This window comes from Paramylibacter ulvae, assembly GCF_014652655.1.
GTDB lineage: Bacteria > Pseudomonadota > Alphaproteobacteria > Rhodobacterales > Rhodobacteraceae > Amylibacter > Amylibacter ulvae.
Genome location: NZ_BMZF01000001.1, coordinates 805,887 through 863,557, shown reverse-complemented (window position 1 = coordinate 863,557; position 57,671 = coordinate 805,887). Strand labels below are relative to the sequence as shown.

Here is a 57,671-nt window from a genome sequence, read left to right as displayed (position 1 = left end):
CGCTTGGTGCTGCCACATATGAAACAAAACAAATGGGGGCGGATTGTGAATATCGCCTCGGCGCACTCGCTGGTGGCATCGCCGTTTAAATCCGCCTATGTCGCGGCGAAACATGGGATTGCTGGATTAACCAAAACCGTCGCATTAGAGGCCGCACAACATGGTATTACCGTCAACGCGGTGTCACCGGGATATGTCTTAACGCCATTGGTTCAGGCACAAATCCCCGATACGGCGGCTGCGCGTGGGATTACCGAGGAGCAGGTTGTGAATGATGTAATGCTCGCAGCACAGCCCACAAAACAATTCGTTGAAATTGATGATGTGGCGCAAAATGTTGTGCATTTATGTTCGGATGCGGCCAAGGGCATCACGGGTGCCAACCTGTCGATTGATGGCGGCTGGACCGCGCAATAGTTAACAATCGCACCGCGATAACTTAAACTTGGTTTTGGAAAAATCGAAACAACGCCGATTTGACGGTATCGGATAGCAATTTCTTTGCATTGGTACGGGGATTATTGCAGCATTTGATATGGATTCGTGAAAAACGCGAACAATACGGTCCAAAATCGGATCAAATTATAGCTTGCAATCAATAGGGAGAACGCAAGATGAAACTAACAAAAACAATGACCGCAATGGCAGTTGCGCTAATGGCGACTACGGGTGGTGCACATGCCCTGGACGAATTGACCGTCGGGTATTTCTTGGAATGGCCAACGCCAAACCAATATGCACAAGCCCAACAAATGTATTCCGAAGCATTGGGCATGCCTGTCAAATGGGTATCTTTTGATGCAGGTACGGCAATGTCCGCCGCGATGGCATCGGGCGATGTGCAAATTTCTTTTTCACAAGGTGTAACACCGTTCTTGGTTGCAACTGCTGCGGGTCAAGATCTGCAAATCGTTGATATCGCCGTGTCCTATTCCGACAATGACAACTGTGTTGTGCGTTCAGAATTGGAAATCGACGCATCAAACGTGGCCGAATTGAAAGGCAAGAAAGTCGCTGTACCACTTGGTACTGCTGCGCATTCTGGTTTCTTGGCACAGATGAAACATTTTGGCATTGCCGAAGCAGACTTGAACATCGTTGACATGGCGCCACCAGATTCTGCGGCTGCGTTTTCACAACCAAATACGGATCTGGCCATGGTATGTGGCTGGGGTGGTTCATTGCGCACAATGAAAGAATACGGCAACGTGTTGATGTCAGGTGCCGAAAAAGAAGCCGTTGTTGGCAAAGTGTTTGATGTCACATCTATCCCAACATCATTTGGCGAAGAAAATCCAGAACTGCTGGCCAAATTCTTGGGTGTGACTGCGAAAATGAATGCAATGTACGCAGCCGACCGCGCCCCAATGATGGAAGCAATTTCCAAAGAGGCCGGTATGGATCTTGAGGGTACAACAGCCGTTCTTGACGTGTTTGCATTCCCAACAGTCGACGAACAATTGTCAGATGCTTGGTTGGGTGGTTTCGTTGGTGAATACCTCACGTCTTCTGCCAAAACATTGGAAGAAAGCGGTAAAATCGAAGCATTGGATGATTACAACGCATTGATCAACACCAGCTACTTGGAAGCTGCGTCAAAAATGTAATTCCCGTTGGGAAACAAAACGCAAAGGCCACGCGCTGGCCTTTGCATCTTTGATATCTAACAATTGGAATCACGATGACAGGTCTGGTAATCGACGATGTTTCCATGACTTTCGAATTGCCCAACGGTGGCAATGTCGAAGCGCTTAAAAACATCAATTTGGAAATTAAAGAAGGCGAACTGATGTCGGTTCTTGGCCCTTCTGGTTGTGGTAAAACCACATTTTTGAACATTTTGGCTGGGTTTCTGGCCCCCACTGCGGGTGTAATGACCTTGAATGGTCACAACATCACAGGGCCACATCCCGAACGTGGCATGGTGTTTCAACATGGTGCGTTGTTTGAATGGATGAACGTATCCCACAACATCGGGTTTGGCCCCAAGATGAAGGGCACGCCACAGGTTGAAATCGATGCCAAGGTGGAAGAGCTGCTTTCGATTGTTGGCCTACAAGATTTCGGCGAAAAGATGATTTACGAAATGTCGGGGGGGATGCAACAACGCGTCGCCCTTGCCCGTTGTTTGGCAAATGATCCTGACGTGATTTTGATGGATGAACCGCTGGGCGCACTTGATGCGTTGACGCGCGAAAAGATGCAATCTCTTGTGCTCGATATTTGGAAAAAAACGGGTAAAACAATCATCCTGATCACCCATAGCGTGGAAGAAGCATTGTTATTGGGCGAACGCCTGTTGGTGATGGCACCCCGCCCTGGACGTGTGCACAAAGAATACAAATTACCATTTGCCGAATTGGGTGTTGGTGCTGATCTGCGAGAGGTGAAACGCCACCCCGAGTTTGGCCCCACACGTGATGAAATCCTCAACATGATTTGGGACATGGAAGAAGAAATCATGGGCCGGACGGAGAACGCATAATGGGAAAAGAAATTCTTGATGTATTGGGCGTAACGCTTTGGATGATCGTTGGGATCATCGGTATTTTTGCGCTTTATCTTGCGGTCAGTGGTCTGTGTTATCTGGTGCAACGCGCCTATTACAGAGGGCGCGATCGCGCCAAGGGATACACCAGCCTCAAAACGGTCACCTTTGGTGATGAAAGTGCGGTTACGGGCAATCGCATGGCATCCGTTGCCGCCGTAATTACGCTGTTTTTGTTCTGGGGCATTGCCACGGGTTCAAAACTACTCCCCCCGATTTTACCACAACCATTCGTTGGTGAAAGCGCGTTTGAATACACGGCTGTGAACGCGGCGGGTGAATCCGCAACGGGTACGGTTTTGGTTCAGGTGAACGCGGCCGATTCCGATGATAAATCCAAACCAGACCCCGCCAGCGTTGTTGGTGCCAGCTTTGCCAAAACCGATGTTGTGGTGGTGGCAGAGCGGCGTGCAAAATTGGTTAAGGTGCAATCAAACGATGATGGCGGCGATCAGGATGGTTATACCGTCACGGCGATTAACGGCAAACCGATCGCGCCCGAGGAAACCGTATCGTTTGATGACGGTGATGTATTCATGACCGCCAAAGGCAGCCTGTCTGTACGCCCCGCCACCGGCATGACGATGGAGGCATTATATCTGCCCCCACCCGAAAAGGTTTGGGAACGTTTTATACAACTGAACAAAGAGGGATACTTGGGCGTTGGCCTGTGGGAAAACGTATTCTGGTCATTGATCCGCGTTGTCGTTGGTTTTGCGCTGGGCTGTTTGTTTGGCATCCCGCTTGGATTTGCGATGGGGTTAAATTCATGGCTTCGCGGTTGGTTCGAACCGATTGTGGAATTCATGCGCCCCGTGCCACCCTTGGCGTTGATCCCGTTGATCATCATCTGGTTTGGCATTGGCGAACAGGGCAAGATCAGCTTGCTGTTCTTGGCGGCCCTTTGGATCATGACCATCGCCGCACGTTCTGGCGTATCAGGTGTGAATATTGCCAAGGTCCACGCGGCATACAGTTTGGGTGCCACCAAAAAACAAATCCTAACCAAGGTGATTTTGCCTAACTCCTTGCCTGAAATATTCACAGGTGCGCGGGTTGCGATGGGGGTTTGTTGGGGTACGGTTGTTGCTGCCGAATTGGTGGCGGCGGAAAAAGGTGCGGGTAAAATGATTATCGCCGCATCAAAATTTTCGCTGACCGATATTGTGATCATCGGTATCATTATCATTGGTGTGATCGGATATCTGATTGATGTGTTGATGCGTATTGCCGAGCGCCGCTTGGTTCCATGGAAGGGCAAAGCGTAAACAACACCCTTTGTGAAAATTCAAATTAGCGTTGCGCGGTGAAACGTGCAGCGCTATTATTTTTACAACCAAAGGGATTAATTATGAAATCAGCATTAACGATCGGTACAATTTTACTGCTATCGGCCTGTGTTCCCACAACCACGCCGACCACAGAAACCAAACCATCCACAAAACCCACCGCCGCCGCGCCAAAGGCACCCCAAGTAACCCGTAGCGCATCAAGCGGTGTCAGTGCATATAAACGCGTGGCACAACGCGTTGAACCCGTGGCAGAGGCCGCTTGCCGTAGCTTTAGCCGTGACATGCCCCGCACGTTCTGTGATTTCCGCATCACCGTTGATCAAGATGCCCGCAAAGCGCCAAACGCATATCAATCCGTCGGCAGCGATGGTCGCCCCGTAATTACATTCAACATCAACATGTTGCGCACGATCAAAAATGACGACGAGGTCGCATTTATCATGGGCCACGAAGCAGGGCATCAAATTGCACGCCATCTGGTGAAAAAACGCAGTAATGCCAATGCGGGTGCGCTATTGGGTGCATTGGTTATGGCGGGGCTTGGCGGTGATCCAACCGATGGGGCCAATTTGGGTGGCGCCATTGGCGCGCAATCCTATTCCAAGAAATTCGAGCTGCAGGCCGATCGCATTGGTGCGCATATCGCAACCCGTGCAGGTTTTGATGCCATTACGGGTGCGCGATCTTTTGAGCGCACGGGTGGTTCTAATTCGTTGTTATCCACACACCCACCAGGTGCGGATCGGTTTAACACGGTGAAACAAACGGTTGGCCAAATCCGCGCAGCCAAAGCCCAAGGAAAAACCGCACCAATTACTTGGCAATAGTCGGCGGTGATTCATAACCATCGTTACTGACGATGGTTCATCACCTTAAAACTACGCTCATTGGGCCCCATCGCGGGGCCCTCTGTTTTTGCGGCGTCTAATTTACGTGCATCATTGATGGTTTTGCGTGCCAATATAAACGCAACAATCGCGACCAACACACCACCGAGCATTTGCCCGATCAAAACGCCCTCGGCCCCCCAAAATTTTGCGGTGACATAAACAATCGGCGCGATCCCCAACGTGTTGCGCCCCCAATTGATCCATGTCGCATAATACGGATGCCCAAGGTTGTTATAGGCCGCGTTGGATACAAATATGATGCCCGTGAATATCCACGCCAAGGACAGCGGCCCACAAAACAGATAGATCAAATCGCGCGTTGTCCCGACCGCATTAAACGCATCGGCAATGTGAACGCGCAAAAGGTATAACAACAACACCATCGCGCTGACGTAAATCGCAACCAACATCACCGATTGGCGATATGCCATTTCCACGCGATCAAAATTACGCGCCCCAAAATTTTGCCCAATGATCGGACCAATGGCACCCGACATGGCAAAGATCAGTGCAAATGATATCGGCGTCAGGCGGGCAATAATCGCCATGCCCGCCACCGCTTCTTCGCCATAAATCGCGGAGATGCGGGTTACGAATGCTATCCCGACGGGCATCGCCACATTGGCCAACATCGCAGGGAATGCGATATTGGCAATCGGGCGAAAATCTTTGAATACTGGTTTCAATTTCAGGCTGGAAAACCCGCCATACCGGCGAAAAATCGGCCAAAGCGCGACAATGGTCATTGCCACACGCGATATCGCCGATGCCCATGCTGCGCCGTTTAACCCCATATCGAGCGTAAAGATGAATATCGGGTCAAGCACCGCGTTCACCACCCCCGCGGTCAATGTTGCCGCCATTGATAATTTCGCGGCACCGTGGCTTCGCAAAGTGGCGGATGCCACGATCCCACACATCAAAAACGGCATGGTGGGCACGATAATTTGCAAATACCCCACGGCCATATCTTGGGTGCTGCCCGTGGCCCCTACCCATCCCGTGATGGTATGAAGGTTGAACCAAATCAGACTGGAAACCAGCACTGTAAAGGCAAACCCAAACATGAGCGCGTGGGTAAATGCCTCTTTCGCGCGTTCGGGATTATTTTGCCCCAGCGATTTGGCCACCAGCGCACCCGCCGCAATCGACAACCCGATGCTCATCGAACTGGAGAAAAATATTATCGTGCCGGCAAATCCAATCGCCGCGGCCAATTCGGAAATACCCAGCATGGATATGAAAATCATATCCACCACGTCCACGGCAAAAATCGCGAGCAATCCCACAGATGCGGTCAGTGACATGGTGATGATATGGCCGATCAGGCTACCCTGAAGGAATTTCGCCTGCTCGTTTGCCATATGGAATTATAATCTCGTTTTTTTCAACATCGGCATCAGTTTAGACATGTCAGGCCCGTGTTCCATTCCTGTCAGCGCCTTTCGCAGTGGCATGAACAGGGTTTTACCCTTGCGCCCTGTCGCGTCTTTGACCGCGGTTGTCCATGATTTCCAACTGGTGTCATCCCATGGTTGGGCTGGTAACAAATCCTTGGCGGTGGCAATAAAATCGGTATCTTCGCCGTCGATCAACGGGGTGGCACCATTGTTCACCAAATCCCACCATTTTGCGATATCTTTGCGGGTGGCGATGTTTTCACGCGACAACGCCCAAAACGCATCTGCGTCACCACTTGGCACGCCCAAGGCATTCAGATCGTCCGCTACCGCATCAACGGGCATCATCGCCAATGTTTTGGATGTCAGCGGGGTTAAATCCGCAACATCGTATTTTGTGGGTGCTGATCCAAATTTTGACAGATCAAAACCTGCGATCAATTCATCCATATTGGTCATCGGTTCCACAGGATCAGATGAACCAATACGCGCCATATGCGCAAGCAGTGCCATGGGTTCAACACCCGCGGCACGCAGATCGCGCAATGACAATGTGCCAAGACGTTTTGACAGTGCCTCGCCCGCAGGACCTGTCAGCAATGAGTGATGGGCAAAACTTGGTACGTTTCCGCCCAATGCCTCTATAATTTGGATTTGGGTGGCGGTGTTTGTCACGTGATCTGACCCGCGCACCACATGTGTGACACCAAAATCAACGTCGTCACAGACGGATGCCAACGTATAAAGGAACTGTCCATCGCCGCGGATCAACACAGGATCGGATACCGATGCCGCATCGATTGACAGATCACCCAAAATCCCATCCGACCAGTTGATGCGTTCTTGGTCCAGCTTAAACCGCCAGTGGCCATCACGGGTTTTACGCATTTCATCGCGTTCATCGTCCGATAATGCCAGCGCGGATCGGTCATAAACCGGTGGCTTGCCCATGTTCAGTTGTTTTTTACGCTTCAGGTCCAATTCAACGGGGGTTTCAAAGCATTCGTAAAACCGCCCAGCCGCACGCAATTCATCGGCGGCAGCGTTATAGCGATCCAAACGATCAGATTGTTTTTCAACCCGATCCCAATGCAGGCCCAGCCATTCCAAATCTTGCATGATCGCATCGGCATATTCCTGTTTGGAACGTTCCGGATCCGTATCATCAAGGCGCAGAATAAATTGCCCACCCGCCTGTTTTGCGATCATATAATTAAACAGCGCAGTGCGCAGATTGCCAACATGGATAAAGCCGGTCGGGCTGGGTGCAAAACGTGTGGTGGTGGTCATTGGAATCGAAACCTTGTAATGGATTTCATTCCTCTTACATTCCTGCGCCACAAAGGTGAAGGGCAGAGTATTTCACAACCGCGCCAGAACTAAAAAAGCGTGCCTGAAACAGACACGCTTGAACTCGCTAAAATAAACTTAGGTATAAAAATTAATGTGCGCGTGCACCGCCGCCAATGGCCGCGTTGAAATGCGTGTGTGTTTCGCGAACACCACGTTGCGCCAAATCGCGCCACGCCGGATTTTCGCGTTCAACCAGATAAAACACCCAGTCACGGCGCAAATTCGCGATACGCTCTTCGCGTTCCAGTGCCGCATCCAATGTGTCGTGTTTTTCGTACCAAACAAGCCGAGACATCTTTTCGTCCCACGCAGAAGCAGGACCGTTATCTTTGCCGAGTTTTAATGGACGGTTAACCAAATCTCTTGTCACACCAACAGCGCACAATCCGCGATGTCGGTTGGTGACGATATATGTATAATAACAATCTTTCATGAAGCCCCCCAAGACTTTGTGTACTAACTACTCCTGCACTCTTACTTAATATTATTAAAAAAATTTCAACGATTCTGAACTAAATTAATGTAACTTTTATCACTATTTTGCATCAATTCGGCAATCTAGCCAAAACGACATGTCCTTTTGGACAGGTAAACTGGTTGCCCACGTTAATCATTTTGTTTATTACTTTTGACGCTAGGTAAATTTAGCAAAAATTTCACAGAATCACTTGTTCATGAAACTTAACTCTGATCGCGCCAACGATTGACGATGGGATAGCGTCGATCAAGCCAAAATGCCTTGTGAGTCAAGCGCGGGCCAGGTGCGGATTGGAACCGTTTATATTCTGATATGTAAACCAGATGTTCCACCCGTTTTACCACATCGCGATCAAATCCAGCGGCGACGATTTCGGCCACGGATTGATCCAGATCTACCAAACGTTCCAAAATATCATCCAGAATTTCATAGGGTGGTAGACTATCATCATCGCGCTGATCTTCGCGCAATTCTGCGGTTGGGGGTTTATCAATAATCGCCACGGGGATCACAGCCCCCGATGGCCCCATCATCCAATCGCGATGATTGGCATTGCGCCAACGACAGCTTTCAAACACACGCATTTTATACAGATCTTTCAGCGGATTATATCCACCCGACATATCGCCATAAATCGTGGCATACCCCACCGCGACCTCTGATTTATTGCCCGTGGTCAGCAACATTTCACCAAATTTGTTCGACATCGCCATCAACAACAAACCACGCAGACGCGATTGGATGTTTTCTTCGGTCAAACCTTCAACCAGCCCTGCAAATAATGGCGCCAATGTTTCGGTGATCGCCGCACGCCCCGCCGCAATCGGCACAGTGTCGTAATGACAGCCCAAATTGGTCGCAATTTCGGCGGCATCATCAAGCGAGCTTTGCGATGTGTATTCCGATGGCAACATCACACAGCGCACGTTTTCTGCGCCCAGCGCATCAACCGCAATGGTGGCTACAATCGCACTATCCACCCCACCCGACAGGCCCAACAGAACCTTTTTAAATCCCGTTTTACACATGTAATCGCGCAACCCTTGCACCATCACACGATAATCTTGTTCCCATTCATCGACATGGGCGATTTTTTCGCCCTCGCTTGCTTGCCAACCGCCGTCATCGGTACGGGTGAATTCAACATGTTGAATGGATTCATCAAACAGCGGCATTTGCATCGCCAAATGCCCGCCACGGTTCAAAACAAATGAACCGCCGTCAAAAATCTGATCGTCCTGCCCGCCGACCATGTTCAAATAGACCAGCGGCAAATCGTTTTCGATCACACGTGCCACCATATGATTGATGCGTCGCTCAAATTTGCCACGGTAATAGGGTGAACCATTGGGCACGATCAAAATTTCCGCACCGCTTTCGGCCATGGTTTCACACACAGGCGCATGCCATGCATCCTCGCAAATGGGCAGTCCAACACGGATGCCATCCAAATTGATCGGCCCTGCCAATGGGCCCTTGTCATAAATGCGCCGCTCATCAAACACATGGGTATTGGGCAATTCGTGTTTGCGCATGGTGGCAATAATCTTACCCCCCTTCAGCACAAAATAGGCATTGTAAAGCTGTCCATCTTCCAACAATGGCCCGCCAATCCCAATGCTTGGCCCATCCGCCGCTGCAAGCGCCAGTTTTTCCACATGCGCCATGCAATCCAGCACAAAGGCATCTTTCAGCGCTAAATCCTGTACCTGATAGCCACAGATGAACATTTCAGGCAGAACCACAAAATCAGCGTCATTTTGCGCAGCTTGGGCATGGGCATCCATTGCCTTGGCCATATTTCCCGCTAAATCACCCACAGTTGGGTTTAATTGCGCGAGCGTTAACCTGAATTTATTGTCCATTGTGGTTCCTTTGGGAAATTGACCCTATGTTTGGATATTTAACAGATGTTTGAGGGTTTAAAAGGTAGAAGGGTAAAAAACGTTGTCAGGATTCTGGTCACGCTTTAATAATATGGGGAACCAACGCCGATTGGCGGGGAAAGGATTGCAAGCAATGTCGCTATTTTGGCCAAGAGGTCTGGCCCTGTGCGCAATGATCATCGCGCTGTCTGGCGAATATGCATCTGCGCAATCGTCCGTGATGACCAAACAATATGAACAGGGCGGCGTTTACGAAGGCCCGTTTCGCGATGGTAAACAACATGGCAAGGGGCGCTATACCCTGCCCAATGGTTACGAATATTTTGGCGATTGGGTGGATGGTGTGATCACGGGCAAAGGTGTTGCCAAATTCCCCAACGGATCGGTTTACGAGGGCGATTTTGTCGATGGCAAACCCCACGGCACAGGCACGATCACATTCGCCGACAGCGGCACATATTCAGGACAATGGCAAAACGGTAAAATGTCAGGACAGGGCACGGTGCGTTACGCATCGGGCGGGGTTTATGTGGGCGGTTTTCGCGACGCAAAACACCATGGCAATGGCACATTCGTATCGACCACAGGATACCGATACGAGGGCGCATGGGTGGATGGCGCCAAAACGGGCATGGCACGCGTCACCTATACTGACAAAAGCAGTTATGAAGGCGAAATGTTAAACGGATTGCGCCACGGTCAAGGCGTTCTGATTGCCGCATCTGGTTTGAAATACGATGGTGCGTGGGACAAGGGTGAAATTACTGGGCTTGGTCGGATGATTGAACCTGATGGCACCATTTACGAGGGACGATTGGAAAAAGGCCGCCGCCACGGCAAGGGGAAACTTTGGTTGCTGGACGGGAGCACCTATGACGGTGATTTCGTTGATCACAAACAAACGGGCCGTGCCCATTTCAAACGCGAGGATGGTTTTGAATATACGGGCGATTGGGTCGATGGCCAAATCGTTGGTCAAGGACGCGCACAATATTTAAACGGATCGGTTTATGAGGGCAGCTTTGCCAAAGGTGTGCCAAATGGCCAAGGGACGTTAACCTATGCCGATGGCGGCACATATTCGGGCAGTTGGGTCAATGGCGCAGCGGTGGGCAAGGGCAATGTGACATTCGCCAATGGCGCCACATATCAGGGCGAAACACAAAACGGATTGCATCACGGGTTTGGCACGATCACCTATGGCGATGGACATGTTTACACGGGCCAATGGGTCAAAGGATTAAAACACGGCAAAGGGCGTTCGGTGTTTACCGATGGGTCAATTTTTGAAGGCGACTTTGCCAATGGGTTACGTCACGGACATGGCATTTTGCACCTGAACGGTGGGTTCCAATATGACGGCGCATGGGAAGATGACCAAATCCAAGGGCAAGGCATCGCGATTTATGCCAATGGCGACGAATATGACGGTTCATTCAAACGGGGCAAGCGCGATGGCAAGGGGCGCATGGTGTATCACGATGGATCAACGTTTTACGGATATTGGAAAGACGGGAAAGAAGATTCCGCCCTGCCCGATCCGTTCCAATTTATCGGTAGCATGGATGCAGCCGCCGCATCGCAAAATTCGGGCATTTCAATGTTTCCAGACGGGGTCGAAGGCGTGCCGCGTGTGGTGCAATCCACTCCCGCGATCAGCGTTGATCCCCAATTGGTGACACCATTATCGGGCATTTCATTGGATGCCCCCGCGCCGGTGATTGATGATCAATAGCCCCAGAATTTAGGGGTTAAACAGGTTCCACCTCTACCGCGCCATAAATATCGGCCAGCGATCCGCCTGATTTTAGGGTGTCCAAAATCGCCACTTCCTTGCGCAATACATCCTGTGCAGCGATCAGACAGGTATCAATCTGTGCCAATGGCACCACGGTAATGCCATCGGCGTCGCCCAAGATCAAATCACCCGCATTGATCGCAACGCCACCAACCGACACGGGGCCATCAATATATCCTGCGGGGTATTTACGTGGGCCACGCGGGCAAATCGCACGGGCAAACATCGGCAATCCAGCGGCGATGATTTCGTCGCTATCGCGCACCGCACCATCAATCACCAATCCAGCCACCCCGCGTTCGCGTGCATATAATGTCATCAATCCGCCAAATACGGCGGTGCTCTCAAATCCTTGGGCGTTGACCACAATCACCTGCCCAGCATCACACAGACCGATTGCCGCGCGGATGGCGGAATTATCGCCAACGGGGCATTCGGCGGTGCGTGCCTGGGCACAAATCCGCATGCTGCGCGCCAAGGGTTTGATCCCTGCCTGCATGGTTTGCCCCCGCGCCAAACAATCAGACGCCACCGCCGTTGGAATATCGGAATATGCCTTGAGCGTGGCGGCAGGAATGGTTTCAAAATTTACGGGGTATTGTTTTACGGACATCATGGCACCTGTTGTTGTTTGATGTCACCCTATGATCGCAGGCCGCGACAAACAACGCAAAACGCCCCGCGCCCAGATCACACGGGGGGGTAATCTGATCACGAGGGTCGCATATTGCGAAATGCATAATGCAGTAATGATATGACGGCGCCGCCAAATGCGGGTTTTGCCAGACAGGGGTGAAAACCCTGCACCTTGGATGATGTTTCATCCGATTTCGCGATTTTTGGTGATCCTTGCACGGCTGCCACGCCGCGTTTGAACCCTGTAACCACAATGTCGACAGAAATGGTTATACGCGCCATTCATTGCCATTGCGTAACCCTCGCGCACGCTGCTTGTATTTTTACGCTTTCATTCGAAACGAATCTGCGTATAAATGCGGCCATGAAGAAAAACGCACATAGCATCGAATTGAACAGCTCTTTGGGGCTGAATTCTGCTGCGTTACTCCTACTTAGCCGCCTCTGAGCGTGTCGGGAACGGCGCGTGCGCTCAGGGGAGTATCATTCGCGCCATAACCCGAAAATGCTAAGTTAAAACAAGAGAATCCAAAATGACTGATATTTCCAAACAAGACCGCGTCTTGATTTTTGACACCACGTTGCGCGATGGCGAACAAAGCCCGGGCGCCACCATGAGCCATAACGAAAAGCTGGAAATCGCCACGCTGTTGGACGAAATGGGCGTCGATATTATCGAAGCAGGCTTTCCCATCGCATCAGAGGGCGATTTCAAAGCCGTCAGCGAAATCGCACAGCGTTCGAAAAATTCCGTGATCTGCGGATTGTCGCGTGCCGTTTACAAAGACATTGATCGCTGCTGGGAGGCCGTGAAACACGCAGCTCAGCCGCGCATTCACACATTTATCGGCACATCACCCCAACACCGCGCGATCCCTGATCTGACCAAGGAACAGATGATCGAACGTATCCACGATACGGTTACACATGCACGAAACCTGTGCGACAATATCCAATGGTCGCCCATGGATGCCACCCGCACAGAAGATGATTATCTGTGTCAAACCGTGGAAACCGCAATCAAAGCGGGTGCAACCACGATCAATATCCCCGACACGGTTGGATATACCGCACCACGCGAATCCGCCGATATTATCCGCATGTTGTTGGAACGTGTGCCAGGGGCAGATGAAATCATCTTTGCCACGCATTGTCACAATGATCTGGGCATGGCGACCGCCAATTCATTGGCCGCGGTCGAGGGTGGCGCGCGCCAAATTGAATGTACTATCAATGGCTTGGGCGAACGTGCGGGCAACACCGCATTGGAAGAGGTGGTGATGGCATTGCGCGTGCGCAACGATATCATGCCCTATCAAACCCGCATTGATACCACCAAAATCATGAACCTGTCGCGCCGCGTCGCCACAGTTTCGGGTTTTCAGGTACAATATAACAAGGCGATTGTCGGCAAAAACGCATTCGCACATGAAAGCGGCATTCACCAAGACGGCATGTTGAAATCCGCTGATACATTCGAAATCATGCGCCCCGAAGACGTTGGCCTGTCGGAAACCAATATCGTGATGGGCAAACATTCGGGCCGTGCGGCGTTGCGTTCAAAATTGGCTGATCTGGGTTATGAATTGGCAGATAACCAGTTGAAAGACGTGTTCGTGCGGTTCAAAGAATTGGCCGATCGCAAGAAAGAGGTCTACGACGAAGATTTGTTGGCCTTGGTCAATGATGAAGGCACGAATGCCGCCAACGATCATATTCAGGTGAAATCGTTGCAAGTGGTCTGTGGCACATCTGGCCCACAAACCGCCGATTTGACGTTAAAAATTGGTGATGGCGAACAACAGGTTCAAGCCACGGGTGATGGCCCTGTGGACGCCACATTTAATGCGGTGAAACAGTTGTTTCCACACGGTGCGCATTTGCAATTGTACCAAGTTCACGCCGTGACCGAAGGCACAGATGCCCAAGCAACCGTAACTGTGCGCATGGAAGAAAACGGTAAAATCGTGACCGGCCAATCGGCGGATACTGATACCGTTGTCGCCAGTGCCAAGGCATATGTAAATGCATTGAATAAACTGTTAGTGCGTCGCGAAAAATCGGCACCAGAGTCGGCGGCCTAGGTCACACAAAAAACAATTTTAAAGGGTGCCATGCGAATTGGCGCCCTTTTTTTGGGTTAAACATCCGCCTGATCGGCGAATTTGCGCTAAAAACAATCAAAAGGCGTATAAAATCCAAATACATGCCCTTTACGTCAGCCAGATCAACGCCCTATAACATCACGAAGATTCAATAGGCGCGTATATTGAACGCGCACAAAAGGAAATGCGGATGCTTGGGCAACTGACGAGTTTATTTTCGGCGGATATGGCGATTGATTTGGGTACTGCCAACACATTGGTTTACGTCAAAGGTAAGGGTATTGTTTTAAACGAACCCTCGGTTGTTGCGTATAGCATCAAAGACGGGCGCAAACAGGTTTTGGCCGTTGGCGAAGATGCCAAATTGATGTTGGGCCGCACACCCGGTTCCATCGAGGCCATTCGCCCGATGCGCGATGGTGTGATTGCCGATTTTGACGTGGCCGAAGAAATGATCAAACATTTCATTCGCAAGGTGCACAAACGTTCGCGCCTGTCCAAACCACGCGTGATTGTCTGTGTCCCCCACGGCGCGACACCTGTTGAAAAACGTGCCATTCGCCAATCTGTACTGTCCGCAGGTGCACGCAAGGCGGGTTTGATCGCAGAACCCATTGCCGCGGCCATTGGTGCAGGCATGCCGATCACCGATCCCACGGGTAACATGGTTGTCGATATTGGTGGTGGCACCACCGAGGTTGCGGTCTTGTCATTGGGTGACATTGTTTATGCATCATCTGTACGAGTGGGTGGTGATCGTATGGATGAAGCGTTGATTTCATATCTGCGCCGTCAACAAAACCTGTTGGTGGGTGTTGCCACGGCAGAACGCATTAAAACCGAAATCGGCACCGCACGGATGCCCGATGATGGCAAAGGGCGTTCAATCACCATACGTGGGCGCGATTTGTTAAATGGCGTTCCCAAAGAAATCGAAATCAATCAGGCCCATGTCGCCGATGCATTGGCCGAGCCTGTGCAACAAATTTGCGAGGCGGTGATGACAGCACTTGAATCCACCCCGCCCGATTTGGCCGCCGATATCGTTGATCGCGGTGTGATGTTGACCGGTGGCGGTGCATTGCTTGGTGAACTGGATTTGGCGTTGCGCGAACAAACAGGTCTGTCAATTTCCGTGGCCGAAGAAAGCCTCAACTGTGTGGCGCTTGGCACGGGCAAAGCATTGGAATTTGAAAAACAACTGGCGCATGTCATTGATTTCGACAGTTAAGTTGTTTTGCATCCTTGCGATGCATTGGCTAAGCTGAGCAGCACAAACAAATTATCAGCGCAAGAGGATCACACTTGGCGCATAGGAATGACCAATCGGTAAACTTTGGCCGCACGCTGGGGCGGATCGGCTTTGGCTTGTTTTTGGTTTTGCTTTTGGCGGTGTTTTTGGTGTGGCGCATTGATAATTCACGCGCCGAACGGTTTCGAAGCGCAGTGATCGACAAGGTCGTGCCCAACATGGATTGGGCGATGACCCCGATCACCAAGGCCACGCAAATGGCCGAAGATTTTCAATCTTATGAACGTATTTACCAACAAAACCAAGAATTGCGCCGCCAGTTACAACAAATGAAAGCATGGCGCGAAGCGGCATTGCAGTTGGAACAGGAAAACGCACGCCTGTTGGATTTGAACAATGTGAAATTGAACCCACGGCGCACCTATTTATCGGGCGAGCTGATCACCGATTCAGGCAGCCCCTTTCGCCAATCATCCATCATCAATATCGGGCGTCGTGATGGCGTGAAAGAAGGCTGGGCGGCGATGGATGGGCTGGGGCTTGTTGGGCATATCGCGGGTTTGGGCGAAAATACCGCGCGGGTTATTTTTGTGACCGATACGGCCAGCAATATTCCCGTCATCATCAAACCATCCGATCAAAAGGCGATTTTGACCGGTGACAATACATTGCTGCCCCAATTGCAATTCATCGAAAGCATCAATCAGGTGAAACCGGGGGATCGCGTGTTCACATCGGGCGATGGCGGCGTGTTCCCATCGGGATTATTGGTTGGACAGGTCGCATTGGGTGCTGATGGTATTTTGCGCACCAAATTATCCGCCGACTATCGCCGTTTGAAATTTCTGCGTATCATTCGCCACACCCCTGCCACACCGATTGCAGAACCCGATCGTTTGATCGGCCCTGTCTTGCCCGTACCAAAACCCACCGAAGTGATCCCCCCTGAGGAAACCGCAGATGGACGAGGTTAACCCATATAAATCACTGCGTAATCGCGCGATTTATTTTGGCGTTTGCATGGCCTTGATATTTTTGCGTCTAATTCCGCTGGATCTGGAACCCAACAAAGTTGGCATGCCCGATTTTATCCTGTGTATCACCGCGGCAATTGTTATTCGCAAGGCGATCATCGCCCCCTATGTTTTGGTTGGCTTGGTGTTTTTGATCGCCGACATCATGTTAAGCCGCCCGCTTGGGCTGGGCGCGTTGATCGGAGTGGTCGGTATTGAAATCGTGCGCAACAATCGGTTTAGTTTTCGCGAAATGTTTTTCCTGTCGGAATTGTTTTTGATGGCGATACTGTTCGCGCTTATGGCATTTGCTCAACAATTGGCGTTGTCGCTGGTCTTGGCAGATCGATTGCCATTGCACAGTGTTTTGATCCAACTGGTCACAACAATTGCTTGTTACCCCATTGTGGTTTTCGTAATCTCGCAGATGTTACGCATCAGCAAACCCGCACCCGGTGAATTTAACGCATTTGGGCATAAATTATGATGGAATTTGATCACAAAGGCGATATTAAACGCAGCCGTCTGTCGCGCCGCGCATTGATGCTTGGCGGGATTCAGACCGCGGTTGCCGGTGTGATCGGGTGGCGGATGCATCAGTTGGGTGTGAAAGAGGGCGATCAATATCGCCTTTTGGCAGAAGAAAATCGTATCAATATCCAACTGCTCCCGCCTGCGCGGGGGTTGATATATGATCGTGATGGCGATTTGTTGACCATTAACGATCGGGTTTACGCCATTGAAATGGTGCGCGAACAATCGCGCGATCCCGAATTGATCCTTAATCGGTTGGCGCAGCTTTTGCCGCTGACACAGGATGATATCGACAAGGCCTTGGCCGATATGAAAAAGCGGCGCGCATTTGTACCCGTGACCGTTGCGACAGGTTTGGAATGGGAACATATCGCGGCCGTATCCGCCAATGCACCCGCCCTGCCTGGGGTGACGCCTGTGTTGGGTTTGAACCGCCAATATCCCAAAGGCCCAGAGTTTAGCCATATCGTGGGTTATGTTGGATCGGTCAGCGATTACGATTTGAACGAAACAGATGACCATGATCCGCTGTTGCGTATCCCACGTTTTAAAATTGGCAAAACGGGGATCGAGGCCACATTGGAAAAACCACTGCGCGGTGAAGCGGGGATTAAACGGATTGAGGTCAATTCTCTTGGCCGCGTGATCCGCGAGCTAGATCGCAAAGAGGGCGCATCGGGCGTTGATATCCAATTGACCGTTGGGCAGGAATTGCAGACCTATACCCTGAATCGTCTCAAGGGACACAGCGCATCTGCCGTGGTGATGGACGTAACAAACGGGGATATTTTGGCGTTGGCATCGGGGCCGACATTTGATTCCAACAAATTTTTGAAACCCATTTCACAGGCGGATTGGAAGGATATGAATGATCCCCATTACCGCCCGCTTGTGAACAAGGCCGTGGCGGGGACATATCCCCCCGGTTCCACATTCAAAATGGTGGTCGCCCTGGCCGCATTGGATGCAGGCGTTGTTGATGCCGCAGAAGAGGTCTACTGCCCCGGCCATATGGAGGTCGCCAAGCGCAAGTTCCATTGCTGGAAACGCGGTGGCCATGGCCATGTGCATCTGCGCGAAGCATTACGATATTCTTGTGATGTGTATTTTTACGATCTGGCATTGCGCGTGGGTATCGAAAAAATCACCTTGATGGCGCATAAATTGGGGTTGGGCGAACGCCCCAACATTCAATTGCCATCCATCAAAGAAGGCTTGATGCCGACCAAAGATTGGAAACGCAAAGTTAAGAAAAAAGATTGGGTTTTGGGCGATTCCATCAATGCGGGCATCGGACAGGGCTTTGTTCTGGCGTCACCCTTACAATTGGCGGTGATGACCGCGCGCATCGCATCGGGGATGAAAATCGAACCACGCCTGATCAATCTTTATAATAACGAGTTGTATCCAACACGCGGGCTCGAACCGCTGGATATCAACCCCGCCCATCTGGAATTGGTGCGCCGTGGCATGTACGAGGTTTCAAACCACCGTCGCGGCACCGCATATGGTGCCCGATTAAAAGAGGATCGCGGCGGCCCGATGGCGGGCAAAACAGGCACCAGCCAAGTGCGCCAAATTACGGCGGCGGAACGGCGCAAGGGTGTTGTGCGCAACGAAGATTTGCCGTGGAATCGCCGTGACCATGCATTGTTCGTCGCATTCGCCCCCGCAGCAAACCCGCGTTATGCAATTTCGGTTGTGGTCGAACATGGTGGTGGCGGATCAGCCGTTGCCGCACCGATCGCGCGTGATATCATGGCACGTACGATCAAGCTGGGCGACAAGGGTTATGGCAATTTGCCAAACACCCGCACGCGCGAACAAACATGAGCTATCTTGAACGCAACTTGAAATCCACGCCGCGTGGATTTGGCAAGGTTTTGTATTTCCACTGGCCGCTGGCCATATTGATCGCCACCATTTCTGGTGTTGGTTTTTTGATGCTGTATTCCGTGGCTGGTGGTAATATCGATGCATGGGCACAGCCCCAAATGTATCGGTTTGTGGTTGGATTTGTGATGATGTTTATCATCGCAATGATCCCCATCGCGTTTTGGCAACGCATGGCAATATTTGCCTATCTGTTTGCAATCGCGTTATTGTTGGTGGTGGAATTTTTCGGCGATGTTGGCGGGGGTGCGCAGCGTTGGATCGATCTGGGCTTTATTCGATTGCAGCCCTCTGAATTGATGAAAATTGCGCTCGTGATGGTTTTGGCCAGCTATTACGATTGGCTTGATGAATCACAAGTGTCCAAGCCGCAATGGTTATTGTTACCCCTTGCACTTATCGCGATCCCAACCGCGTTGGTTTTGAAACAACCCGATCTGGGCACGGCGATGTTGTTGGTTGCAGGTGGTGGTGTTGTGATTTTTGCAGCTGGGGTGAGCCTTTGGTATTTTGGTGCTTTGTTAGCGGCATTGGCAGGGTTGGTCGCGGCGGTGTTTTACACGCGCGGCACAGAATTTGAATTGCTGAATGATTATCAATATCGCCGAATTGAAACATTCCTTGATCCATCCATTTCGCCCTATGCCGATGGATATCATATCACACAATCGAAAATTTCGCTGGGATCTGGTGGATATGCAGGGCGCGGATTTATGGAAGGCACGCAAAGCCGTGGTAATTTCTTGCCTGAAAAACACACCGATTTTATTTTCGCAACCTTGGGCGAAGAATTCGGATTTCTGGGTGGGATCACATTGTTGGGCATGTATATGTTGATCATCGCATTTTGCATGATTTCCGCCATGCGCAACAAAAACCGATTTGCATCGTTATTAACCATGGGAATCGCAGCGACGTTCTTTTTCTATTTTTCTGTCAATATGTTGATGGTGATGGGGTTTGCACCCGTGGTTGGGGTGCCATTGCCGCTTGTGTCTTATGGTGGGTCTGCCATGATGGTGTTGCTCGGCGCGTTCGGGCTGATTCAAAGTGCACATATTCATAGGCCACGGTAAATGACAAAAATTCTCTATGCGGGTAATGCGGATGATTGGGATGAATATCGCATTCAAATGCAGGCAGCGTTGCGCAATGCGGGGCTGAACATGTTGATCAGTAACCAATGTGATGATCCAGAGGCCGTGGAATACATCCTGTATGCGCCCAATGGGCCGATACAGGATTTAACCCCATTTAAGAATCTGAAACTGGTGCAATCATTATGGGCGGGGGTCGAGGTGGCGCTGGCAAATGAAACCATCACCCAACCCTTGGCGCGGATGGTCGATATTGGCATGTCGATTGGCATGTCAGATTATGTGATGGGTCAAATTTTACGCCATCACCTGCGCACCGATAAATTTAGCCATGCAGAGATTGGCGATTGGGATATGTCGCCACCGCCCCTATCCATTGATCGCACGGTCGCGTTTTTGGGGCTGGGCGCATTGGGCACTTATTGCGCACAAAAGGTTGCCGATTACGGTTTTCGCACCATCGGGTGGAGCCGTTCATTAAAGTCCATCGACACCATCGCCAGTTTTTCAGGTGATGATGGATTGCAAACCGTTTTGGAACAAGCCGATATTATCGTGCTGTTATTACCAAATACGCCCCACACCACAAATATTATCAATGCCGATTTGATTGCGCGTATGAAAGACGGCGTTGCCATTATCAACCCGGGTCGCGGCCCGTTGATTGATGATGATGCATTGCTCGCGGCCTTGGACAGCGGCAAGGTTTCAAGCGCCACATTGGATGTATTTCACACCGAACCCTTGCCCGTGGATCATCGATACTGGACCCATCCCAATGTTCTGGTCACACCACATGTGGCATCGAGCACACGCATCGATAGCGCATCAAAAATCGTGGTTGAAAATATTCGTCGCGGCGAACATGGCGAGGCGTTTTTACATCTGGTTGATCGCAGCGCCGGATATTAACGCAGCTTGGGTGGTTTATCGGGGTTTCGCCCCGGTGCGCTTGGCTGAAACGGTTCGGCCATGATCGGTTCTGGCAAATCAAAGCGCAGCGCAACCTTGGCCAACGCGGCACAAATCGGATCTGATTTTTTAAGGAATATCACATCCAATGATCCAGCCTCGATCCCGCTAAATGTTAATGCTTCTGACACGGCGCGTGCGATGGAATTTTGGGCGTCGGGCAAGGCATCTATGATTGCCAATGCATGGGCGCGTTCGCCGCTTTCATATTCAAATTCCGCCAGATAGGCCGATGTGGCCAAACCCTGCATCGTGGCCAGTTTCGTATCAATGGATGTGATCAAAATTTCAGGCACATTGACGGGGGCATTGGCGGCGATGGGTTTACCCTCGCCCGTTTGCAATTCCTTGGACACCGTATCACAGAGCCAATCCACAGCATCCGCAGGCAATAACATTGATGATGGTGCAACCATCAAATTCACGCCCAGCCCAATCTCCTGACCGCGCAGCATCTGCGCCACGATCCGCCCTGAAATGGCGACGTATGGTGTGATGCCTTCGCTGAATTCGACCATGCGTTCTTCGCGATCAAAGACCAGCGCGAAACGCCCACCATCAACATCGAAAATCACTGGGGAAATTTTGTCGCCATCGGGTTCGCGTTCCAGCACCAGAAACATTTCGCTATCGGCCAAGCGTTCATAAAATTGCAACCGCGCCGTGCTGTCATCTGGGGCGGCTTCCATTGCGGCGTGGGCGGTATCAAGTGGCGTCATGTCAATTCCTGTGCAACCCGTTGGCGCAGATATGGCAACAGGTCGGTTTCAAACCAAGGGTGTTTCTTGATCCACGAGGTATTGCGCCACGACGGATGGGGCAAGGGAATAATGGATGGCGCATGGTCGCGCCATGCCATCACCGTATCCGTCACATTGGTGGATTTCAGATGATATTTCTGGGCATATCCCCCAATGAGCAGGGTTAAATTCACCTGCCCCATCGCATCCATCGCACGCGCGCGCCACGTTTTGGCACAGATCGCGGGGGGCGGTAAATCCGACCCTGCTGCGTTATAGCCTGGAAAACAAAACCCCATTGGTAGGATGGCAAATTTACCTGCATCATAAAATGTCGGTTCATCCACGCCCAGCCAATCACGCAGCCGATCCCCCGATGTATCGGTGAACGGGCGACCCGATTCATGCACCCGTGCCCCCGGTGCCTGACCTGCGATCAAGATACGCGCGGTTTTGGACATCACCACCACAGGGCGCGGTGAATGGGCCGTTTTGGTTTTGGCAAAACGATCGGCGCAAATGGTGCAAGCGCGGATTTCGGATAACAGCTGTTTCATAAGCGTCGTTTATCACATTTTCATAATTGTCGAAATAAAACTTGATTCATTTCTATATTTCTATAAATATCGAAATATGAAACATCTTGATGATACAACGCTCACCCTGACCCAAGCCGCCAGCGCATTTGCAGCCCTTGGTTCCGAACAACGTCTGATGATCCTGCAAACGCTGGTGCGTGCGGGGCCTGATGGGTTGTCGATGGGTGCACTGGGGGAACGTACCGATGTGACGGGTTCCACCCTGACGCATCATCTGAAATTCCTGACAGCGGCGGGGCTTGTGGAACAGGCCAAGCGCGGGCGCAGCATTGTTTGCGCCGCTGTTGCCTATGACATGATCAACGAATTATCGGAATATTTGCTGCGCAATTGTTGCGCCGATGCGGATTGTCATCACACAGATAGCGAGCACAGACATGGCTGAACATATTCATTCACATGCGCCAAAAAGCGGGATTTTCAATCGGATTGACGGCGCATGGGTTGCGTTTTTTGCAATTCTTGGCGCATTGGCGATATTTGCCCCCGTGGATTTGATCCCGTCCATCAAATCAATGTTGGGAAACCTGAGCAGCACCGCGCCATTCATCCTGTTTGCCGTATTCTTGATTGCATTTTTACGCGCAACTGGGGCTGAGGCGATTGTAGGCAAAGCATTCCAAGGCAACCCTGTTCGCATGGTTATATTGGCCGCAATGGTTGGCGGGTTGGCCCCGTTTTGTAGCTGTGAAGTCATCCCGTTTATTGCTGCACTACTGGCCATGGGCACACCATTGGCCGCCGTGATGGCGTTTTGGCTCGCATCCCCCATCATGGACCCACCGATGTTTGTGATTACATCCAGCGCGCTTGGCATTGATTTTGCCATCGCCAAAACCATTGCAGGGGTTGGCATGGGCATGTTTGGTGGGTTCGTTGTGATGGCAATGTCAAAAACCGCATTATTCGCTGATCCTTTGCGCAACAGTTATAAATCCAGTTGCGGCTGTGGAGGCAGTGACCCGTTCAATGGCGAGGTGACTTGGGCATTTTGGACAGACAGCGCACGCCTGAAAACATTCCGCGACACCGCGATTGAAAATGCGGCATTCCTGTTCAAATGGCTGGCATTGGCATATCTGGTAGAGGCGGTGATGATCCGCTTTGTCCCCGCCGAATGGATTGCGGAGTTGTTGGGCGGCGAAGGTTTGCAACCCATCCTGTTGGGCACATTGTTGGGTGCACCGGCCTATTTAAACGGATATGCCGCCGTGCCATTGATCAGCGGCCTGTTGGAACAAGGCATGAGCCAAGGTGCGGCAATGTCATTCATGATTGCAGGTTCGGTATCATGCATCCCCGCCGCAATCGCGGTTTGGGCGTTGGTTAAACCCAAGGTGTTCGTTGCATATGTCACGTTTGGTTTCATCGGGGCATTCAGCGCAGGCACAGTTTGGGCTGCGCTGAATACGTTTAGCTAAGGTAGATCACAACCAATGCAAAACCCAACAACAGTGCGATGTTTAAAACCATCGCACCTGTTGGCCAACTTGCGGCGCGGCTTCCGTCTGGGCCGTGTGAATGATGCAGCGCCTTGATGATTTTCACGGCGGATGAATTGATAAACCCAGTCACCCCTTGGAAAATCGCTGAAACTACAATCGCTAGATAACCAATAACGCTTGGCAACCATTTTCGATAGGTCACATCAAAATCCAAATTCACAGATTTTAGTTCTGGTGGATAGATTTTGGTGCGCATCAACACAGTAAACGCCAGTGCAGATGCAAACAACAATTGCAGCTGTGTAATCACGTGGGTTGTTGTGTAAGCCTCGTAATCAATCGGATAAGGCAACAGATCATAAAGCGGTTTTGGGAACACACCGACAAAGATACAGACAAATGATGCAAGCCCCATTGCGATCAACATATGCATTGGTGCCTCTTTCGGGCGCTTGCCGCTGTCATGAGCAAAGAATGCGAAATACGGGATTTTGATGCCGGAATGGTGGAACACACCCGCAGAGGCAAACAACAAGATGCCCCAAACAACATAGTAATGTTCATGGGATGCCGCCGACAGGATCAATGATTTCGCAACGAAGCCTGAAAACAGCGGGAATGCGGAAATGCTGGCCGCGCCAACGACACAGAAAATCATCGTCAATGGCATGGTTTTATACAGACCACCCAATTCGGAACCTTTGGCCGTGCCAGTGCGGAACAACACTGCGCCAACGGACATAAACAACAACGCCTTATACAGGATATGCGCAAATGCATGCGCGGCTGTGCCGTTTAGCGCCAATTCGGTGCCAACACCAATCCCCACAACCATGAACCCCAATTGGTTGTTCAAGCTATAGGCCAACACGCGGCGCAGATCGTTTTCGATCACCGCATAAAAAATCGGGAACAACGTCATAATCGCGCCGATATAAATCAAAAGCTCGGTGCCCGGAAACGTCCGCGCCAACGCATAAACCGCCAATTTGGTGGTAAAGGCCGACAGGAAAACCGTGCCCGTAACGGTGGCCGCAGGATAGGCATCTTGGAGCCAGTTGTGCAGCAATGGAAACGCACATTTGATACCAAAGCTGAGGAATATCAACCAAAGTGCGATGTCACCGATTGATGAAATGCTCATCGGGAGGGTCATTTTATCAAAGGCGATTGAACCACTGGCGTGATAATGCATAGCAACGCCTGCGATCAAAATAACGCCTGAGCCAATTTGAATGATCAGATAGCGCATACCGGTGTGATACGCACCCTCGGTGCCACGCGCCCAGATCAGGAATACCGATGCAATTGCTGTGCCTTCCCAGAAAAAGAACAGCGAAATCATATCACCCACAAACACCGCCCCAATGGCAGACCCCGCATAAAGGATCGCAGATGTTTGTTGCACCCAGTCACGCAAATGCCATGCATAGATCAGCCCGATAAAGGCCGCCAATGAAAACACCAGCCCGAAAATACGCGACAGTTTATCAACCCGCATCAATTCCAGATCAAAGCCGAAAAACGCCAGTTGCGCATTTTCGCCCATGGGTGCTGTCCAGATCAGCCATGCACCGATCAAGGGGATAAACAATGAATACGCAGAGCGCCAATTCCCCGCCTTGATAAACGGCAGGATCAGCGCACCGATCAGATAGATAACAAAGGGTGGCAAGACATCAAACATCGTGAGACTCCCGATCTAGATCATGTTCGGGAAATTCTTCTGATTCCACATCGTAAGGTGCGTAATAGGTTTCATCGCGCATCAAAACCTTGCGCATGGCCTTGGCACAGATCACCAACAGAGCGCACATTACAAAGCCATAGATCGCATAAAAGCCCGGGATTTTTTCCACGGCGGTGTAAACCTTTTTGTAGTAGAAAAAGTCCAACGCCACCAAAAAAGCGCACAGCCCATACAACGCATAGCAAATCCGATCGACGTTGCGCGGATTGTCCACGAACATCAACCAACGGCCCAATGCGGGGTATGATTGTGGATCGTCTTTGTGATTAGCCATGATGGACTCCTATTGGCCAATAATTGGGAGAAGGAAGGATTGCAAAGCACCGCCATAAAAGAACAGGACAAAGCAGCCCAACGCCGTGAGCGCAGGTGGCAACCAGACCAGCACGGGACCCTCGTATCGTTTTGTCGGGGCACCATCGTCAAGCGGGCGGAAAAATCCGCGCCCGACAATGGGCAACAAATAGGCCACGTTTAACAGGCTGGACACCATCAACACCCCGATGATGATCAAATGCCCCGTGTCCGCCGCACCCAGCATCAACAGGAATTTTGGCCATGATCCACCCAATGGTGGCAGGCCAATAATGGACAAAGACCCGATCAAAAATGCACCAAAGGTGATGGGCATGACACGGCCCAAACCTTGCATCTGGGAAATTTCGGTTTTGTGATAGGCGACATAAATCGCACCTGCGCACATGAACAATGTAATCTTGCCCATCGCGTGCATGGCGATATGCATCCCACCACCCAGTGCACCCATGGATGTGGCAAGCGCCATGCCAAGGGTGATATATGACAATTGTGATACCGTGGAATAGGCCAGACGTTTTTTCAAATTATCCTGCGTCATCGCCACGACAGACGCGGCAATAATCGAATAGGCCGCCAGCCACATCAACCATTCAGACGCACCCGTTTCGGCCAGAAAATCAATCCCAAAAATATAGATGCCAACCTTGAGCATGGTGAAAACACCCGCTTTCACCACCGCAACCGCATGCAATAATGCAGATACGGGCGTGGGGGCAACCATCGCGGCGGGCAACCATTTGTGAAACGGCATCAAGGCCGCCTTACCAATGCCAAAGGCATAAAGGCCGAGCAATACCGGAACGACCCAGCCTGCGACCTTGCCCACCAGAATGCCACCTTGGGTGAAATCAAGTGTGCCAGCCAATGCATATGTCCAGATCACCGCCGTCAATTGCAGCGCGATGGATGTACCGATTAGGATTGCAAGATATGTGCGCGCACCCTTGACCGCATCGGGTGTACCTTTGTGGGCGACCAATGGGTATGTGGATACTGTCAGGATTTCATAAAACAAGAACAGCGTGAACATGTTGGATGAAAATGCGATACCCATCACCGATGAAATTGCAATCGCAAAACAAGCAAAGAAACGGGCGTGGTGTTTTTCATCATTCCCACGCATATAGCCAACGCCATAAATATGGGTGATGATCCAAAGACCCGATGCGATGATTGCAAACATTAACCCCAGCGGTTCAACGTTGAATGCGATATCGATGCCGGGGAAAACCTCGATCAGGGACACTTCGGATGTGATGCTGTTGCCCTCGTTGGCCAACACCACCAGCACGGCGCAAAATGTGAGCACGGCACACAGGAATGTAAAACCATCGCGCAGATTTGGCATGTCTTTGAATGCCATGTTCCCCGCCATTGCGGCGAGTGGGATTAACATCGCCAATGCGATTGCGGTTGTTGTTTCAAAAATCATCGCGTTATTCCACCATCCCAAATGAACCGCTTAACAATACCTCTGCCGCGGTGCTGGCCGCACCAAGGGGCAGATCAGTTGCCACACCAAACCAGATACAAGCGATGGCCAAAATCCACATTGGGATCAACATCGACATGGGGGCTTCTGCCATTTTTGCGCCCTCTGCGGGTTCGGTCAGATACAATACCTCAATTGCGCGCCAGACGTACACAACCGCAAGCAATGATGAGAGCACGATCAAAATCGCAACAACCCACCAGCCGTTTTCAAATGCGCCCTGAACCAACATCCATTTGGACACAAAACCAGCAGTGCCAGGCACACCGATCAACGACAAGCCGCCCACAACAATGGGTGCAACCGTCAAAGGCATCAAACGTCCCAAACCATTGAGGTTGTTGTAAAACGATGACCCTGTGCGCAACACCAATGCGCCCACGCCCATGAACAACAACGCCTTGGTGATACCGTGGTTAAACATATGCACCATTGTCCCTGTCAGACCCGACAGGTTGAATATGGCGATACCCAACAACATGTAACCGATTTGCGCGATTGAACTATACGCTAGCATCCGTTTGAAATTCACCTGAAACACCGCCACGAATGATGCAGAGAACATCGCGATCAATGCCAATGGCATGAACACAAGGAACATCACGTTCAGCGCAAAGATAAAGTCAGGATTATAGATCGAGAACATGAACCGCAGGATCACATAGATCGCCATTTTGGTTGACGTCGCCGATAAAAATACGGTGACAGCGGATGGCGCGAATGTATATGCCTTTGGCAACCACAAATGCAGTGGATACATCGCAGCCTTCAGCCCCATCCCGACCACGATAAAGGCAAACCCTGCATGAATGGTACGGTTCGTACCTTGTTCAGCAATCCGATCGGCAAGGTCTGCCATGTTCAACGTCCCCGTTGACATGAACAAAAACCCGATCCCGATCACAAAGAATGTCGCGCCGATCGTGCCCATAATCAGGTAATCATAGGCCGCCGTCAGCGCACGTTTATCACGCCCTGCACCCTGTGCGACCAGAACATAAGTCGACAGCGATGAAATTTCCAAGAACACAAAGACGTTGAACGCATCACCCGTAATCACAACGCCCATTAACCCTGTGTAACACAGCATGAAACAGGCATAAAATAACGTGTGGTTTTTGGATGTGATTTCGTCCTTCACGCTTTCATACGCGAACGGCAACGTGACCGTGGCGATCGCGGATATCAGCAACATCACCAACGCATTCGCCGCATCAACGCGGTATTCAATGCCAAGCGGTGGCGCCCAGCCCCCCAATTGATAACTGATGAACCCACCGCCATAAACCTGCATCAGCAAGGCGTATGAAATCACCAGCGAAATCACCGCAGCAGCGAATGCCAAAGCCCATGCCATACGGCGGCTGCCGATCAACACGATCAGGGGTGCTGTGCAAAACGGCACCAGCACCTGAAGGATCGGCAATTGTTCGATTAACGTTTTTGCGTCATGTGGGGTAACTGTGCCCGCCATTATGCCATACCACCCATTGCTTCGCCGTGCTCTTTGTTATCGGCACTGGTGAGCTGTTGTTCAATTTTCACCAAATCGTCACTTTCGATTGTGTCGAATTCTTCGCGAATGCGAATAATCAAGGCCAAACCCAATGACGTTGTCGCAACCCCCACCACAATCGCGGTAAGGATCAACACATGGGGCAATGGGTTTGAATAAACGATGGTTGGATCAATTTCCAAATGCCCCTGGCGATCAGATGGGAAAATCGGGGCCGTACCGCCCGTGATTTTACCAATCGAAATATAGAGCATGAACACCGCCACCTGAAATATATTCAGACCGACGATTTTTTTCACCAAATTGCCACTGGATACAACGATGTATAACCCCGTCATCATCAAAACGATGAACATCCAGTAATTCACATGCCCTGCGATGAAATCCCAATCCATGTTACCAATCCTCGTCCGAAATGCGCGGCGCGCGACCTGCGAATGCATAATAAATCGCAATCATCACGCCCGTCACGGTGACACCAACGCCCAGTTCAACCGCCAAAATACCATTGTGCTGGCCATGGCTTGGATGCCCTGGATCAAACGCGCCGTAATCCAAAAATTCATAGCCCAACATCATCGCATAAACCCCAGTGCCCGCGTAAATCAGAACACCAAGCGCGACGAGCTTGTGCACCAACCACGGTGGGAACACCTGCTGCACGGCAACAAGCCCAAACACGATCCCATAAAGGATAAAGGCCACAGCCATAATCACGCCCGCCTGAAATCCACCACCCGGCGAAAAATCCCCGTGGAATTGAACATAAAGCGCATAAAGAATGATCGTCCCCGCCAGCAGTTTTGTAACCACTCGCAGGATCAAATGGTGATGATGCATCAGATATCGCCCTCTTCTTCGTCTTCTTTGCGCCGCCGTGCCAGCCCGCTGAGCAACAGCAAAACGCCGATCCCCGCAGCAAACACCACAGCGGTTTCGCCAAGCGTGTCATAGCCACGATAGCTGGCCAAAATTGCGGTCACGACGTTTGGCACATCGATTTCCTCGATGCTACGTTCCAGATATTCAGGTGCCACATGTACCTGTGCGGGGGCGTTTGGATCGCCAAAATTGGGCATATCCATCGTGCCGTAAATCAATGCAGCACCCGTCACACAGACCACCAAAAACGGAATGGCGTTTGATTGCGTTTGTGGTTTTGCGTGGCGCGCGGTCAATGCCATTGTTCCCAGCATTAACACGGTTGAAATACCCGCACCCACCGCGGCCTCTGTGAATGCGACATCAACCGCATCAAGGGTGACAAACAACAATGCGGTCAGCAAGCTAAACACGCTTGCAAGCATAATCACCGCAAACAGGCTAGTCATGCGCACGATGGCAAATGCCGTGCTGATCAGCATCGCAAACAGGATAAAGTTGATAATTGTTTCGGTCATAATCACCCCTTATCCGTTTTATTGTTTTTCGGATTTGTTTTGGGTTTCAACCCAGACACAAATGCCGCATTCGCAACCGCATGTGTGGCCGTGGGCCCAGTGATAAACAAGAACACACCGATCAAGATCAATTTGACAGTGATCAGACCAAGCCCCGCTTGCACACACATCCCCGCGAGCAACAAAATCATGCCACCAGAATCGGTGACAGATGCCGCGTGCAAACGTGACCAAAAATCAGGAAAACGCAGGCTTCCCAGCGCACCCACGATAGAGAAAAAGCTGCCTGACAGGATCAAGATCCAGCTGATAATTTCCAAAGCTGTTGTCATTTTTGCGCACCATTGCGTTGATGCATATCGCCAATTGCGCGATAGCGGAAAAATTTAAGGATAGCGATGGTTCCAACAAAGTTGATCAACGCATAAAGCAGCGCGATATCCAAAAAATCAGGGCGCCCGTTCAAAAATCCCAACACCCCGATAAACAACACCGTATGCGTACCAAACGAATTGCTCGCGAGCACACGATCATACAATGTGGGCCCCGCGTAAAGGCGGATCAACACCAGAACCATTGCAATAAACAATGCAATTGCAGCAACCAGAAACATTATTTCACCGCCTCAGTTTTTGTAACACGCGCATCCATATCGCCAATCGCGGCGGGATCGTCATCGCTATATTGTAGGGCATGAACAAGAAAGTTGTGTTCATTCACATCCACCGTGATTGTGCCAGGTGTCAACGTAATGGAATTGGCAAAAATGGTTTGCCCCAAATCGGTTGATTGCGTGAAGGGCACATCAAACATATGTTGGTTGATCGGCATCGCTGGTGCCAAAATTGTTTTGGTCACAGCCCAGTTGGATTTGGCAATTTCAACCAACAACCAGAATAAATATTTTAGCATTTGAAAAGGTTTAAGACGAATTGTCATCGTTTCTGCATCCGCGGCCTGATCCATACGGCGCATCATATAGACGGCAAAAACAGATGAGAAAAACCCCAACCAGACGATCAGTGGTTTATAGACGCCCGACATCAATAACCATAAAGCAAACAACGTAATGATAGTTAAAATTGCGCGCACATCGTCCCTCGTCTTTGTCTTTTTTGAAAGCATATCTGATTTGCCAAAAAGGGGAAAGCCGATTCCATAATCCCTACGACAATTCGACACATCAATTCGACACATCACGACCATATTTCATCGCTAAATACTGTTTGCGCATCAATGGGATCGGTCATTTTCACACCTAACATAACGAAAACGTAAGTGATATTGCCGATTAAGAATTAACTATTAGATGAATTGCTGTATGAAACAGGTGATCGAATTGGGGACAAGTGCATGATCGAGTTTAAAAATGTCAGCAAGTCTTTCTGGACTGGCACACAACGAAAGGTGATCCTTGATCAGGCTTCTTTTCGTGTGGAGCTGGGCGAAAGCATTGGCATTTTGGCCCCAAATGGCACGGGTAAAACCACGCTGATCAATATGATGTGTGGTTTGGAAAAACCCGACGAGGGTGAAATCATTCGATCATCTCGCATTTCGTTTCCACTGGGTTTCATGGGCGGGATCAATGGCAAACATAGTGCGGTTGAAAACTGTCGCTATATTGCGCGTCTGTACGGGTTGGATCCCGATTATGTAGAAGCGTTCTGTCGCTATATTTGTGATCTACAGGAATATTTCGATATGCCACTGTCCACCTATTCGGCGGGTATGCGCAATCGGTTTTCGCTTGCATTGCTATTGTCACTGGAATTTGACATTTATCTGATCGACGAAGGCATGCCAAACACCACGGACCCAGAATTCAATCGCAAAGCGGGAACCGTTTTGCGTGACCGTTTGCAACAGGGTACGGTTGTGATCGTATCCCATCAGGCGAATGTGATCGAAAAGTTCTGCAAAACTGCTGCAGTTTTACGAGATGGAAAGTTATTAATGTTCAACAGTCTAGAAGAGGCCAAGGCCGTTTATGACTATTCAAAGCAAAGTATATTTGACGCAGACGTCAATTAGAATCCAGAGTTTAGGGCGACACAATGAGTGATGATAACAATACCGACCAAAACGCAGACGCGGCGTCTGGCACCAGTATTTTATCCGTTCGCGAAGAAATCGAACTGATCAAGAAAGAAGACCTGTCAGGCCAGCAATTGCGCATGGCGCGGCGTCTGGCACAAAAACATAAAATCGAGGCAACATCGGATTTGGATGCGGTGCGCCTGTTGCGCCTGCAAGGGATTGACCCGTTTTCCAATGATGCAGCGCTAACTGGCACCGCACCCGCCGCGCAATCCACCGCTGGACAAGCGATCGGCACGATCCAGCTTCCTGCGAAGGCACAATCACAAGAGGTTGGCGCACCTGTGGAAATGGACGATTCAAAACGTCTGAAAGAAATTCGCAAAATTCAACGCGATTTGGTGAAACGCCGTCGTCGTCGCATGATGCAAATGGTGGCGAAACTGTTTATGTTTGTCGGCTTGCCCACGGCGCTCGCGGCCTATTATTTCTATGCGGTGGCAACACCGATGTATTCTACATTCAGCGTGTTTGAGATTCAAAACGCGGATGCATCCGCCGCATCCAGTACCGCACAAAGCATGTTCGCCCGCGCAGGCATTTCCACCAGCACGGATTCCGTGGGCACACAGGAATTTATCACATCGCGATCCGCGTTGGAAAAACTGGATCAAGACCAAGGTTTTCGCGCCACATTCGCCAATGATCAGGTTGATCCGCTACAGCGGCTTGAAACCGATTCATCCAACGAAAAGGCGTATCGCACATATAAAAAACATGTCAAAGTTGGCTACGATCCAACCGAAGGTGTGTTACGCATGGAGGTGATCGCCCCCACCCCACAAAAATCATATGATTTCACGCAAGCATTGGTGTCTTACGCCGAAGAACACGTGAACCAACAATCCGAACGCAAACGCAACGATTCCATGCGCGAAGCGGATAAAAACTATCGCGAACAAGAACAAGCATATTATGATGCACAGGCCGAATTGCTGGCCATTCAGGAAAAATACAAAACCGTCAGTGGCGATTTGAAAATCCAACAATTGACCTCCGAAATTTCAGCATTGCGCTCGCAATTGATTGATCGGCGTTTGGTATTGGTGCAACTGGAAAGCAATTCACGCCCCAGTAAACCAAAGGTGGACGCACAGCGCGCATCAATCACCGAACTGGAACGTGTGATCGACGAATTAAACCGCGAATTGACCGAAGGCCAAGGCGATGTGCAATCCATTGCACAGGTCACCGCCGAATTGAGCCTTGCACAAGGGCGCGTAGAAATGCGCCAAACCATGTTGGCCACATCATTACAAGCGCGCGAAGTCGCCACCGCAGAGGCCATTCGCCAAACACGTTATTTAACATTGAGTGTACCCCCCGTGTTACCAGATGAACCAAGCTATCCCAAAAAATTCGAAAACACGGCATTGTCGTTTCTGGTTTTCTTGGGGATATTTTTAATGGTGTCTTTGACGGGTTCGATTTTACGTGAACAGATCAGCAATTGATATGAAACGCATTTCGGTTGGACAGGTTACAATTGGCAATGATGAACCGTTTGTTCTGATCGCGGGACCGTGCCAATTGGAATCCGCAAACCATGGTGCAATTATCGCGGGGCGATTGGCCGAGATTTGCGCTAAACTTGGCGTTGGGTTTGTGTTCAAGGCATCGTTTGATAAAGCTAATCGCACATCCCATGCGGGGCAACGTGGTATGGGGCTGGATGCGGGATTGGCGGCACTGGCCGCGATCAAATCCGACATCGGATGCCCGATCATCACCGATGTTCACCACCCCGAACAATGCGATGCCGTGGCCGATGTTGCCGATATCCTGCAAATCCCAGCATTTTTGTGCCGCCAAACCGATTTGTTACAAGCCGCCGCTAAAACCAATGCGGTGATTAACGTAAAAAAGGGTCAATTTTTGGCACCGTGGGACATGGAACATGTGATCGAAAAGGTAACACGTGCGGGCAATGCGCATGTGTTGTTAACCGAACGCGGCACCAGTTTTGGTTATAACACGTTGGTCACAGATATGCGTGCCCTGCCCCAGATGGCAAAAACGGGGTATCCCATAATTATGGATGCCACACATAGCGTGCAACAACCAGGTGGTATGGGTGGTGCATCTGGTGGGCAACGCGAATTTGCACCCGTCATGGCACGCGCGGCAATCAGCCTTGGGATTGCTGGGGTTTTCATCGAAACCCATGATCAACCAGAAAAAGCGCCATCTGATGGCCCAAATATGATAGCTTTGGATGAAATGCCAAATTTAATCGAATCTTTAAAATTATTTGACGAAATTGCAAAATCAAATCCAATTCGAATTTAACACTGATTGAAGAATATTGCGGAGCATATGATGACAAAACCAAACGCAGATGTGCAACAAAACACATGGGAATTTTTGCGCGACCCGATGATTACGCCAACTGGGTTTCGCGAATATGATGCGCGTTGGAAATATCCCGATGATATCAACCTGCCTGGCATTACCGCACTTGGCATGGGGTTGGGCACACAAATGCACAAGCGAGGCATTGAACCTGTGATTGCTGTGGGCAATGATTACCGTGATTATTCGCTGACCATTAAAAACGCACTGATGTTGGGTTTGATGCGTGCGGGTATCCATGTAAAAGACATCGGCCCTGCGTTATCGCCAATGGCATATTTTTCGCAATTCCATCTGGATGCCCCTGCGGTGGCAATGGTCACAGCCAGTCATAATCCAAATGGTTGGACAGGTGTGAAGATGGGGTTTGAACGCCCGCTCACCCACGGCCCCGATGAAATGAACGAATTGCGCGACATCGTGTTGAACGGTGAAACGGTTGCGCGTGATGGCGGCAAATATGAATTTGTTGATGGCGTGCAAGAGGCATATATTGACGATCTGTGTGGTGATTTCAAAATGTCGCGCCCATTAAAGGTGGTTTGTGCCACAGGCAACGGCACGGCCAGTGCATTTGCACCTGAAATCCTGCGTCGTATTGGGGTGGAGGTAGTGCCATCACACAACGCATTGGATTACACATTCCCCCATTACAATCCAAATCCCGAAGCCATGGAAATGTTGCACGACATGTCTGCATCTGTGAAATTATCGGGCGCTGATCTAGCACTTGGTTTTGATGGCGATGGCGATCGTTGTGGTGTGGTGGATGATGAGGGCGAAGAGATTTTCGCCGATAAGGTTGGCGTGATAATGGCGCGTGATCTGTCTAAGATTTATCCAAATTCCACATTCGTGGCGGATGTGAAATCAACGGGGCTATTTGCATCTGATCCTGAATTGCAAAAACATGGCGCCAAGGCGGATTATTGGAAAACCGGCCACAGCCATATGAAACGCCGCGTCAAAGAATTGGATGCGCTCGCGGGATTTGAAAAATCTGGGCATTACTTTTTGGCAGAACCTGTGGGGCGCGGATATGATTGTGGCATGCGTGTTGCAGTTGAAATGTGCAAACTGTTGGATCGCAACCCTGAAATGTCGATGTCTGATCTGCGCAAAGCATTGCCGGTAACATATGCCACACCAACCATGTCGCCCTATTGCGCCGATACCGAAAAATACGATGTGTTGGAACGTTTAGTGGAAAAACTGGTTGCCAAGTCAGAAGCTGGCGAAACCATCGCTGGGCGCAAAATCGCACAAGTTGTCACGGTGAATGGTGCGCGTGTCATCTTGGACAATGGCGCTTGGGGGCTGGTGCGTGCATCATCCAACACCCCCAATTTGGTTGTGGTCTGCGAAAGCCCTGAATCAGATGATGAAATGCGTGCAATTTTTGCTGATATTGATGCAGTCGTGCGCACCGAACCATCGGTTGGCGATTACGATCAAACGATTTAACGCCATCATTGGCGCGATTTCGCCGCGCTGATAAAATCCGCGTTATTGCGGCATCCTTTCCCATTGAATGGCGCGCGCGTTCGCGCCATATCACCATGGACGAATACCAAATATAGGCCGACCAACCATGCGCGCAACGATCGCGAATATTCTTGACCGTTCACTCACCAAAAATTTCATCCTTGGCGTCATTATATTTAATGCGGCATTGATGGGTCTGGAAACCGTGGATTCGGTTATGGCACGGTTTGCGGGATTGGTGCGTGTTCTTGATTTCGCCTGTCTGTCGATTTTCATCGCCGAGATCGGCGCAAAAATATATGCCCGTGGCTTGCGGTTTTTCCGCGACGGGTGGAACATTTTTGACTTTCTGATCGTTGCGATTGCGCTTGTTCCCGCGGGGCAGAGCCTGTCAGCACTACGCGCGTTGCGCGTGTTGCGCGTGTTTCGCGTGCTGTCCGCTGCCCCCCGTTTGCGCCGTGTGGTCGAGGGGTTCGTAACTGCCCTTCCCGGCATGGCGTCGGTGTTTTTGTTGATGGCGATTATTTTTTACATCAGCTCGGTGATTGCGACGAATTTGTTTGGCGATCAGTTCCCCGAATGGTTTGGCAATTTGCCCCGATCGGCCTATTCATTATTTCAGATTATGACACTTGAAAGCTGGTCGATGGGGATCGTACGACCCGTGATGGTGGTGTATCCGCTGGCTTGGATGTTTTTCATCCCGTTTATCTTGGCCACCACATTTGCGGTTGTGAACCTGTTGGTGGGTTTGATCGTGAATTCCATGCAAGATGCCCATCACGAAGAAGAAGGTGTTCTGACCGAAAATTATCGCGATGAAGTATTGGAACGTTTGGCGCAGATTGAACGCAAATTGGATGCACAAAACAAAGGTTAGGCAACCTGTCCCGCGGCCCAACCCGATGACCATGCCCATTGGAAATTATACCCGCCAAGCCAGCCTGTGACATCCACAACCTCGCCAATGAAATAAAGCCCGTCAACACCGCGTGCCTGCATGGTTTTGGCATCCAGATCGTCGGTGTTTACTCCGCCCAAAGTAACCTCTGCGGTGCGATAGCCTTCCGATCCGACGGGTTTAATTTGCCATTGATGAACAGCGCGCCCCAGATGCGCCAATCGTTCATCGGATTGATCCGCCAAGTTCCCTGTTACCCCAGCCTGTTGCGCGACATATGCCGCCAGCGTTTTGGGCAAATGTTTTGCCAGTGCGGTATGGGGTGCCACCCTTCCAGCGGTTGCCCGTGCATCACGAAGTTTTTCCACCACGTCATATGCGGGCAACAGATTCACCGATAATGCGTCCCCCTCATGCCAATACGATGATATTTGCAATATCGACGGGCCAGAAAGCCCCCGATGCGTGAATAAAAAACCCTCGTCAAATGTAGTATTGTTACATGTGACGGACGCAAATACCGACGTGCCTGCCATCGCTTTGATCGGTTCCAAATCTTGTTGGGCAAAGGTTAGCGGGACAAGCGCGGGGCGGGTTTCGACAATTCGAAGGCCGAATTGTTCGGCAATTTTATAGCCAAGCCCACTGGCCCCCATTTTCGGAATCGATTTACCGCCACAAGCGACAACCAGCGATTGCGATTCGACGCGCCCTTGGCTGGTTTCGACAATATAATTGTCATCCTTTTGCACAGAAACCACCGAGGTTTCCAATTCAAGATAGACACCTGCTGCCTTCATATCATCCAACAACATGTCGATAATATCCTGTGCGGAGTTATCGCAAAACAACTGTCCCAGTGTTTTTTCATGATATGGAATATGCGCGCTCGCAACACGATCAATAAAATCCCATTGCGTATAGCGTTTCAACGCTGACAGGGCAAATCGTTGATTTTGCGACAAAAAACGATCAGGTGCGATGTTCATATTCGTGAAATTACACCGCCCACCACCCGAAATTCGGATTTTTTCACCCGCCTTTTTCGCGTGATCCAACACTAAAACCGAACGCCCACGACGGCCTGCCTCGATTGCGCACATCATGCCAGCAGCACCCGCACCAATAATGATCACATCTACCTTTTTCATAGGAAATGCGTTACGCTGTATCGCAATGACAAACAAGCATCAGATTTCTGCGTTTTAGGGGTTGCAGGACTCCCCCGCTCGCAGTAAATACCAGCGCAGTTGGGTCGTAGCATAATGGTAATGCACCGCTTTTTGGTAGCGTAGAGTGTAGGTTCGAGTCCTACCGACCCAGCCAACTTCATCACATGTTATACCCATCAAGCCTCGCGGCTGGTTTGCAAGACAAATGCCCCAGTCTGGAATTGGAGTTAGGTTAGCCTAAACTTAAGGGTTATCTCGCAAAGATCGCAAGGAAGGGGCATAGGTTATGTCTCTCTATCCAAGAGGCATAGATCAGAAAAGATAATGGATAAGGTTATCTTTGCTGCGATCCTTTAGCAGCGTACATACGCCCAGAGGATGTACGTTTTTTTAAACCTGTGGGACGTGCTGCATTGTTGGTCGCAATTACACGATCAATGTTACCAAACGCGCGCGCGAACCCGTTCAAAGATTATAATGCGGCAGGCTTTGAAATGCTTCTTTTAAGGCTTCGCCCCAATTGGATGAAATGGTTTTATAAATTGGGTCTGCATCCGTAATCCGTTTAGGCGGCTCTGAAAGGAATGAATCATTGCGATAGATTTCAAGATCAAACGGCGGGCCCACCGACAGATTTGATTTCACGGTTGAATCAAATGATATCAACAGCAATTTCACCACTTCTTCAAAATTCATTTCGGGATCATACATGCGGACAAGTATGGGTTTACCATATTTGGTTTCGCCGATCTGAAAGAATGGCGTGTCATCGGTTATTTCGATAAAATTACCCTCGGGATAGACCATGAATACCGTTGGCGGGCTTCCTTTGATTTGACCTCCCACGATAACGGATGCGCGAAATTGATCGTTTGATGTTTGTCCAGATGGCGCGCTATCGGCGATAACCTCTCGCAAGGTGGCGCCGACCAATCGCGCCACTTGGAACATGGTTTTTTGGTGTAGAATACTTGGATCGCGCTCTTCGACTGCTTTGGAGCGTTCTTCAAGCAAGCTGATCATCGATTGCGTGGTGGCAAGGTTACCCGCAGTCATGATCGTGATTTTGCGTTCATTGGGCACAGCCCAGCTAAACATTTTACGTGTGACCGCAAAGCTGTCTACACCTGCGCTCGTGCGTGTATCGGACATGAAAATAAGTCCGCTGTTTGTTCGCATTGCAACGCAATATGTCATCTGATTCTATCCTGTGATCAATGTGGTTTGATTACTGCTGTACTTGCAAAGATACAATCATTGTCTCATCCGCATTTCCTAATCGCATGCCTGATATGGGTGCTGCGTCGCGCGCATCGCGCCCAATCGCAAGGCGTACATATTTTTCATCAGGTGACACCCCATTTGATACATCAAACCCAACCCAACCAATGCTTGGGATATGTGCCTCTGCCCATGCGTGGCTCGCATCTTGGTCAACCTGATCGTTAATTTTCAAATACCCGCTGACATATCGCGCAGGGATTCCCGCAGCCCGCGCCGCCGAAATAAAGATATGCGCGTGATCTTGGCACACCCCGTGCCCGATTTTCAGCGCATCTGCTGCGGTTGTTTCAATCCCCGTTTCACCAACCTTGTAGGGTGTTTTCTCCAAAACCGTGTTCGACAAATCGTGCAAGCCCATCAACACGTCACCACGTTTTTTGATGACTTCGCTCATATCCAATATCGTATCGTTTGCCTGTGTCAGCGATGTCATTTGCAAAAAATGCCACAAGGGTGCGCGACCATATATTTTTCCAAAGACGCCTGATTCATCACTTGTGATAACGTTGCCCGTTGCCGTGATTGTAAGGTTTTGCGCACCAATATCTGTGCTTATCAAATCGACACAATTGCCGTAATGGTCCACGTAACTGGCCTCTAACTTACCGCCATCAATGATCAATTTCCAATCGCTGACATCTTGTGATACAGAGTCGTACGGGCGCAGTCGGATTTTTTGCAATGCATAGTCGACTGGCTGATCATAAGCATATTGCGTGATATGATTTATATGCAGCTTCATCTATTTGTTGAACCTATAATCCTGTTCGATTTGATATCCCAATTTATCTATATCAGCGATGACTGAGTTAACAAATTCATGTAATCCATCCTCGAAAATCGTAGAAATATCGCGGCCATTAAACCGCGTACGAAGCTGTTCGGCCATACCCAAACATGGCTGATGAGTATCATATTCTTTCGCCAAGAATCCCAAACTGGCAACGATTTGCGTAGAGCAATGGGTTAACGAACGTGGCATTCGCCCATCAAGGATCAAAAATGTTGCGACTTCGGGTGCATTGTATTCGCCGTCCCCTGCCCAACGAAATGCACGATGCGCCGACACTGATCGCAACACGGTTTCCCACTGGACGTTGTCGATTGTGCTGTTCACAAAAGATGGCGAAGGAAGCAGGGAATAATATTTCACATCAATGATCCGCGCCGTGCAATTCATACGTTCGATATATGTGCCAAGCCGACAAAAATCGAAAATATCATTTCGCATCATCGTGCCATAAAGTGCACCGCGAACAAGTGCAGATTGCATACGGATAGAAGCAAGGACATCTGGTAAATCTGTTTCAGAAATCGGTTTTTTCAAGCGATCCGACAATAACATCCACGCGCCATTTATCGCGCTCCAGACTTCTGTGGTTATTGCGGTGCGCACCAAACGCGCATTGTCGCGCGCAGATTTCAAAACCGAATAAACAGAGCTGGGATTTGCCACATCACACAGCAAAAAGTTTATCACATTTGTGCTGTCATAACTTTGATATTTTTCATCGAACATTTCTTGAACGGCAGAGGTCGCGATGACTGACCTCCATTCGGCTTCTGTATCATTGGAACGGGTCAGCGCGATGCGAAACCCCGCCTCGATCAAGCGCGCTGTGTTTTCCGCGCGCTCCAGCGAGCGAAACATCCAGTATAACCCCCCAGCAGTTTTTCCCAGCATCTAGTCTTCCAATACCCAAGTGTCTTTGGTGCCACCGCCTTGGCTGGAATTCACAACCAAGCTCCCAGGCGTAAGTGCAACGCGCGTTAAACCACCCGGTGCAATTTGAACGCCGTTTGGCGACACAAGCGCAAATGGGCGTAAATCAACATGGCGTGGTGATAATCCTTTTTCAGTGAAAATCGGTACCGTCGAAAGTGAAAGCGTTGGTTGTGCGATATAATTTGATGGCCGAGCCTTTAGTTTATCTGCGAAATCCGCCAGTTCACGTTTGTTCGCCGCAGGGCCAACCAACATACCGTACCCACCTGATCCGTGCACCTCTTTCACCACCAAATCGGCAAGGTTATCCAAAACATATTGCAAGGATTGTGGTTCTGAACAGCGATGTGTTTCGACGTTTTTCAAAATCGCCCGCTCGCCCGTATAAAATTGAATGATTTCGGGCATATAACTGTAGATTGCTTTGTCATCTGCAACCCCCGTTCCCGGTGCATTTGCAATGGTTATATTGCCCGCACGATACACATCCATGATGCCCGGCACACCCAACATTGAATTTGGATTAAATGTCAGAGGGTCAAGAAATTCATCGTCCACACGACGATACAAGACATCGATATTTTTATAGCCACATGTCGTTCGCATCGCGATCCGCCCATCGACGACACGCAAATCATGCCCTTCGACCAATTCAACGCCCATTTGATCAGCGAGAAAGCTGTGCTCGTAATACGCAGAATTAAAGATACCAGGCGTCAACACCCCAACAGATGGTCGCCCGTTTGCACAAGCCGGCGCACATGCCGCCAATGATCGGCGCAGGTTTTTGGGGTAATCGCTTACTGATTGAACCCTAATTTTGCTAAACAATTCGGGGAACATTTGCAGCATCGTTTCGCGATTTTCCAACATATAGCTGACACCAGATGGGGTGCGCGCGTTGTCTTCCAATACAAAAAAGTCATCTTCGCCAGTACGCACAATATCCGTTCCTACGATGTGTGTGTAAACACCCCCTGGTGGCGTAAAATCCATCATTTCAGGCAAGAATGCATCGTTTTGCGCGATCAATTCTGTCGGGATAACACCAGCACGTAATATTTCTTGGCGATTATAAATGTCATGTAAAAATGCGTTTATCGCTCGAATACGTTGCTCAAGACCTTTGGTGAGTTTTGCCCATTCGCGGTTGGAAACAATACGCGGAACCAAATCAAAGGGGATCAGCCGCTCTTCCGCATCGGTATCACTGTAAACGTTGAATGTGATGCCGGCTTGGCGAAAAAATGCTTCGGCATCGTTTGCCTTTTTGGACAGTTGTTCATTTTGTTGCTGCGCGAGCCAGTTTTCGTATTGAAGGTAAGGTCGCCTTACACTTCCGTCACGTCCCATTTCGCTAAAGTGAAGATCATTTTTATTCATAAAATCAGCCTATGCGCTTTCGCAACAAAGACAACATTCTATGCTTAACAACAGCGATCAGGCGCCAATCTGCCTAACTATGCATCAGTATACACTTCAGTGTATAAAATTAAGGCACGGAATTCGGTCAACAACTGATGTCTTACTGCGATTTCACCCGACTCAGCGAATGTTGCTGCACTCATTATCGCGAGCTGTTGTGAAAATAGGCAATAATGTCATTCCTGATTTCATACCTGAAAGCCTGCTGTGCAAAACGCCACAAGATGATCGGCTTGGGTGCTTTCCAGTTCAAATCCCGCACCCAAGGCACCGAAGCGATCTTGTGCAGTCAGTAGTGCGAGCATGGCAGAAACAGAAAACACGAACCCTTCTGCAACCTGTTTTTTGGATTTTTCTGGCAAAAGTTTGGTAATTTCGTCCAGAAACATTTCTGCAATGGGGTCAAAGCACTGTTTTGAGATTTCACGCCAACGGTGATCTGCAGATACGAACGCGACAAGGCGAGCATAGTCGCGCCAATTAGGATCTGTGACGGCCAAATCGAAAAACGGACGGATAAAGGCAGTAAGTACCGACTCTAGTGTTTGGGTGCCATTGGAACACACCTGATTCAACGCATCAAGGCGATCAAGAGACAACGTTTCGGCACGGCGCGCAACGGTGCGATAAAACAGGGTTTTTTTACCGCCACCATGGTGATGGATTGTTCCCAGAGGTTCGCCAGCCTCGTCCGCGATGTCGCGGATCGTCGCCCCATCGTACCCACGTTGCGCAAAAATTTTTTCCGCAGCATCGAACACGCGTTTCTTGGTTGCCAACGCGCGCTTTGACGGGGCTCTTTTACGTATCTTTTCATTCTGTGGAGTCATGGACATGAAAAAATCTTGCCTTATATTGAACATTTGTTCAATATAATATTGTGCAGGGGAGAAAACGATGGGGAAACCACATAACAGATTTGCCTTAATCGGGGCGGGCCCGATGGGTTTGGCAACTGCGAAGCTGTTAAGCGAGCATGGTGTTGATTTTCAGGGGTTCGAATTGAACACGGGCGTGGGGGGGCTGTGGGATATCGACGGCCCACATTCAACCATGTATGAAACGGCACATTTGATTTCATCCAAAAAAATGACCGAATTTGCGGATTTTCCGATGCGTGACGACGTTGCCGAATATCCATCGCACCGCGAAATGAAACGATATTTTCAAGATTTCGCAAAGCATTTCGATCTGCTTAAACATTATAAATTCGGGGCCAAGGTAATATCTTGTGTTCCGCTGGGCGGTGATGGCGATGGCTGGAAAATCACATGGCGCGATGATGCGGGCGAACATGTGGATACGTTTGCGGGGTTACTGATCGCCAATGGCACACTGAGCACGCCAAACATACCCACATTCAAAGGCGATTTTGACGGCGAGTTGATCCATGCGTCACAGTATCGTCATGCGAGCCAATTTGACGGCAAGCGTGTGTTGATTGTCGGCGCGGGGAATTCAGGTTGTGATATTGCCGTCGATGCCATCCATCACGGAGCGTCCACTGATTTGTCGATGCGACGGGGGTATTACTTTGTGCCCAAATATATTTTTGGAAAACCCGCAGACACGGTAGGGGGAGCGCTGAAACTTCCCATGGCGATCAAGCGGATTGTCGATGGGGCAATTTTAAAATGGTTTGTAGGTGATCCGCAAAAATACGGATTTCCCAAGCCAGACTACAAACTATACGAAAGCCATCCTGTCGTGAATTCGCTGGTGCTTTATCATGCGGGCCATGGGGATATAAAAATACGCCCCGACATTGATCACCTTGCGGGTAAAACCGTTCATTTCAAGGACGGTACGCAGGAAGAATATGATATGATCCTGACTGCGACTGGTTACAAGCTGGACTATCCATTTATTGATAACACGCTTTTGAATTGGCAAGGAGATGCGCCGCATCTTTACCTGAATTGCATGCATCCCACCCGTGATGATTTGTTTGTGTTAGGCATGGTCGAAGCATCTGGCCTTGGCTGGCAAGGGCGCCATGAACAGGCGGAAATGGTTGTGCGCTATATTACGGGCTTACGAAATGGCGTAAACACAGCGCATGAATTGCAAGATACCAAAACGCAAAACTATTCACGTGCAACGGGGGCCATGGAATATATCGACCTGCCGCGCATGGCCTATTACGTGGATAAGACCACATATCGCAATGCCGTGACGCAATGGATTGGCAAGCTTGGAAGGAACCAATCATGATTGATGAGGCAGTTCTTGATTTTTCCGCGGGGTCGTTGACTCTTTTGAATGCTATCCTTGCGGTGGTGATGTTTTCCATTGCGATTGATCTTAGCCCCCGCGATTTTCAAGCATTGGCAAAGAGGCCCAAGGCGTTGATCGTCGGGCTAGTCTCGCAATTTGTTATGTTGCCTGCGCTGACGTTTTTGCTGGTGCTCATCATGCAACCAAGTGCATCTGTTGCACTAGGCTTGATCCTTGTCGCGGCGTGTCCGGGTGGGAATATTTCCAACTTTATCACGCATCGCGCGGGCGGAAATGCAGCATTATCGGTTTCGATGACTGCGTTTGCCACAGTTGGGGCGATTGTTTTGACCCCATTAAATATCGCATTTTGGGGAAGCCTCTATGAACCGTCTGCTGCGATTTTGCGCGCGACAGTTATTGATCCGATCAGCATGGCCATTACGGTCAGCACGATGTTGGTCCTGCCCCTTGTTCTGGGTGTATTGCTCAACGCCCGTCGCCCAGATTTAACCGCTAAGTTGCGCAAACCATTGCAATGGGTGTCCATGGCGATTTTTATCGGTTTCATCGTTATTGCGCTTGCCGCCAATTGGGCATTGTTTCTGGCATTCGCTGGTGGCATCGCGGGATTGGTTATCGCCCATAACGCGCTTGGCCTTGCTGGTGGATATGCGATTGCAACGCTGGCTGGTTTATCTGCGTTTGACCGCCGCGCCGTGACCATCGAAACAGGCATCCAGAATTCCGGTCTTGGGCTTGTGTTAATTTTCGGGTTCTTCAACGGGCTTGGTGGCATGGCGATTGTCGCTGCATTTTGGGGTGTGTGGCATGCAATATCTGGATTGACACTGGCCAGTATTATGTCGCGCTCAGAGGCAAAAAGATGACTTCCATTCTGGTCACGGGTGGCGCTGGCATGGTTGGCCTCGCACTGGCGGATGCATTACAATCCCATGACATCGTCATGACAGACCTTGTTCGTGGAAACATACCAAAACAAGTGAATTTTCAGCGGATGGATGTAACGGGCGGCGATCCCGACGCCGTTATCGCATCGCTGCGCCCTGATGTTGTGGTTCACCTTGCATCCATCGTGACCCCGCCACGCGGGATGAGCCGAAACCACGCTTATGCCGTTGATGTTACGGGTACGCGAAATATTCTGGATGCATGTGTCAAATACGGTGTAAAACGGCTGGTTGTTACCAGTTCGGGTGCCGCATACGGGTATCACCCCGATAACCCAATTCCACTAACCGAAGATGCACCGTGCAGAGGAAACCCAGAATTCCCATATGCCGATCATAAACGGCAGGTCGAAGAAATGCTAGCAATCGCACGACAACAACATCCGACATTGGAACAGGTTGTGTTGCGCATCGGAACCGTGTTGGGCGTGGGAACGGATAACCAGATCACCTCACTTTTCCAACGCAAACGCCTGCTTGCAATTCAAGCAAGCGATAGCCCGTTTGTGTTCATCTGGACCCGCGATTTGGCGAAAATTGTCCAACGCGCCGCAACCGATGGACCATCTGGTATTTACAATGTCGCGGGCGATGGTTGGATGTCCATTGATGATCTGGCCGCAGCGTTGGATAAACCCATTTTACGCCTGCCCGCTTGGGCACTAAAGGCGGCATTGGCCGTGGCGAAACCATTGGGCCTGTCTCAATATGGGCCAGAGCAGGTTCGATTTTTGCAATACCGCCCCGTTTTGGACAACAACAGATTAAAATCCGTATTTGGATATACACCAGAGTTAACCTCGGCAGAGGTTTTCGATCTCTGGCGTACAGAGGTGGATCGATGAAAACTGCGGTGATTTCAGGGGGCAACGGTGGATTGGGGCGCGCATTGTCGGCACAGCTTGAAACGCAGGGCTGGCATTGCGTTTTGATGGATGTGAACATAACGGGTCTAAAGGCATCGCAGACTTGCACACCAATTGCGGTTGATCTTACTGATCCAATTGCACTGGAAAGTGCGACATTGGAAATCATCGCTGCGCGCCCGTCGATTGATATGATTATCTACAATGCTGGCGTGTCACAGATCGCACCATTCGCAGATACAAATATCAAAAGCCATCGACGCGTTTTTGACATCAATTATTTCGCCGCAATCGAAATGGCGCAGGTTTTCCAGCGCCCGATCCGAAAATCAGGCGGTACACATTTAGCAATTTCATCGGTCGCTGGTTTTGCACCATTGCATTGCCGTACCGCCTATGCCGCATCGAAACATGCGTTGCAGGGTTTTTTCGCGTCCCTGCGCACCGAAGAAGCGCCATTCGGAGTGCAATGCGTGATCGCCGCTCCCAGTTTTATCGCAACCAATATCGGCAACGCCCAACGCCGCGATGATGGCATATTACGACCAGGTGCAGCAACAGATGGCATAGATTACATGACACCCGAAGCCGCCGCCAAAATAATCCTACGCGGCGTGACCAAATCAAAGGATTTCATACCAGTGGGTCGTGTCGCGTTGATCGCTTCTTGGTTGATGCGCATATCGCCAAAACTTTACCAGCGATCCATGCTCCGCAATCTTCGCGCGAAGGAATTGAAAAAATAACGGCAACTTGCCAAACCATCTGCATTCGACAAGAATGGTTTTATCAACAAATTTCCATTTCGCTTAAATATCCAATTCAACCCAGATCGGCACGTGATCTGATGGTTTTTCGCGCCCGCGCGTATCGCGATCAATTTGGCAATCCGTCATCAGGTCCGCACAATATGGCGACAGCAAAAAATGATCGATGCGGATGCCATTGTTTTTAGGCCATGCGCCTGCTTGATAATCCCAGAATGTGTAATTCATCGGAGCAGCGTCACGGGCGCGAAAGGCTTCGGTGAATCCAAGGTTGAGGATTTTGCGAAATGCGGCACGGCTTTCTGGTAGGAATAGCGCATCTTCGACCCACGGTTTGGTGTCCCAGCAATCCTCTGGCTGTGGGATGATATTGTAATCACCCGCCATCAAAAACGGTTCTTCTTGCGCCAGCAATTCTTGCGCACGCGTATATAATCGTTCCATCCACGCCAATTTATAATCATATTTTGGCCCGGGCACTGGATTGCCATTGGGCAAGTATAACCCACAAACACGCACGGCGTTCTTATCCCCGATCACGGTTGCCTCGATATAGCGCGCCTGTTCGTCCGTATCGTCACCCGGCAGGCCGCGTGTAATATCCTCGAGCGGAAATTTTGAAAGGATCGCAACACCGTTAAAGCTTTTCTGACCATGGGTTTCAACGCGATAGCCAAGGTTTTCAATTTCCTCGCGTGGGAAATTTTCATCTATGGATTTAATTTCCTGCAAAAGCGCCACATCGGGTGCGGATTCTTCAAGCCAGTGTAATAACGCGGGCAAGCGCGCCTTGATGCCATTGATGTTAAAGCTGGCGATTTTCATAAGCGGCCTCCGAACGGTTGTTACCTTGGTATATCCAAGCTGGCGATTTGTGCAAGTTGCACATCCGCGTTCACGTTCAATTAACCATGTTTGGGCAAATTACATGCACAGGAGGGTGGCATGGATAAATCGAGGGTGAAAATATTTGGCGAACGTAATACGGGCACGCGGGCGTTAAAACATATGTTACGCCGCGGGCGGTATGTGGCATTGTCCATGCCCAATGCGCCTGCGCCACCGTGCAATATGGCTTGGGTTGATCTGCAATCGAGCATTGATCAATATTATAGCTCTGAATGGCGGCGTTTGTATCATGATGCGCTGCGCGATAATGCCCGCCATCGGTTTGCACCACTTCATATGTGGAAACACGCCGCCCCCGAATGGCATTCTGATTATGTCGCACATGGTGTGCATGTGATATTTTTGGTGCGCAACCCATATTCATGGGCGCTGTCCATGGCGCGAAAGCCATATCATATGAAGGCACCGCGTGTGGGTAATTTTGAAAACTTTTTGGCGCGTCCTTGGTTGACCGAACGGCGGGACAATTGTGCGATTGTGCTGCGATCCGTGATGCATTTGTGGAACGAAAAACTGGCAGCCTATGGTGCGTTTGAACGGGATGCGCGGGATGCAGGATGTGCGGTGCAATTTTTAAATTTCGAAAATTTCATCGCGAACCCTGCGCAATCGGTGTGCGCTGTCTTGGATGGGTTTGGCATTGCAACGGATGGTGTGCAGAATGTGGAACATTCCACCAAAGACGACGCGCAATCATTAAGCGATCTGCAAGATTATTACGCCGACGAACGCTGGCGCAGCCGATTAACATCGGGAGCAGTCACATTGATCAATCAATTTGTTGATTGGGATGTGGCGGGCTCGATGGGGTATGCCCCTTTGGACCCTGTTGATTTCCCGTCAGAGCTGGAAAATTTCGAGCGGATACAATTCGCCTATGACATGATGAACATGGATTTACGCGCAGAGGTGGATTTAGATCGAAAAGCTGGTGCCACAGCCACAGGATGATGTGGCATTGGGGTTTTCGATTACAAACCGCGCGCCGATCAATTCTTGGGTGAAATCAATCACGGCATTTTCCAAGAATGGCAATGATACCTTGTCGATCAGAACCTTTTGCCCGTCTTGTTCCAAAACCAAATCATCCGCATCCACGGATTCTTCCAATTTGATGTCATATTGGAAGCCAGAACACCCCCCACCTTCGACCGCGATACGCAATGCGCGCGCGCTGCCTTCTGCATTGATTTCGGCCAATCGTTCAAAGGCACGATTGGTGACTTTGGGTGGTAAGGATAACTGCATCTTTCAGCTTCTTTCAAACTGCGTTAACAACGTCAATATAGGCGGGGCGCGTCCCCTTCACAAGCAAAAGGCGATCACAAATGCGCAAGCCATACAGATGCAAACCATCACAAAGCCGTGGTCGGCTGGTTGATGAAGGGTCCAGTGCGCACCGTTCCCCGTTTCAGCGCGATCGCGATCGCATCATCCATTCCACCGCATTTCGCCGCCTGAAACACAAAACCCAAGTTTTCGTCGCCCATGAAGGCGATCATTTTCGCACCCGTTTGACCCACACGATAGAGGTGGCGCAAGTGGCGCGCACCATGGCCAAGGCGCTTGGGCTAAACGTTGAATTATCCGAGGCTGTCGCATTGGCGCATGATTTGGGGCACACCCCGTTTGGGCATGTGGGCGAGGATGCGCTATCGGCGAAAATGGCACCATATGGTGGGTTTGATCACAATGCGCAGGCGTTAAAAATCGTCACATCGCTTGAACATAACTACGCCGAATTTGATGGGTTAAATTTAACGTGGGAGGCATTGGAGGGCATAGCCAAACACAACGGCCCTGTTGTGGGTGATCTGCCCTATGCGCTGGCTGCGTATAATGCCCGCCATGATTTGGAATTACAAACCCACGCCAGCGCAGAGGCACAGATTGCAGCACTTTCTGACGATATTGCCTATAACAACCACGATCTGGATGATGGGCTGCGTGCGGGATTGTTTGAAATTGCGGATATCCATCATTTGCCGATTGTGGGCGATTGTTTTGATGCGGTGGATCACAAATACCCCAATATCGATCAGAACCGCCGCCACCACGAGGCATTGCGCCGTGTCTTTGGCATTATGGTCGAGGATGTATTGCGCGAATCCGGCGCATGTCTCGATGCGCTTGGTGCGTCATCATCTGCGGAAATTCGCGCGGCGGGTGCGCCCGTTATTCAGTTTTCAAAATCGCTTTGGTCGGATTTACAGATCATTCGCAAGTTCCTGTTTGAAAATATGTATCGCTCAAGCCGCGTGAATGTGATGCGCGAAACATCCGTTGTGGTGGTGAACGGATTGTTCGATGCATTTATGAATGATGCGGCACTGATGCCCATCGAATGGGCAAAGGGGGGTGATGAAACAACCCATGCCCGCCAAGTTGCCGATTACATCGCAGGCATGACCGATGGTTATGCACAGCGCCGATTTGATGAAATCACCCCGTGATACGTTTGCAAATTGCAACACTTGTCAGATTATGCGATAGGGGCGCAAACGCGTTGAACCGCGCCAAATCCATGATAAAACCGCACCGACAGAACCCATAGGAAATGTGATGAATCTTTTTGCCGATATTAAAGCCCTTGTTCTGGACAGTTTGGCACAAATGCAGGCCGCAGGCACATTGCCCGCCGATCTTGATTTTGCCAATGTCACGGTGGAACCACCGCGTGATGCGCTTCATGGTGATATGGCGACAAATGCGGCGATGGTTCTGGCGAAAATCGCCAAGAAAAACCCACGTGAAATTGCCGATGCATTGGCCGAAATTTTACGCAGCGATGATCGCGTGCAATCGGCAGATGTGGCGGGGCCAGGATTTTTGAACCTACGTCTTGAAAATGCGGTTTGGGCATCTGTGATCCCTGTGGCATTGGCGGCGGGTGCGGATTTTGGACGTTCCAAAATGGGTGCGAATAAACGTGTGAATGTGGAATATGTTTCCGCCAATCCAACGGGCCCATTACATGTGGGGCACACACGCGGTGCGGTGTTTGGTGATGCGCTTGCCAGTTTGCTTGATTTTGCGGGTTACGATGTGACGCGCGAATATTACATCAATGATGGTGGTGCTCAGGTCGATGTTTTGGCGCGTTCGGTTTATCTGCGCTATCTTGAGGCAAACGGCCAAGAGGTGAGCTTTGCCGATGGCACATACCCCGGCGATTACCTGATCGCCGTTGGCGAAGCAGTGAAAGAAAAATACGGCGATACATTGGTGGGCCAGCCTGAATCAGAATGGCTCGCTGAATTGCGCCTGTTTTCCACGGATGCAATGATGGATATGATCCGCGAAGATCTGGCGCAACTGGGCGTGAAGATGGATCATTTCTATTCCGAAAAATCGCTTTATGGCACAGGTCGGATCGAGGCCGCGATCAAGGCGTTGGATGACAAAGGTTTGATTTACGAGGGCACGCTTGACCCACCCAAAGGCAAATTGCCAGAGGATTGGGAAGCACGCGAACAAACCCTGTTTAAATCCACAGAACACGGTGATGACGTTGATCGCCCCGTCAAAAAATCCGACGGAAGCTGGACATATTTTGCACCTGACATTGCCTATCACTATGACAAGGTTGAACGTGGCTTTGATCTGTTGATCGATGTGTTTGGCGCGGATCACGGCGGATATGTTAAACGGATGAAAGCGGCGGTATCGGCATTGTCGGGTGGCAGAGTTCCGCTTGATATCAAGCTAACCCAATTGGTGAAGCTGTTTAAAAATGGCGAGCCGTTCAAAATGTCAAAACGGGCGGGCACGTTTATAACCTTGCGCGATTTAGTCGATCAGGTTGGTCCTGATGTGACGCGTTTTGTGATGCTGACACGTAAAAACGATGCGCCACTTGATTTTGATTTTGACAAGGTGATGGAACAATCCAAAGATAATCCGGTGTTTTATGTTCAATACGCCCATGCGCGGATCAGTTCCGTTTACGGCAAGGCACGTGATGCGGGCATTGATCTGGACAGCGCGATCAAGAGAGCGGATATTTCCACACTAACCCACACATCCGAATTGGCAGTGATGAAAAAGGTTGGCGAATGGCCGCGCCTGTTGGAATTGGCGGCAAAACATAACGAACCACACCGTGTTGCGTTTTATTTATATGAGCTGGCATCCGATTTTCATTCGCTTTGGAATGCGGGCAAAGATGTGCATGGATTGCGTTTTTTGCAGGACGATAACGCCGATGCAACCGCATCCAAGCTGGCATTGATTAGCAGCGTAAAGGTCACACTTGCCGCTGGATTGCAAATTTTAGGGGTGACACCGATTGACGAAATGCGGTGATCGGCGCTAACAATTAAGAATAAATAGACGCGCTTGTGCAAAATTAGCGCGTTACAGGCAGATTAATAAAGGTCGCTAAACGGCCAAAAACAATAGCTAAAGAGGCGCAAAAGCGCCCTGGGGTATGATATGAGCAGGATTTTACAAACCGCTGCGGCGGTCGCGTCCCTTGGTACAGTATGCGCTGTGGTTTATTGGGGTGTAACGTTAAGCCAACTTGACCCAAACACAGTTCCCGTCATTCGAAAGGCCGCAGGCCCCGCACGTATCGCACCCGAAGACCCAGGTGGGCTGAAGGCCGATCACCAAGGTTTGGCTGTGAACGCCGTGCAAGCACAAGGAAGCGTTGAAATTCCAACCGAACGCGTTGTTCTGGCACCGCGCACGGGTGTTTTGCTGGACGAAGATTTATCAGGTGCGATGTTGGTCGCAGCGCGCGCAACAAATGACGCCCCGATTAGCGCGGCATTTGAAACCGGTGCACAAACCATCAGCGTGCCACATGCCCAAGCAAGTGTTGATGAAACCCAAAATGATCTGGAAATTCCAGAGGTCAGCGCAACACCAACACCCACAGCGATTGAACCAGTCAATGAATTAGCCAAGGTCGTTGAACCATTGCCCGCCGATTTGATCCGCCCAAAATCACGCCCGCGTGGTTTGGTGCAATTGGCATCGCTGGAAAAGGGTATCACACCAAAACCAGTGACCACAAAAATCGGCGAACCATTGGATAGCGTTCCACTGGGCAGCAAATTGGTGCAATTGGGCGCATTTGATTCCATCAAAGGGGCGCGTTCGATTTGGGCGAAAACCCTGACCAAACATTCCGATTTGTTAGGCAGCAAAGATTACATCATCCAAAAAGCCGATTCAGGCGGACGCGTATTTTACCGTTTGCGCGTTGCTGGGTTCGCTGGCGCGGATGATGCGCGTGCCTTATGTACCGCGCTGAAATCACGCAAAACACCTTGTATCGCGGTCACCGCACGGTGAGCAGTCAAAACGCGGTCATTTTCGGATGCGAAGGTTTGCGCCTGAGCGGTGCAGAAAAATCATTCTTTGGTGATGCGAAACCTTGGGGTTTTATCCTGTTTGCACGCAATCTCGATACGCCCAATCAAATTCGCACGCTTTGCGCAGATTTGCGCGAATGTGTTGGGCGCGATGCACCGATTTTGATCGACCAAGAAGGCGGGCGCGTGCAACGGCTGCGTGCACCACAATGGCGCGAATGGTTGCCACCGCTGGATCAAATGGCGGCGATTGCCAACCCCGCCGATCAACGTCGCGCAATGGCGTTGCGTTATCGCATGATTGCACATGAATTGCGCGATCTTGGCATTGATGTGAACTGTGCCCCGATGTTGGATGTGCCCACACCCGATGCGCATGACATTATCATGAACCGTTGTTATGGTGATAACCCCGATACCGTGGCCGAAATGGGCCGCGCCGTATCAGAAGGGTTGCTCGCGGGTGGCGTATTGCCAATTATCAAACATATCCCCGGACATGGGCGTGCGAATTTGGACAGCCACCACGATTTACCCCATGTGGATGCCAGTGCGGACGATCTGCGCAATATTGATTTCAAACCGTTTCGCCACCTGTCCGATCTGCCAATGGCGATGACGGCGCATATTGTTTACACGGCAATGGATGCGCAAAATTGCGCGACCCTGTCGCCCATTATGATTGATGCCATTCGCAACGACATGGGGTTTGATGGTTTGTTGATGAGCGATGATTTATCGATGAAGGCGTTATCAGGCACATTTGCGCAGCGCACAGCAGGCGCAATAAACGCAGGCTGTGATGTGATTTTGCACTGCAATGGGCAACATGGTGAGATGGATCAAATCATGACAGAGGTCCCCGCATTAAGCGGTAAACCACTGGCACGTGCGAATGCAGCATTGGCCATGCGCCACGCACCCGAACCATTTGATTTGGCAATGGCAGAAGAAAGCTTCTCTGCCTTGTTGTAGGTCAGAAATTCGCGCACTATACCGCCAACATGGAATCACAAACGCATATCGATGGCGCCACACAGGCGCGACTTGCCGCCGAAAGCTTGGTTGTGGATGTTGATGGCTACGAAGGGCCGCTCGACATTCTGTTGACCCTTGCACGCACGCAAAAGGTGGACATGCGCAAGATTTCTGTGCTGGAACTCTCCGTTCAATATCTGAAATTCGTGGAAGAGGCGAAAAAACTGCGCCTTGAACTGGCTGCGGATTATTTGGTGATGGCGGCGTGGCTGGCGTTTTTGAAATCACGCCTGTTGTTGCCCCCTGATCCCAGCGATGACGGCCCATCTGGCGAAGAGCTTGCCGCGCATCTGGCGTTTCAACTGGAACGGCTGGAGGCCATGCGCAGATCGGCCGCCAAATTGATGGCACGCGATCAATTGAACCGCGATTTTTTCGCACGGGGCCTGCCCGAAGATGTGACGCGCAAACGCAATGTGGTTTACAAGGCGACCGTGCTTGATCTGATGCAAGCCTATGCCCAAATCCGTACCAAGGATGAATTCACCCCATTACACATGGAAGAACGCAAAAGCGTGTTCACCATGGAACAGGCGCTGGAGCGAATGAAATCATTGATCGGCCATGCGATGGAATGGGGCACGTTGCAACAATTCCTGCCAGATGGTTGGCAAAACGATCCCAAATTGCGCCGATCCGCCACGGCATCGACATTCGCTGCCATGTTGGAATTGGTCAAAGAGGGCAAATTGGATTTGCGCCAAAACGAGGTGTTCGCACCCATCGAAGTGAAAAAGAAAGACGGTTAATGTCCCAAGATAAACCATTAAACCAAAGCCTGTTCGAAGCCCCACCAATGGGCGAACAGGAACGCATGATCGAAGCGATACTGTTCGCGACCGCCGAACCCCAATCCAAAAAACAGATCGAGGATCGTCTGCCCCATGGCTGTGATGTGTCCGAAGCATTGGTGCATCTGCGCAAACGCTACGAAGGGCGCGGCGTGCATTTGGTTAAGGTTGGCGATGGCTGGGCGTTTCGCACGGCGGGCGATTTGGGTTTCTTGATGCAAAAAGAAAGCACCGAAACGCGGAAATTATCACGTGCTGCCATCGAAACATTGGCGATCATTGCCTATCACCAACCTGTCACACGGTCCGAAATCGAAGAAATTCGCGGCGTTTCCGTATCGCGCGGCACGATTGATTTATTGCTGGAATTGGAATGGATCAAATTGGGACGCCGGCGCATGACGCCCGGTCGCCCCGTGACATTTATCGTGACCCAAGAATTCTTGGATCATTTCGGTCTGGAATCCCCTCGTGATTTACCCGGTGTGAAAGAATTGCGCGACGCAGGGCTATTGGACAACCGCCCACCACCTGGTGCCGTACCTGGTGTGTTAAAATCCGACGATGATGGCAGCGCTGGCGAAGAGCCCGATGATTTTGATGCGGATGACGACGATCAGGATGATATGTTTGGGTAGAAGCAAAGCGGAGACATAGAATGTTTGATCCTGCGGAAATATTGACGGCCATCTGGGATGCTGTTCCGAATGAATTAATCTATCTCTTGATCGCAATCTTCGCAGGATTGGCGTTTCTTAAACTCTTACTTCTCAGACGCAGCGCAGCGCGATCAAAGTTTGATTTTCGAAATCTTCAGGATCAGCACAAGGCGATTGAAACCTATCCTTTAACTGTCAAGACTTTGATAAATAAAGAATGTTTTGATCACGTTTTTGCCCATGTCGAAAACAAATTACAAGCTGGTGCAAAATATAGATTGTTTGCAGAGGTTTCTGTTGGGGCTTTTTTAACGACGAAAAATCCGAAACATTTAAAAGATGTTTACGGAGCATATGGTAGTAAACGCGTGGATATGTTGATTGTAGATTCGCATCAGATGCCAGTTGTAGTGATCGAATATCATGGCACTGGGCACTTTCAAGGCAACTCACGGGAACGCGACGCGGTGAAACGCGCAGCATTTGCCAATGCTGGGCTGCCTTTGTTGGAGGTTTATCCAAATACCGGAAATCAAGAGCTGTCTAACATGATTGATCAAGTGTTGCGTGACCATGAAGATCATGAAACCACGGCAATGGCATCATGAACCGTTTCATTCAAAATATCATTCGCGTGTTAATCATGAAGGGCATGATGCAAGGGGTGCGGCGTTTGATGAATTGGTGGGGTGATCGCCAAGCGCAGGGGCAAAATGTTGAACAAGCCAAGGCGATCAAGGATCAGACTCGTAAAAACACAAAAACCGCAAACCGATTGGTGCGTATGATCCGCCGCTTTGGGCGGTTTTAACCCATGAAACAATTCATTTCCGCCATCAGTGTTGTTGTGCCCGATTATGACGCTGGGATAGCGTTTTATGTGGATCAAATGGGCTTTGATCTGATCGAGGATACGGATTTGGGCGCGGGGAAACGCTGGGTTTTGGTTGCGCCCAAAGGTGCGGTTGAAACCCGTATTTTATTGGCCAAGGCCGTGGGCGATGCGCAGGTTGCCGCCATTGGCAATCAAACGGGTGGGCGGGTGTTTTTATTCCTCCACACCGATGATTTTGATCGCGATCACGCGGCGATGTCCGCCAAGGGTGTGGATTTTTTAGAAACGCCACGCGACGAGCCATACGGCAAGGTTGCGGTATTCCAAGACCCGTTTGGCAATAAATGGGATTTGTTGCAGTTGTACTCATGAACGGTGGTTAAACCGCTATCAGTAATCCCCCGGCCGTTTGCGGAGGGTTCCAATATGATACGGTGTGCTATGC

General features: G+C 50.3%; 61 protein-coding genes and 1 tRNA gene (2 of these 62 cut by a window edge). 35 read left to right on the top strand and 27 right to left on the bottom strand.

All coding sequences use genetic code 11. From position 1 onward, the window contains the following. The 5 genes from IE094_RS04265 to IE094_RS04245 all read left to right on the top strand — a co-directional run. Window positions 1-417 carry the 3' portion of a 3-hydroxybutyrate dehydrogenase gene (locus IE094_RS04265; protein WP_189639290.1) on the top strand. It extends 366 nt beyond the left edge of the window, so only the last 417 of its 783 coding nucleotides appear in the window; its start codon lies off the left edge, out of view; its stop codon occupies window positions 415-417. Window positions 418-614: 197 nt separating this feature from the next. Continuing rightward, complete coding sequence (locus IE094_RS04260; RefSeq protein ID WP_189639289.1) at window positions 615-1,607, top strand: taurine ABC transporter substrate-binding protein; 993 nt, start codon at window positions 615-617, stop codon at window positions 1,605-1,607. 74 nt (window positions 1,608-1,681) lie between these two features. Then, entirely contained in the window at window positions 1,682-2,485 is an 804-nt protein-coding gene (locus IE094_RS04255; protein ID WP_189639288.1) for a taurine ABC transporter ATP-binding protein, read from the top strand. Further along, window positions 2,485-3,816 carry an ABC transporter permease gene (locus tag IE094_RS04250; RefSeq protein ID WP_189639287.1) on the top strand — a complete coding sequence of 444 codons (1,332 nt, stop codon included), beginning with the start codon at window positions 2,485-2,487 and terminating at the stop codon, window positions 3,814-3,816. The genes IE094_RS04255 and IE094_RS04250 overlap by 1 nt, the downstream gene beginning before the upstream one ends. An 83-nt stretch (window positions 3,817-3,899) precedes the next feature. Next, the gene (locus IE094_RS04245; RefSeq protein ID WP_189639286.1) at window positions 3,900-4,667 is read left to right on the top strand and encodes a M48 family metalloprotease; all 768 of its coding nucleotides are present in this window, start codon (window positions 3,900-3,902) and stop codon (window positions 4,665-4,667) included. Window positions 4,668-4,690: 23 nt separating this feature from the next. Here the strand turns inward: IE094_RS04245 and IE094_RS04240 are convergent, their stop codons facing one another. The 4 genes from IE094_RS04240 to IE094_RS04225 form a co-directional block, all read right to left on the bottom strand. Continuing rightward, complete coding sequence (locus IE094_RS04240) at window positions 4,691-6,094, bottom strand: MATE family efflux transporter (RefSeq protein WP_189639285.1); 1,404 nt, start codon at window positions 6,092-6,094, stop codon at window positions 4,691-4,693. Between the two features lie 6 nt (window positions 6,095-6,100). Then, window positions 6,101-7,420, bottom strand: a complete 1,320-nt coding sequence (gltX, locus tag IE094_RS04235; protein WP_189639284.1) for a glutamate--tRNA ligase — start codon at window positions 7,418-7,420, stop codon at window positions 6,101-6,103. A gap of 151 nt (window positions 7,421-7,571) precedes the next feature. Further along, entirely contained in the window at window positions 7,572-7,916 is a 345-nt protein-coding gene (locus IE094_RS04230) for a GIY-YIG nuclease family protein (protein ID WP_099591720.1), read from the bottom strand. Between the two features lie 248 nt (window positions 7,917-8,164). Then, entirely contained in the window at window positions 8,165-9,826 is a 1,662-nt protein-coding gene (locus IE094_RS04225; RefSeq protein WP_189639283.1) for an NAD+ synthase, read from the bottom strand. A gap of 154 nt (window positions 9,827-9,980) precedes the next feature. On the opposite strand from IE094_RS04225, the gene IE094_RS04220 reads away from it, so the two are divergent. Next, window positions 9,981-11,582, top strand: coding sequence for an MORN repeat-containing protein (locus IE094_RS04220; RefSeq protein ID WP_189639282.1), 1,602 nt, complete (start codon window positions 9,981-9,983; stop codon window positions 11,580-11,582). Window positions 11,583-11,598: 16 nt separating this feature from the next. Here the strand turns inward: IE094_RS04220 and IE094_RS04215 are convergent, their stop codons facing one another. Both IE094_RS04215 and IE094_RS04210 read right to left on the bottom strand, forming a co-directional pair. Further along, window positions 11,599-12,261 carry an RraA family protein gene (locus IE094_RS04215; protein ID WP_229802026.1) on the bottom strand — a complete coding sequence of 221 codons (663 nt, stop codon included), beginning with the start codon at window positions 12,259-12,261 and terminating at the stop codon, window positions 11,599-11,601. Window positions 12,262-12,356: 95 nt separating this feature from the next. After that, window positions 12,357-12,563 (bottom strand): hypothetical protein, encoded by a 207-nt coding sequence (locus tag IE094_RS04210; RefSeq protein ID WP_189639280.1) that lies wholly within the window; start codon window positions 12,561-12,563, stop codon window positions 12,357-12,359. A gap of 251 nt (window positions 12,564-12,814) precedes the next feature. Between IE094_RS04210 and IE094_RS04205 the strand changes: the two genes are divergently transcribed. The 7 genes from IE094_RS04205 (at window position 12,815) to IE094_RS04175 (ending at window position 21,087) form a co-directional block, all read left to right on the top strand. Continuing rightward, window positions 12,815-14,365 carry a 2-isopropylmalate synthase gene (locus IE094_RS04205; RefSeq protein ID WP_189639279.1) on the top strand — a complete coding sequence of 517 codons (1,551 nt, stop codon included), beginning with the start codon at window positions 12,815-12,817 and terminating at the stop codon, window positions 14,363-14,365. A gap of 211 nt (window positions 14,366-14,576) precedes the next feature. Beyond that, window positions 14,577-15,617, top strand: coding sequence for a rod shape-determining protein (locus tag IE094_RS04200; protein WP_165775649.1), 1,041 nt, complete (start codon window positions 14,577-14,579; stop codon window positions 15,615-15,617). 74 nt (window positions 15,618-15,691) lie between these two features. Further along, window positions 15,692-16,612: a rod shape-determining protein MreC gene (mreC, locus tag IE094_RS04195; RefSeq protein WP_099591726.1), complete on the top strand. Its 921-nt coding sequence runs from the start codon at window positions 15,692-15,694 to the stop codon at window positions 16,610-16,612. After that, window positions 16,599-17,138, top strand: a complete 540-nt coding sequence (locus tag IE094_RS04190; RefSeq protein ID WP_189639278.1) for a hypothetical protein — start codon at window positions 16,599-16,601, stop codon at window positions 17,136-17,138. The genes mreC and IE094_RS04190 overlap by 14 nt, the downstream gene beginning before the upstream one ends. Next, complete coding sequence (gene mrdA, locus IE094_RS04185; protein WP_229802024.1) at window positions 17,135-19,018, top strand: penicillin-binding protein 2; 1,884 nt, start codon at window positions 17,135-17,137, stop codon at window positions 19,016-19,018. The genes IE094_RS04190 and mrdA overlap by 4 nt, the downstream gene beginning before the upstream one ends. Continuing rightward, entirely contained in the window at window positions 19,015-20,154 is a 1,140-nt protein-coding gene (gene rodA / locus IE094_RS04180) for a rod shape-determining protein RodA (protein WP_189639277.1), read from the top strand. Before mrdA ends, rodA begins: the two co-directional genes overlap by 4 nt. Beyond that, the gene (locus IE094_RS04175) at window positions 20,155-21,087 is read left to right on the top strand and encodes a 2-hydroxyacid dehydrogenase (RefSeq protein ID WP_189639276.1); all 933 of its coding nucleotides are present in this window, start codon (window positions 20,155-20,157) and stop codon (window positions 21,085-21,087) included. Here IE094_RS04175 and IE094_RS04170 read toward each other — a convergent pair. Continuing rightward, window positions 21,084-21,866, bottom strand: coding sequence for an SseB family protein (locus IE094_RS04170; protein ID WP_189639275.1), 783 nt, complete (start codon window positions 21,864-21,866; stop codon window positions 21,084-21,086). The two genes, IE094_RS04175 and IE094_RS04170, sit on opposite strands and share 4 nt — an antisense overlap. Continuing rightward, the gene (locus tag IE094_RS04165) at window positions 21,863-22,444 is read right to left on the bottom strand and encodes a uracil-DNA glycosylase family protein (protein ID WP_189639274.1); all 582 of its coding nucleotides are present in this window, start codon (window positions 22,442-22,444) and stop codon (window positions 21,863-21,865) included. Before IE094_RS04165 ends, IE094_RS04170 begins: the two co-directional genes overlap by 4 nt. A 76-nt stretch (window positions 22,445-22,520) precedes the next feature. On the opposite strand from IE094_RS04165, the gene IE094_RS04160 reads away from it, so the two are divergent. Both IE094_RS04160 and IE094_RS04155 read left to right on the top strand, forming a co-directional pair. Continuing rightward, on the top strand, window positions 22,521-22,871 hold the full coding sequence (locus IE094_RS04160) for an ArsR/SmtB family transcription factor (protein WP_189639273.1): 351 nt from the start codon (window positions 22,521-22,523) through the stop codon (window positions 22,869-22,871). Further along, entirely contained in the window at window positions 22,864-23,907 is a 1,044-nt protein-coding gene (locus IE094_RS04155; RefSeq protein ID WP_189639272.1) for a permease, read from the top strand. The genes IE094_RS04160 and IE094_RS04155 overlap by 8 nt, the downstream gene beginning before the upstream one ends. Here IE094_RS04155 and IE094_RS04150 read toward each other — a convergent pair. Genes IE094_RS04150 through IE094_RS04105 form a run of 10 tightly spaced genes read right to left on the bottom strand, consistent with a single transcriptional unit; the run spans window position 23,900 to window position 31,532 of the window. Further along, on the bottom strand, window positions 23,900-25,618 hold the full coding sequence (locus tag IE094_RS04150; protein ID WP_189639271.1) for a Na(+)/H(+) antiporter subunit D: 1,719 nt from the start codon (window positions 25,616-25,618) through the stop codon (window positions 23,900-23,902). The two genes, IE094_RS04155 and IE094_RS04150, sit on opposite strands and share 8 nt — an antisense overlap. Further along, entirely contained in the window at window positions 25,611-25,955 is a 345-nt protein-coding gene (locus tag IE094_RS04145) for a hypothetical protein (RefSeq protein ID WP_189639270.1), read from the bottom strand. Before IE094_RS04145 ends, IE094_RS04150 begins: the two co-directional genes overlap by 8 nt. Before the next feature lie 9 nt (window positions 25,956-25,964). Further along, on the bottom strand, window positions 25,965-27,431 hold the full coding sequence (locus tag IE094_RS04140; protein WP_189639269.1) for a monovalent cation/H+ antiporter subunit D family protein: 1,467 nt from the start codon (window positions 27,429-27,431) through the stop codon (window positions 25,965-25,967). Between the two features lie 4 nt (window positions 27,432-27,435). Continuing rightward, window positions 27,436-28,965 carry a monovalent cation/H+ antiporter subunit D family protein gene (locus tag IE094_RS04135; RefSeq protein WP_189639268.1) on the bottom strand — a complete coding sequence of 510 codons (1,530 nt, stop codon included), beginning with the start codon at window positions 28,963-28,965 and terminating at the stop codon, window positions 27,436-27,438. Next, window positions 28,965-29,402, bottom strand: a complete 438-nt coding sequence (locus IE094_RS04130) for a cation:proton antiporter subunit C (protein ID WP_189639267.1) — start codon at window positions 29,400-29,402, stop codon at window positions 28,965-28,967. The genes IE094_RS04135 and IE094_RS04130 overlap by 1 nt, the downstream gene beginning before the upstream one ends. 1 nt (window position 29,403) lies before the next feature. Then, window positions 29,404-29,847 (bottom strand): Na(+)/H(+) antiporter subunit B, encoded by a 444-nt coding sequence (locus IE094_RS04125; protein WP_189639266.1) that lies wholly within the window; start codon window positions 29,845-29,847, stop codon window positions 29,404-29,406. Further along, complete coding sequence (locus tag IE094_RS04120) at window positions 29,847-30,407, bottom strand: DUF4040 domain-containing protein (RefSeq protein WP_189639265.1); 561 nt, start codon at window positions 30,405-30,407, stop codon at window positions 29,847-29,849. The genes IE094_RS04125 and IE094_RS04120 overlap by 1 nt, the downstream gene beginning before the upstream one ends. A gap of 2 nt (window positions 30,408-30,409) precedes the next feature. After that, window positions 30,410-30,739: a monovalent cation/H(+) antiporter subunit G gene (gene mnhG / locus IE094_RS04115; protein WP_189639264.1), complete on the bottom strand. Its 330-nt coding sequence runs from the start codon at window positions 30,737-30,739 to the stop codon at window positions 30,410-30,412. Beyond that, complete coding sequence (locus IE094_RS04110) at window positions 30,736-31,020, bottom strand: MrpF/PhaF family protein (RefSeq protein WP_189639263.1); 285 nt, start codon at window positions 31,018-31,020, stop codon at window positions 30,736-30,738. Before IE094_RS04110 ends, mnhG begins: the two co-directional genes overlap by 4 nt. Next, window positions 31,020-31,532, bottom strand: a complete 513-nt coding sequence (locus IE094_RS04105) for a Na+/H+ antiporter subunit E (protein WP_189639262.1) — start codon at window positions 31,530-31,532, stop codon at window positions 31,020-31,022. The genes IE094_RS04110 and IE094_RS04105 overlap by 1 nt, the downstream gene beginning before the upstream one ends. Before the next feature lie 228 nt (window positions 31,533-31,760). Here IE094_RS04105 and IE094_RS04100 point away from each other — a divergent pair, with 228 nt between their 5' ends. The 5 genes from IE094_RS04100 (at window position 31,761) to IE094_RS04080 (ending at window position 37,224) form a co-directional block, all read left to right on the top strand. Further along, a complete protein-coding gene (locus tag IE094_RS04100; protein ID WP_189639261.1) occupies window positions 31,761-32,441 on the top strand; it encodes an ABC transporter ATP-binding protein in 681 nt (226 codons plus the stop codon). A 23-nt stretch (window positions 32,442-32,464) separates the two neighbouring features. Beyond that, entirely contained in the window at window positions 32,465-33,961 is a 1,497-nt protein-coding gene (locus IE094_RS04095) for a KpsE/RkpR family capsule polysaccharide export protein (protein WP_189639260.1), read from the top strand. Window position 33,962: 1 nt separating this feature from the next. Further along, window positions 33,963-34,796 carry a 3-deoxy-8-phosphooctulonate synthase gene (kdsA, locus tag IE094_RS04090; RefSeq protein WP_189639259.1) on the top strand — a complete coding sequence of 278 codons (834 nt, stop codon included), beginning with the start codon at window positions 33,963-33,965 and terminating at the stop codon, window positions 34,794-34,796. 30 nt (window positions 34,797-34,826) lie between these two features. Then, on the top strand, window positions 34,827-36,323 hold the full coding sequence (locus IE094_RS04085; protein ID WP_189639258.1) for a phosphomannomutase/phosphoglucomutase: 1,497 nt from the start codon (window positions 34,827-34,829) through the stop codon (window positions 36,321-36,323). A gap of 127 nt (window positions 36,324-36,450) precedes the next feature. Then, on the top strand, window positions 36,451-37,224 hold the full coding sequence (locus tag IE094_RS04080; RefSeq protein WP_189639257.1) for an ion transporter: 774 nt from the start codon (window positions 36,451-36,453) through the stop codon (window positions 37,222-37,224). Here IE094_RS04080 and IE094_RS04075 read toward each other — a convergent pair. Continuing rightward, on the bottom strand, window positions 37,221-38,396 hold the full coding sequence (locus IE094_RS04075) for a BaiN/RdsA family NAD(P)/FAD-dependent oxidoreductase (protein WP_189639256.1): 1,176 nt from the start codon (window positions 38,394-38,396) through the stop codon (window positions 37,221-37,223). The two genes, IE094_RS04080 and IE094_RS04075, sit on opposite strands and share 4 nt — an antisense overlap. Before the next feature lie 100 nt (window positions 38,397-38,496). Here IE094_RS04075 and IE094_RS04070 point away from each other — a divergent pair. After that, a tRNA-Gln gene (locus IE094_RS04070) sits at window positions 38,497-38,571 on the top strand. A 311-nt stretch (window positions 38,572-38,882) separates the two neighbouring features. Here IE094_RS04070 and IE094_RS04065 read toward each other — a convergent pair. From IE094_RS04065 to IE094_RS04045, 5 genes are all read right to left on the bottom strand, one after another. Next, a complete protein-coding gene (locus IE094_RS04065; protein WP_189639255.1) occupies window positions 38,883-39,614 on the bottom strand; it encodes a proteasome-type protease in 732 nt (243 codons plus the stop codon). A gap of 31 nt (window positions 39,615-39,645) precedes the next feature. Continuing rightward, a complete protein-coding gene (locus IE094_RS04060; RefSeq protein ID WP_189639254.1) occupies window positions 39,646-40,443 on the bottom strand; it encodes a transglutaminase family protein in 798 nt (265 codons plus the stop codon). Then, complete coding sequence (locus tag IE094_RS04055) at window positions 40,444-41,385, bottom strand: alpha-E domain-containing protein (protein ID WP_189639253.1); 942 nt, start codon at window positions 41,383-41,385, stop codon at window positions 40,444-40,446. Then, a complete protein-coding gene (locus tag IE094_RS04050; protein WP_189639252.1) occupies window positions 41,386-42,810 on the bottom strand; it encodes a circularly permuted type 2 ATP-grasp protein in 1,425 nt (474 codons plus the stop codon). It abuts the gene before it with no gap. Window positions 42,811-43,040: 230 nt separating this feature from the next. Continuing rightward, window positions 43,041-43,688 (bottom strand): TetR/AcrR family transcriptional regulator, encoded by a 648-nt coding sequence (locus IE094_RS04045; RefSeq protein ID WP_189639251.1) that lies wholly within the window; start codon window positions 43,686-43,688, stop codon window positions 43,041-43,043. 61 nt (window positions 43,689-43,749) lie between these two features. On the opposite strand from IE094_RS04045, the gene IE094_RS04040 reads away from it, so the two are divergent. From IE094_RS04040 to IE094_RS04025, 4 genes are read left to right on the top strand one after another with little or no spacing between them, the layout of a single operon-like run. Continuing rightward, window positions 43,750-45,066 (top strand): flavin-containing monooxygenase, encoded by a 1,317-nt coding sequence (locus IE094_RS04040; RefSeq protein ID WP_189639250.1) that lies wholly within the window; start codon window positions 43,750-43,752, stop codon window positions 45,064-45,066. Continuing rightward, the gene (locus IE094_RS04035; RefSeq protein ID WP_189639249.1) at window positions 45,063-45,959 is read left to right on the top strand and encodes a bile acid:sodium symporter family protein; all 897 of its coding nucleotides are present in this window, start codon (window positions 45,063-45,065) and stop codon (window positions 45,957-45,959) included. The genes IE094_RS04040 and IE094_RS04035 overlap by 4 nt, the downstream gene beginning before the upstream one ends. After that, window positions 45,956-46,885, top strand: a complete 930-nt coding sequence (locus IE094_RS04030; protein ID WP_189639248.1) for an SDR family oxidoreductase — start codon at window positions 45,956-45,958, stop codon at window positions 46,883-46,885. The genes IE094_RS04035 and IE094_RS04030 overlap by 4 nt, the downstream gene beginning before the upstream one ends. Next, the gene (locus IE094_RS04025; RefSeq protein WP_189639247.1) at window positions 46,882-47,652 is read left to right on the top strand and encodes an SDR family NAD(P)-dependent oxidoreductase; all 771 of its coding nucleotides are present in this window, start codon (window positions 46,882-46,884) and stop codon (window positions 47,650-47,652) included. The genes IE094_RS04030 and IE094_RS04025 overlap by 4 nt, the downstream gene beginning before the upstream one ends. A gap of 63 nt (window positions 47,653-47,715) precedes the next feature. Here IE094_RS04025 and xth read toward each other — a convergent pair whose 3' ends face one another. Further along, window positions 47,716-48,498 carry an exodeoxyribonuclease III gene (gene xth, locus IE094_RS04020; protein WP_189639246.1) on the bottom strand — a complete coding sequence of 261 codons (783 nt, stop codon included), beginning with the start codon at window positions 48,496-48,498 and terminating at the stop codon, window positions 47,716-47,718. A gap of 120 nt (window positions 48,499-48,618) precedes the next feature. Between xth and IE094_RS04015 the strand changes: the two genes are divergently transcribed. After that, window positions 48,619-49,533 (top strand): hypothetical protein, encoded by a 915-nt coding sequence (locus IE094_RS04015; RefSeq protein WP_189639245.1) that lies wholly within the window; start codon window positions 48,619-48,621, stop codon window positions 49,531-49,533. On the opposite strand, the gene IE094_RS04010 is transcribed toward IE094_RS04015, so the two are convergent. Continuing rightward, window positions 49,498-49,830 (bottom strand): HesB/IscA family protein, encoded by a 333-nt coding sequence (locus IE094_RS04010; protein ID WP_189639244.1) that lies wholly within the window; start codon window positions 49,828-49,830, stop codon window positions 49,498-49,500. The genes IE094_RS04015 and IE094_RS04010 overlap by 36 nt on opposite strands. 80 nt (window positions 49,831-49,910) lie before the next feature. Here IE094_RS04010 and IE094_RS04005 point away from each other — a divergent pair, with 80 nt between their 5' ends. From IE094_RS04005 to IE094_RS03965, 9 genes are all read left to right on the top strand, one after another. Further along, window positions 49,911-51,035, top strand: coding sequence for a deoxyguanosinetriphosphate triphosphohydrolase (locus IE094_RS04005; protein WP_189639243.1), 1,125 nt, complete (start codon window positions 49,911-49,913; stop codon window positions 51,033-51,035). A 109-nt stretch (window positions 51,036-51,144) separates the two neighbouring features. Continuing rightward, on the top strand, window positions 51,145-52,887 hold the full coding sequence (gene argS / locus IE094_RS04000; protein ID WP_189639242.1) for an arginine--tRNA ligase: 1,743 nt from the start codon (window positions 51,145-51,147) through the stop codon (window positions 52,885-52,887). Window positions 52,888-53,016: 129 nt separating this feature from the next. Continuing rightward, window positions 53,017-53,883 carry an SPOR domain-containing protein gene (locus IE094_RS03995; RefSeq protein ID WP_189639241.1) on the top strand — a complete coding sequence of 289 codons (867 nt, stop codon included), beginning with the start codon at window positions 53,017-53,019 and terminating at the stop codon, window positions 53,881-53,883. Then, window positions 53,880-54,878 (top strand): beta-N-acetylhexosaminidase, encoded by a 999-nt coding sequence (nagZ, locus tag IE094_RS03990; protein WP_229802020.1) that lies wholly within the window; start codon window positions 53,880-53,882, stop codon window positions 54,876-54,878. Before IE094_RS03995 ends, nagZ begins: the two co-directional genes overlap by 4 nt. A gap of 29 nt (window positions 54,879-54,907) precedes the next feature. Next, on the top strand, window positions 54,908-55,690 hold the full coding sequence (locus IE094_RS03985; RefSeq protein WP_189639239.1) for a segregation and condensation protein A: 783 nt from the start codon (window positions 54,908-54,910) through the stop codon (window positions 55,688-55,690). Next, on the top strand, window positions 55,690-56,370 hold the full coding sequence (gene scpB, locus IE094_RS03980) for an SMC-Scp complex subunit ScpB (protein ID WP_189639238.1): 681 nt from the start codon (window positions 55,690-55,692) through the stop codon (window positions 56,368-56,370). Before IE094_RS03985 ends, scpB begins: the two co-directional genes overlap by 1 nt. A 20-nt stretch (window positions 56,371-56,390) precedes the next feature. Next, window positions 56,391-56,999 (top strand): DUF2726 domain-containing protein, encoded by a 609-nt coding sequence (locus IE094_RS03975; RefSeq protein ID WP_189639237.1) that lies wholly within the window; start codon window positions 56,391-56,393, stop codon window positions 56,997-56,999. Continuing rightward, window positions 56,996-57,202, top strand: coding sequence for a hypothetical protein (locus IE094_RS03970; RefSeq protein WP_189639236.1), 207 nt, complete (start codon window positions 56,996-56,998; stop codon window positions 57,200-57,202). Before IE094_RS03975 ends, IE094_RS03970 begins: the two co-directional genes overlap by 4 nt. Before the next feature lie 3 nt (window positions 57,203-57,205). Then, window positions 57,206-57,598, top strand: a complete 393-nt coding sequence (locus IE094_RS03965; protein WP_189639235.1) for a VOC family protein — start codon at window positions 57,206-57,208, stop codon at window positions 57,596-57,598. A 67-nt stretch (window positions 57,599-57,665) separates the two neighbouring features. Here IE094_RS03965 and IE094_RS03960 read toward each other — a convergent pair whose 3' ends face one another. Then, window positions 57,666-57,671, bottom strand: partial view of an efflux RND transporter permease subunit gene (locus tag IE094_RS03960; RefSeq protein ID WP_189639234.1) — the 3' portion only. 3,024 nt of this gene lie beyond the right edge of the window; only the last 6 of its 3,030 coding nucleotides appear in the window; its start codon lies beyond the right edge, outside the window; the stop codon is at window positions 57,666-57,668.

Coding starts and splice junctions, on each gene's coding strand:
- IE094_RS04050 (WP_189639252.1), bottom strand. CDS start 42,810: ATGAATAAAAATGATCTTCACTTTAGCGAAATGGGACGTGACGGAAGT.
- IE094_RS04145 (WP_189639270.1), bottom strand. CDS start 25,955: ATGGCTAATCACAAAGACGATCCACAATCATACCCCGCATTGGGCCGT.
- IE094_RS04130 (WP_189639267.1), bottom strand. CDS start 29,402: ATGGATTGGGATTTCATCGCAGGGCATGTGAATTACTGGATGTTCATC.
- IE094_RS04075 (WP_189639256.1), bottom strand. CDS start 38,396: ATGAAAAAGGTAGATGTGATCATTATTGGTGCGGGTGCTGCTGGCATG.
- IE094_RS04035 (WP_189639249.1), top strand. CDS start 45,063: ATGATTGATGAGGCAGTTCTTGATTTTTCCGCGGGGTCGTTGACTCTT.
- mnhG (WP_189639264.1), bottom strand. CDS start 30,739: ATGACAACAGCTTTGGAAATTATCAGCTGGATCTTGATCCTGTCAGGC.
- IE094_RS04230 (WP_099591720.1), bottom strand. CDS start 7,916: ATGAAAGATTGTTATTATACATATATCGTCACCAACCGACATCGCGGA.
- IE094_RS04005 (WP_189639243.1), top strand. CDS start 49,911: ATGCGCAAGCCATACAGATGCAAACCATCACAAAGCCGTGGTCGGCTG.
- IE094_RS04200 (WP_165775649.1), top strand. CDS start 14,577: ATGCTTGGGCAACTGACGAGTTTATTTTCGGCGGATATGGCGATTGAT.
- IE094_RS04240 (WP_189639285.1), bottom strand. CDS start 6,094: ATGGCAAACGAGCAGGCGAAATTCCTTCAGGGTAGCCTGATCGGCCAT.
- IE094_RS04250 (WP_189639287.1), top strand. CDS start 2,485: ATGGGAAAAGAAATTCTTGATGTATTGGGCGTAACGCTTTGGATGATC.
- IE094_RS04205 (WP_189639279.1), top strand. CDS start 12,815: ATGACTGATATTTCCAAACAAGACCGCGTCTTGATTTTTGACACCACG.
- IE094_RS03985 (WP_189639239.1), top strand. CDS start 54,908: ATGGAATCACAAACGCATATCGATGGCGCCACACAGGCGCGACTTGCC.
- IE094_RS04155 (WP_189639272.1), top strand. CDS start 22,864: ATGGCTGAACATATTCATTCACATGCGCCAAAAAGCGGGATTTTCAAT.
- IE094_RS03995 (WP_189639241.1), top strand. CDS start 53,017: ATGAGCAGGATTTTACAAACCGCTGCGGCGGTCGCGTCCCTTGGTACA.
- IE094_RS04255 (WP_189639288.1), top strand. CDS start 1,682: ATGACAGGTCTGGTAATCGACGATGTTTCCATGACTTTCGAATTGCCC.
- IE094_RS04215 (WP_229802026.1), bottom strand. CDS start 12,261: ATGATGTCCGTAAAACAATACCCCGTAAATTTTGAAACCATTCCTGCC.
- IE094_RS04010 (WP_189639244.1), bottom strand. CDS start 49,830: ATGCAGTTATCCTTACCACCCAAAGTCACCAATCGTGCCTTTGAACGA.
- IE094_RS04085 (WP_189639258.1), top strand. CDS start 34,827: ATGACAAAACCAAACGCAGATGTGCAACAAAACACATGGGAATTTTTG.
- IE094_RS04100 (WP_189639261.1), top strand. CDS start 31,761: ATGATCGAGTTTAAAAATGTCAGCAAGTCTTTCTGGACTGGCACACAA.
- IE094_RS04165 (WP_189639274.1), bottom strand. CDS start 22,444: ATGAAACAGCTGTTATCCGAAATCCGCGCTTGCACCATTTGCGCCGAT.
- IE094_RS04220 (WP_189639282.1), top strand. CDS start 9,981: ATGTCGCTATTTTGGCCAAGAGGTCTGGCCCTGTGCGCAATGATCATC.
- IE094_RS04025 (WP_189639247.1), top strand. CDS start 46,882: ATGAAAACTGCGGTGATTTCAGGGGGCAACGGTGGATTGGGGCGCGCA.
- IE094_RS04110 (WP_189639263.1), bottom strand. CDS start 31,020: ATGTTTCTGGTTGCTGCAATTGCATTGTTTATTGCAATGGTTCTGGTG.
- kdsA (WP_189639259.1), top strand. CDS start 33,963: ATGAAACGCATTTCGGTTGGACAGGTTACAATTGGCAATGATGAACCG.
- IE094_RS04245 (WP_189639286.1), top strand. CDS start 3,900: ATGAAATCAGCATTAACGATCGGTACAATTTTACTGCTATCGGCCTGT.
- IE094_RS03965 (WP_189639235.1), top strand. CDS start 57,206: ATGAAACAATTCATTTCCGCCATCAGTGTTGTTGTGCCCGATTATGAC.
- IE094_RS04065 (WP_189639255.1), bottom strand. CDS start 39,614: ATGACATATTGCGTTGCAATGCGAACAAACAGCGGACTTATTTTCATG.
- mrdA (WP_229802024.1), top strand. CDS start 17,135: ATGATGGAATTTGATCACAAAGGCGATATTAAACGCAGCCGTCTGTCG.
- IE094_RS03970 (WP_189639236.1), top strand. CDS start 56,996: ATGAACCGTTTCATTCAAAATATCATTCGCGTGTTAATCATGAAGGGC.
- gltX (WP_189639284.1), bottom strand. CDS start 7,420: ATGACCACCACCACACGTTTTGCACCCAGCCCGACCGGCTTTATCCAT.
- scpB (WP_189639238.1), top strand. CDS start 55,690: ATGTCCCAAGATAAACCATTAAACCAAAGCCTGTTCGAAGCCCCACCA.
- IE094_RS04160 (WP_189639273.1), top strand. CDS start 22,521: ATGAAACATCTTGATGATACAACGCTCACCCTGACCCAAGCCGCCAGC.
- xth (WP_189639246.1), bottom strand. CDS start 48,498: ATGAAAATCGCCAGCTTTAACATCAATGGCATCAAGGCGCGCTTGCCC.
- IE094_RS04170 (WP_189639275.1), bottom strand. CDS start 21,866: ATGACGCCACTTGATACCGCCCACGCCGCAATGGAAGCCGCCCCAGAT.
- IE094_RS04150 (WP_189639271.1), bottom strand. CDS start 25,618: ATGTTTGATGTCTTGCCACCCTTTGTTATCTATCTGATCGGTGCGCTG.
- argS (WP_189639242.1), top strand. CDS start 51,145: ATGAATCTTTTTGCCGATATTAAAGCCCTTGTTCTGGACAGTTTGGCA.
- IE094_RS04095 (WP_189639260.1), top strand. CDS start 32,465: ATGAGTGATGATAACAATACCGACCAAAACGCAGACGCGGCGTCTGGC.
- IE094_RS04225 (WP_189639283.1), bottom strand. CDS start 9,826: ATGGACAATAAATTCAGGTTAACGCTCGCGCAATTAAACCCAACTGTG.
- IE094_RS04125 (WP_189639266.1), bottom strand. CDS start 29,847: ATGCATCATCACCATTTGATCCTGCGAGTGGTTACAAAACTGCTGGCG.
- IE094_RS04190 (WP_189639278.1), top strand. CDS start 16,599: ATGGACGAGGTTAACCCATATAAATCACTGCGTAATCGCGCGATTTAT.
- rodA (WP_189639277.1), top strand. CDS start 19,015: ATGAGCTATCTTGAACGCAACTTGAAATCCACGCCGCGTGGATTTGGC.
- IE094_RS04045 (WP_189639251.1), bottom strand. CDS start 43,688: ATGTCCATGACTCCACAGAATGAAAAGATACGTAAAAGAGCCCCGTCA.
- IE094_RS04060 (WP_189639254.1), bottom strand. CDS start 40,443: ATGAAGCTGCATATAAATCATATCACGCAATATGCTTATGATCAGCCA.
- IE094_RS04120 (WP_189639265.1), bottom strand. CDS start 30,407: ATGACCGAAACAATTATCAACTTTATCCTGTTTGCGATGCTGATCAGC.
- IE094_RS04140 (WP_189639269.1), bottom strand. CDS start 27,431: ATGATTTTTGAAACAACAACCGCAATCGCATTGGCGATGTTAATCCCA.
- IE094_RS04080 (WP_189639257.1), top strand. CDS start 36,451: ATGCGCGCAACGATCGCGAATATTCTTGACCGTTCACTCACCAAAAAT.
- IE094_RS04175 (WP_189639276.1), top strand. CDS start 20,155: ATGACAAAAATTCTCTATGCGGGTAATGCGGATGATTGGGATGAATAT.
- IE094_RS04055 (WP_189639253.1), bottom strand. CDS start 41,385: ATGCTGGGAAAAACTGCTGGGGGGTTATACTGGATGTTTCGCTCGCTG.
- IE094_RS04135 (WP_189639268.1), bottom strand. CDS start 28,965: ATGGCGGGCACAGTTACCCCACATGACGCAAAAACGTTAATCGAACAA.
- IE094_RS04030 (WP_189639248.1), top strand. CDS start 45,956: ATGACTTCCATTCTGGTCACGGGTGGCGCTGGCATGGTTGGCCTCGCA.
- IE094_RS04260 (WP_189639289.1), top strand. CDS start 615: ATGAAACTAACAAAAACAATGACCGCAATGGCAGTTGCGCTAATGGCG.
- IE094_RS04105 (WP_189639262.1), bottom strand. CDS start 31,532: ATGCTTTCAAAAAAGACAAAGACGAGGGACGATGTGCGCGCAATTTTA.
- IE094_RS04210 (WP_189639280.1), bottom strand. CDS start 12,563: ATGGCGCGTATAACCATTTCTGTCGACATTGTGGTTACAGGGTTCAAA.
- IE094_RS04040 (WP_189639250.1), top strand. CDS start 43,750: ATGGGGAAACCACATAACAGATTTGCCTTAATCGGGGCGGGCCCGATG.
- IE094_RS04015 (WP_189639245.1), top strand. CDS start 48,619: ATGGATAAATCGAGGGTGAAAATATTTGGCGAACGTAATACGGGCACG.
- IE094_RS03975 (WP_189639237.1), top strand. CDS start 56,391: ATGTTTGATCCTGCGGAAATATTGACGGCCATCTGGGATGCTGTTCCG.